General features: G+C 69.8%; 55 protein-coding genes (2 of these 55 running past the window's edge). 18 read left to right on the top strand and 37 right to left on the bottom strand.

The window, feature by feature from the left end; all coding sequences use genetic code 11:
- Positions 1–1,113, bottom strand: the 5' portion of a protein-coding gene (gene oleC / locus ARC20_RS03005) for an olefin beta-lactone synthetase (RefSeq protein WP_057644088.1). The gene continues 540 nt to the left of window position 1, outside the view; the window shows 1,113 of its 1,653 coding nt (coding positions 1–1,113); the start codon lies at positions 1,111–1,113; its stop codon lies off the left edge, out of view.
- Between the two features lie 131 nt (positions 1,114–1,244).
- Between oleC and ARC20_RS03000 the strand changes: the two genes are divergently transcribed.
- Positions 1,245–1,631, top strand: coding sequence for a YkgJ family cysteine cluster protein (locus ARC20_RS03000; protein WP_057644085.1), 387 nt, complete (start codon positions 1,245–1,247; stop codon positions 1,629–1,631).
- A 7-nt stretch (positions 1,632–1,638) separates the two neighbouring features.
- Here ARC20_RS03000 and ARC20_RS02995 read toward each other — a convergent pair whose 3' ends face one another.
- The 3 genes from ARC20_RS02995 to ARC20_RS02985 all read right to left on the bottom strand — a co-directional run bounded on the left by ARC20_RS02995 (position 1,639) and on the right by ARC20_RS02985 (position 4,080).
- Positions 1,639–2,538: an alpha/beta fold hydrolase gene (locus ARC20_RS02995; RefSeq protein ID WP_057644082.1), complete on the bottom strand. Its 900-nt coding sequence runs from the start codon at positions 2,536–2,538 to the stop codon at positions 1,639–1,641.
- 103 nt (positions 2,539–2,641) lie between these two features.
- Positions 2,642–3,658, bottom strand: a complete 1,017-nt coding sequence (locus tag ARC20_RS02990; RefSeq protein ID WP_057644079.1) for a 3-oxoacyl-ACP synthase III — start codon at positions 3,656–3,658, stop codon at positions 2,642–2,644.
- Positions 3,659–3,759: 101 nt separating this feature from the next.
- Positions 3,760–4,080 carry a DUF4156 domain-containing protein gene (locus tag ARC20_RS02985; protein WP_057644076.1) on the bottom strand — a complete coding sequence of 107 codons (321 nt, stop codon included), beginning with the start codon at positions 4,078–4,080 and terminating at the stop codon, positions 3,760–3,762.
- 400 nt (positions 4,081–4,480) lie between these two features.
- Between ARC20_RS02985 and ARC20_RS02980 the strand changes: the two genes are divergently transcribed.
- From ARC20_RS02980 to ARC20_RS02965, 4 genes are all read left to right on the top strand, one after another.
- On the top strand, positions 4,481–4,945 hold the full coding sequence (locus tag ARC20_RS02980; protein ID WP_057644073.1) for an XAC0231 family protein: 465 nt from the start codon (positions 4,481–4,483) through the stop codon (positions 4,943–4,945).
- 50 nt (positions 4,946–4,995) lie between these two features.
- The gene (locus ARC20_RS02975; RefSeq protein WP_057644070.1) at positions 4,996–5,475 is read left to right on the top strand and encodes a tRNA (cytidine(34)-2'-O)-methyltransferase; all 480 of its coding nucleotides are present in this window, start codon (positions 4,996–4,998) and stop codon (positions 5,473–5,475) included.
- A 55-nt stretch (positions 5,476–5,530) separates the two neighbouring features.
- The gene (locus tag ARC20_RS02970; protein ID WP_057644068.1) at positions 5,531–6,088 is read left to right on the top strand and encodes an NADPH-dependent FMN reductase; all 558 of its coding nucleotides are present in this window, start codon (positions 5,531–5,533) and stop codon (positions 6,086–6,088) included.
- A 273-nt stretch (positions 6,089–6,361) separates the two neighbouring features.
- The gene (locus ARC20_RS02965; RefSeq protein ID WP_057644065.1) at positions 6,362–6,943 is read left to right on the top strand and encodes an OmpO family porin; all 582 of its coding nucleotides are present in this window, start codon (positions 6,362–6,364) and stop codon (positions 6,941–6,943) included.
- 336 nt (positions 6,944–7,279) lie between these two features.
- Here the strand turns inward: ARC20_RS02965 and ARC20_RS02960 are convergent, their stop codons facing one another.
- From ARC20_RS02960 to ARC20_RS02940, 5 genes are all read right to left on the bottom strand, one after another.
- Positions 7,280–8,305, bottom strand: a complete 1,026-nt coding sequence (locus ARC20_RS02960; protein ID WP_057644063.1) for an NAD(P)H-dependent glycerol-3-phosphate dehydrogenase — start codon at positions 8,303–8,305, stop codon at positions 7,280–7,282.
- Positions 8,306–8,327: 22 nt separating this feature from the next.
- On the bottom strand, positions 8,328–8,843 hold the full coding sequence (gene secB / locus ARC20_RS02955; RefSeq protein WP_057644061.1) for a protein-export chaperone SecB: 516 nt from the start codon (positions 8,841–8,843) through the stop codon (positions 8,328–8,330).
- A 96-nt stretch (positions 8,844–8,939) separates the two neighbouring features.
- Positions 8,940–9,374, bottom strand: a complete 435-nt coding sequence (locus ARC20_RS02950; RefSeq protein WP_057644057.1) for a rhodanese-like domain-containing protein — start codon at positions 9,372–9,374, stop codon at positions 8,940–8,942.
- A gap of 78 nt (positions 9,375–9,452) precedes the next feature.
- On the bottom strand, positions 9,453–9,878 hold the full coding sequence (locus tag ARC20_RS02945; RefSeq protein ID WP_057644054.1) for a hypothetical protein: 426 nt from the start codon (positions 9,876–9,878) through the stop codon (positions 9,453–9,455).
- Between the two features lie 32 nt (positions 9,879–9,910).
- Entirely contained in the window at positions 9,911–10,381 is a 471-nt protein-coding gene (locus ARC20_RS02940; RefSeq protein WP_057644051.1) for a YiiD C-terminal domain-containing protein, read from the bottom strand.
- 42 nt (positions 10,382–10,423) lie between these two features.
- Between ARC20_RS02940 and ARC20_RS02935 the strand changes: the two genes are divergently transcribed.
- From ARC20_RS02935 to ARC20_RS02925, 3 genes are all read left to right on the top strand, one after another.
- Positions 10,424–11,167: a uroporphyrinogen-III synthase gene (locus tag ARC20_RS02935; RefSeq protein ID WP_057644049.1), complete on the top strand. Its 744-nt coding sequence runs from the start codon at positions 10,424–10,426 to the stop codon at positions 11,165–11,167.
- Positions 11,168–11,265: 98 nt separating this feature from the next.
- Positions 11,266–12,234: a uroporphyrinogen-III C-methyltransferase gene (locus ARC20_RS02930; protein ID WP_057644046.1), complete on the top strand. Its 969-nt coding sequence runs from the start codon at positions 11,266–11,268 to the stop codon at positions 12,232–12,234.
- Positions 12,231–13,493, top strand: a complete 1,263-nt coding sequence (locus ARC20_RS02925; protein WP_057644042.1) for a heme biosynthesis protein HemY — start codon at positions 12,231–12,233, stop codon at positions 13,491–13,493. Before ARC20_RS02930 ends, ARC20_RS02925 begins: the two co-directional genes overlap by 4 nt.
- Before the next feature lie 93 nt (positions 13,494–13,586).
- On the opposite strand, the gene ARC20_RS02920 is transcribed toward ARC20_RS02925, so the two are convergent.
- Positions 13,587–14,867, bottom strand: a complete 1,281-nt coding sequence (locus ARC20_RS02920) for an acetyl-CoA C-acetyltransferase (protein WP_057644040.1) — start codon at positions 14,865–14,867, stop codon at positions 13,587–13,589.
- Positions 14,868–14,972: 105 nt separating this feature from the next.
- On the opposite strand from ARC20_RS02920, the gene ARC20_RS02915 reads away from it, so the two are divergent.
- Complete coding sequence (locus tag ARC20_RS02915; RefSeq protein ID WP_057644037.1) at positions 14,973–15,857, top strand: hypothetical protein; 885 nt, start codon at positions 14,973–14,975, stop codon at positions 15,855–15,857.
- A 235-nt stretch (positions 15,858–16,092) separates the two neighbouring features.
- On the opposite strand, the gene ARC20_RS02910 is transcribed toward ARC20_RS02915, so the two are convergent.
- The 8 genes from ARC20_RS02910 to glnA all read right to left on the bottom strand — a co-directional run bounded on the left by ARC20_RS02910 (position 16,093) and on the right by glnA (position 24,490).
- Positions 16,093–16,725: a superoxide dismutase family protein gene (locus tag ARC20_RS02910; RefSeq protein ID WP_057644034.1), complete on the bottom strand. Its 633-nt coding sequence runs from the start codon at positions 16,723–16,725 to the stop codon at positions 16,093–16,095.
- Positions 16,726–16,781: 56 nt separating this feature from the next.
- Entirely contained in the window at positions 16,782–17,345 is a 564-nt protein-coding gene (locus ARC20_RS02905; RefSeq protein WP_057644031.1) for a superoxide dismutase family protein, read from the bottom strand.
- A 76-nt stretch (positions 17,346–17,421) separates the two neighbouring features.
- Entirely contained in the window at positions 17,422–18,843 is a 1,422-nt protein-coding gene (gene ntrC / locus ARC20_RS02900; protein WP_057644028.1) for a nitrogen regulation protein NR(I), read from the bottom strand.
- On the bottom strand, positions 18,836–19,891 hold the full coding sequence (locus ARC20_RS02895; protein WP_057644025.1) for a two-component system sensor histidine kinase NtrB: 1,056 nt from the start codon (positions 19,889–19,891) through the stop codon (positions 18,836–18,838). Before ARC20_RS02895 ends, ntrC begins: the two co-directional genes overlap by 8 nt.
- Positions 19,892–19,960: 69 nt before the next feature.
- Positions 19,961–20,707, bottom strand: coding sequence for an N-acetylmuramoyl-L-alanine amidase (locus ARC20_RS02890; protein ID WP_057644020.1), 747 nt, complete (start codon positions 20,705–20,707; stop codon positions 19,961–19,963).
- A gap of 209 nt (positions 20,708–20,916) precedes the next feature.
- On the bottom strand, positions 20,917–22,341 hold the full coding sequence (locus ARC20_RS02885) for an ammonium transporter (protein WP_425478452.1): 1,425 nt from the start codon (positions 22,339–22,341) through the stop codon (positions 20,917–20,919).
- A 68-nt stretch (positions 22,342–22,409) separates the two neighbouring features.
- A complete protein-coding gene (locus ARC20_RS02880) occupies positions 22,410–22,748 on the bottom strand; it encodes a P-II family nitrogen regulator (RefSeq protein WP_057644140.1) in 339 nt (112 codons plus the stop codon).
- A 332-nt stretch (positions 22,749–23,080) separates the two neighbouring features.
- Positions 23,081–24,490, bottom strand: coding sequence for a type I glutamate--ammonia ligase (glnA, locus tag ARC20_RS02875; protein ID WP_057644015.1), 1,410 nt, complete (start codon positions 24,488–24,490; stop codon positions 23,081–23,083).
- Between the two features lie 219 nt (positions 24,491–24,709).
- Here glnA and ARC20_RS02870 point away from each other — a divergent pair, with 219 nt between their 5' ends.
- Entirely contained in the window at positions 24,710–25,501 is a 792-nt protein-coding gene (locus ARC20_RS02870; RefSeq protein WP_057644012.1) for an undecaprenyl-diphosphate phosphatase, read from the top strand.
- 100 nt (positions 25,502–25,601) lie between these two features.
- Entirely contained in the window at positions 25,602–26,408 is an 807-nt protein-coding gene (locus tag ARC20_RS02865) for an META and DUF4377 domain-containing protein (protein ID WP_057644137.1), read from the top strand.
- A 42-nt stretch (positions 26,409–26,450) separates the two neighbouring features.
- On the opposite strand, the gene ARC20_RS02860 is transcribed toward ARC20_RS02865, so the two are convergent.
- The 9 genes from ARC20_RS02860 to ARC20_RS02820 form a co-directional block, all read right to left on the bottom strand.
- The gene (locus ARC20_RS02860; RefSeq protein ID WP_057644009.1) at positions 26,451–27,065 is read right to left on the bottom strand and encodes a YbhB/YbcL family Raf kinase inhibitor-like protein; all 615 of its coding nucleotides are present in this window, start codon (positions 27,063–27,065) and stop codon (positions 26,451–26,453) included.
- A gap of 29 nt (positions 27,066–27,094) precedes the next feature.
- Positions 27,095–29,173, bottom strand: a complete 2,079-nt coding sequence (locus ARC20_RS02855; protein ID WP_057644005.1) for a tetratricopeptide repeat protein — start codon at positions 29,171–29,173, stop codon at positions 27,095–27,097.
- Positions 29,174–29,232: 59 nt separating this feature from the next.
- Positions 29,233–30,219, bottom strand: coding sequence for a YheT family hydrolase (locus tag ARC20_RS02850; protein WP_425478450.1), 987 nt, complete (start codon positions 30,217–30,219; stop codon positions 29,233–29,235).
- Between the two features lie 71 nt (positions 30,220–30,290).
- Positions 30,291–31,094, bottom strand: a complete 804-nt coding sequence (locus ARC20_RS02845) for a lysophospholipid acyltransferase family protein (RefSeq protein WP_057644002.1) — start codon at positions 31,092–31,094, stop codon at positions 30,291–30,293.
- Between the two features lie 120 nt (positions 31,095–31,214).
- The gene (locus tag ARC20_RS02840; protein ID WP_057643999.1) at positions 31,215–31,646 is read right to left on the bottom strand and encodes a hotdog fold thioesterase; all 432 of its coding nucleotides are present in this window, start codon (positions 31,644–31,646) and stop codon (positions 31,215–31,217) included.
- Positions 31,647–31,664: 18 nt separating this feature from the next.
- Positions 31,665–33,647 carry a phospholipase D family protein gene (locus ARC20_RS02835; protein ID WP_057644130.1) on the bottom strand — a complete coding sequence of 661 codons (1,983 nt, stop codon included), beginning with the start codon at positions 33,645–33,647 and terminating at the stop codon, positions 31,665–31,667.
- Positions 33,648–33,664: 17 nt separating this feature from the next.
- A complete protein-coding gene (locus tag ARC20_RS02830) occupies positions 33,665–34,198 on the bottom strand; it encodes a YceI family protein (RefSeq protein ID WP_057644127.1) in 534 nt (177 codons plus the stop codon).
- Between the two features lie 80 nt (positions 34,199–34,278).
- Positions 34,279–34,755 carry a SixA phosphatase family protein gene (locus tag ARC20_RS02825; RefSeq protein ID WP_057643996.1) on the bottom strand — a complete coding sequence of 159 codons (477 nt, stop codon included), beginning with the start codon at positions 34,753–34,755 and terminating at the stop codon, positions 34,279–34,281.
- 21 nt (positions 34,756–34,776) lie between these two features.
- Positions 34,777–35,406 carry a ParA family protein gene (locus ARC20_RS02820; RefSeq protein ID WP_057643994.1) on the bottom strand — a complete coding sequence of 210 codons (630 nt, stop codon included), beginning with the start codon at positions 35,404–35,406 and terminating at the stop codon, positions 34,777–34,779.
- Positions 35,407–35,531: 125 nt separating this feature from the next.
- Here ARC20_RS02820 and ARC20_RS02815 point away from each other — a divergent pair, with 125 nt between their 5' ends.
- Positions 35,532–37,013: an AAA family ATPase gene (locus ARC20_RS02815; RefSeq protein ID WP_057643990.1), complete on the top strand. Its 1,482-nt coding sequence runs from the start codon at positions 35,532–35,534 to the stop codon at positions 37,011–37,013.
- 3 nt (positions 37,014–37,016) lie between these two features.
- On the opposite strand, the gene ARC20_RS02810 is transcribed toward ARC20_RS02815, so the two are convergent.
- From ARC20_RS02810 to ARC20_RS02800, 3 genes are all read right to left on the bottom strand, one after another.
- Positions 37,017–37,931 (bottom strand): AEC family transporter, encoded by a 915-nt coding sequence (locus ARC20_RS02810; protein ID WP_057643986.1) that lies wholly within the window; start codon positions 37,929–37,931, stop codon positions 37,017–37,019.
- Positions 37,932–37,947: 16 nt separating this feature from the next.
- Complete coding sequence (locus ARC20_RS02805) at positions 37,948–39,120, bottom strand: MFS transporter (RefSeq protein ID WP_057643983.1); 1,173 nt, start codon at positions 39,118–39,120, stop codon at positions 37,948–37,950.
- Positions 39,121–39,286: 166 nt separating this feature from the next.
- Entirely contained in the window at positions 39,287–39,928 is a 642-nt protein-coding gene (locus ARC20_RS02800; protein ID WP_057644123.1) for a tetratricopeptide repeat protein, read from the bottom strand.
- Positions 39,929–40,095: 167 nt separating this feature from the next.
- Here ARC20_RS02800 and ARC20_RS02795 point away from each other — a divergent pair, with 167 nt between their 5' ends.
- The gene (locus ARC20_RS02795; protein ID WP_057643980.1) at positions 40,096–43,800 is read left to right on the top strand and encodes an indolepyruvate ferredoxin oxidoreductase family protein; all 3,705 of its coding nucleotides are present in this window, start codon (positions 40,096–40,098) and stop codon (positions 43,798–43,800) included.
- Positions 43,801–43,840: 40 nt separating this feature from the next.
- On the opposite strand, the gene ARC20_RS02790 is transcribed toward ARC20_RS02795, so the two are convergent.
- Both ARC20_RS02790 and ARC20_RS02785 read right to left on the bottom strand, forming a co-directional pair.
- On the bottom strand, positions 43,841–44,221 hold the full coding sequence (locus ARC20_RS02790; RefSeq protein ID WP_057643978.1) for an EF-hand domain-containing protein: 381 nt from the start codon (positions 44,219–44,221) through the stop codon (positions 43,841–43,843).
- Positions 44,218–45,423: a DesA family fatty acid desaturase gene (locus tag ARC20_RS02785; RefSeq protein ID WP_057643975.1), complete on the bottom strand. Its 1,206-nt coding sequence runs from the start codon at positions 45,421–45,423 to the stop codon at positions 44,218–44,220. The genes ARC20_RS02790 and ARC20_RS02785 overlap by 4 nt, the downstream gene beginning before the upstream one ends.
- 132 nt (positions 45,424–45,555) lie before the next feature.
- On the opposite strand from ARC20_RS02785, the gene ARC20_RS02780 reads away from it, so the two are divergent.
- The 3 genes from ARC20_RS02780 to ARC20_RS02770 all read left to right on the top strand — a co-directional run bounded on the left by ARC20_RS02780 (position 45,556) and on the right by ARC20_RS02770 (position 48,409).
- Complete coding sequence (locus ARC20_RS02780; RefSeq protein ID WP_057643973.1) at positions 45,556–46,383, top strand: ABC transporter ATP-binding protein; 828 nt, start codon at positions 45,556–45,558, stop codon at positions 46,381–46,383.
- Between the two features lie 128 nt (positions 46,384–46,511).
- On the top strand, positions 46,512–47,294 hold the full coding sequence (locus ARC20_RS02775) for an acid phosphatase (RefSeq protein ID WP_057644121.1): 783 nt from the start codon (positions 46,512–46,514) through the stop codon (positions 47,292–47,294).
- A complete protein-coding gene (locus ARC20_RS02770; RefSeq protein ID WP_057643970.1) occupies positions 47,291–48,409 on the top strand; it encodes a glycoside hydrolase family 18 protein in 1,119 nt (372 codons plus the stop codon). The genes ARC20_RS02775 and ARC20_RS02770 overlap by 4 nt, the downstream gene beginning before the upstream one ends.
- A 49-nt stretch (positions 48,410–48,458) precedes the next feature.
- Here ARC20_RS02770 and ARC20_RS02765 read toward each other — a convergent pair whose 3' ends face one another.
- Positions 48,459–50,756 (bottom strand): TonB-dependent receptor, encoded by a 2,298-nt coding sequence (locus ARC20_RS02765; protein WP_081418002.1) that lies wholly within the window; start codon positions 50,754–50,756, stop codon positions 48,459–48,461.
- A 214-nt stretch (positions 50,757–50,970) separates the two neighbouring features.
- Here ARC20_RS02765 and ARC20_RS02760 point away from each other — a divergent pair, with 214 nt between their 5' ends.
- Positions 50,971–51,981 carry a TIGR00266 family protein gene (locus ARC20_RS02760; protein ID WP_057643969.1) on the top strand — a complete coding sequence of 337 codons (1,011 nt, stop codon included), beginning with the start codon at positions 50,971–50,973 and terminating at the stop codon, positions 51,979–51,981.
- Positions 51,982–52,017: 36 nt separating this feature from the next.
- Here ARC20_RS02760 and ARC20_RS02755 read toward each other — a convergent pair whose 3' ends face one another.
- From ARC20_RS02755 to bufA2, 4 genes are read right to left on the bottom strand one after another with little or no spacing between them, the layout of a single operon-like run.
- The gene (locus ARC20_RS02755; RefSeq protein WP_081418001.1) at positions 52,018–52,509 is read right to left on the bottom strand and encodes a DoxX family protein; all 492 of its coding nucleotides are present in this window, start codon (positions 52,507–52,509) and stop codon (positions 52,018–52,020) included.
- 8 nt (positions 52,510–52,517) lie between these two features.
- Positions 52,518–53,306 (bottom strand): HvfC/BufC family peptide modification chaperone, encoded by a 789-nt coding sequence (locus ARC20_RS02750; RefSeq protein ID WP_081418000.1) that lies wholly within the window; start codon positions 53,304–53,306, stop codon positions 52,518–52,520.
- Positions 53,303–54,148 carry an MNIO family bufferin maturase gene (gene bufB / locus ARC20_RS02745; RefSeq protein WP_057643959.1) on the bottom strand — a complete coding sequence of 282 codons (846 nt, stop codon included), beginning with the start codon at positions 54,146–54,148 and terminating at the stop codon, positions 53,303–53,305. Before bufB ends, ARC20_RS02750 begins: the two co-directional genes overlap by 4 nt.
- 45 nt (positions 54,149–54,193) lie before the next feature.
- The gene (gene bufA2 / locus ARC20_RS02740; RefSeq protein WP_057643956.1) at positions 54,194–54,493 is read right to left on the bottom strand and encodes a BufA2 family periplasmic bufferin-type metallophore; all 300 of its coding nucleotides are present in this window, start codon (positions 54,491–54,493) and stop codon (positions 54,194–54,196) included.
- 165 nt (positions 54,494–54,658) lie between these two features.
- Between bufA2 and ARC20_RS02735 the strand changes: the two genes are divergently transcribed.
- Positions 54,659–54,897, top strand: partial view of an AraC family transcriptional regulator gene (locus ARC20_RS02735; protein WP_057643952.1) — the 5' portion only. It continues 664 nt past the right edge of the window; only the first 239 of its 903 coding nucleotides appear in the window; the start codon lies at positions 54,659–54,661; the stop codon falls past the right edge of the window.

Here is a 54,897-nt window from a genome sequence, read left to right as displayed (position 1 = left end):
TTCCCACTGCGGGATCGGCGCATCGTCGATGGCGATGATGCGCACCTCGTTCGGCGGCACCACGCGGCCCACGCAGGTGCCCGCGCCGGCCTCGGTCGCCTCGCGGGTGCGCTCCAGTTCGCGGCCTTCGATCACCGCCACCGGCAGGCATTCGGTGGCGCCATAGGGCGTCCAGAACTGCGCGTCCTCCGGCAACAGCGCGCGCATCTTCGCCACTACTTCCGGCGGCACCGGCGCACCGGCGGAGGTCACGCGGGTGACGGTGGGCAGCGGCTGGCCATGATCGGCCAGCACGCGCATCAGCGCGGGCGAGCCGAACAGCTGGGTGATGCCGAAGCGTGCGATGGCGTCGTGCAGCCGGCGCGGGTCGGCCTGGGCCGGGCGCGTCGGGTCCATGTCCGGGATCACCGAGGTCAGGCCCAGCGCGGGGTCGAACAACGCGAAGGGCGGGAAGGTCGGCAGGTCCACGCCGCCGGGCAGCATGCCGAAGGCGTTGCGCAGCAGTTCGATCTGGCCGACGAAATGGCGGTGGCGATACACCACGCCCTTCGGCACGCCGGTGGAGCCACTGGTGAACAGGATGGCGGCGACGTCGTCCGGCGCGGTATCGGCCAGCTGGCTGCCCGCCGCGCTGCCCTCGCGCTCGATCTTCGCCAGCGTGGTGCCGCCCCACGCCCAGCGCCTGCCCACGGTGACGATGCGCGTGGCCGAGCGCGCCCAGCCCAGCAGGCGCCGCGCCAGCTGCGCCAGCGGGATGCCGATGAACGCCTCCGGCTCGGCCTCGTCCAGGCACTGCCGCAGCGCGCGACGGTCGATGCCCGGGTCCACCAGCACCGGCACCGCGCCGGCCTTGAACAGCGCGAACATCAGCAGGAAGAACTCGCGCGAAGGCCGCACCATCACCACCGTGCGCGTGCCGCGGCCGATGCCGTAGCGGGCCAGGCCGGCGGCGATGGCGTCGCTGCGCTGGTCCAGCTCGGCATAGGTCAAGGTAAGGTCGTAGCGCGCCATGCCGTCGGCACCGCGACGGCCGGGGCAACGGATGGCGATCTGCTGCGGCTGCGTACGCGCCAGTTCCGGCAGCGTCGCCGCAATGTTGCACGGTGGGATCATCGGGGGATTATCGCCGCGCGCCCGCGTTCGTGTCGTCTCCATCGCCCGGCGGCGGCCACTGAACGCCGCCGACTTGCGCCCGGCACGGGTTCCGGCAGAATGCCGCCGCCTCTTTCCTGTCCTCCACGCCCATGGCGCATCCCTGCCTCTCCTGCGGTGCCTGCTGCGCCCACTTCCGGGTCAGCCTCCACTGGAGCGAGGCCGAGCCCAGCCTGGGCGGACGGGTGCCGGTCGAACTGACCGATTCGCTGCGGGCGCACGAGCGCGTCATGCGCGGCACCTCGCAGGCCCAGCCGCGCTGCATCGCGCTGGACGCGGACATCGGGCGCCATAGCCGCTGCACCATCCACGACCGCCGGCCGGCGGTGTGCGCGCAGGTGCCGGCGTCGCTGGAGTTCGGCGACCAACGCAGCGAACAGTGCGACCGGTCGCGGGCGGCGTATGGCTTGCCGCCGCTGGGCGCGGCGGACTGGATCGGCGTGGACGACGCGCAGCGCAATCCCCTGCCCGAATACTGAGCCGCGCTTACAGCGGATGGCGGTCCAGGAACGCGCGGATCGCCGGCACCAGCACCTTCGCCTTGTCTTCCAGCACGTAGTGGCCGGCATCGTCGAAGGCCTGCACTTCGGCGTTCGGCAGCGCGGCGCGGAAGCCGTCGAGGAAGTGGCGGTCGAAGACGAAATCCTTCAGGCCCCAGCCGATGAACGCCGGGCGGTCGGCGAAGCCCGGCAGCGCCTTGCCGGCGGCTTCCAGCAGCGGCCACGCGCGGTCGGCCGGCGAGAGCGGGATGTCCTGCATGAAGCGGATGGTGGCGATGCGATGGGCCCAGGTGTCGTACGGGGCGACATACGCGCGCCGCACGTCGGCGGGCATGCGCTGCTCCACGCCGATCCACGAGGCGCCGGCGGAGAACGCGTTGAAGCCGCGGATGATCCATTCGCCGATCTTCCAGTCGCGGCCCAGCGCGATCTGCCACGGCATCCGCTTGGCGGCCGGCATCGGGAACGCGGCGGTGTTGGTGACGACCAGCCGCTTGACCTGCGCGGCGTGCGAGAGCGCCCAGCCGAAGCCGATCATGCCGCCCCAGTCGTGCACGGCCAGGGTGATCGGGCCGGTGATGCCGAGGTGGTCGAGCAGCGCGGTGACGTCGTCCACGCGCGATTGCAGGGTGTATTCGTAGCGGCTGTCGTCCGGCTTGTCGGACAGGCCCATGCCGATGTGGTCCGGCACGATGCAGCGGTAGCGGTCGCTCAGCCCGGCCACCAGGTTGCGCCACAGGTAGCTCCACGACGGATTGCCGTGCAGCATCACCACCACCTCGCCGTCGCGCGGGCCTTCGTCCAGGTAGGACATCGACAGGCCGGGGCGGACCTCGAAACGCTGCGGGTGCGCCGGATAGCCGGGCAGGGCGGGGGTGGCGGTCATCGGATTCCTCTTGCGGACAATGAAACGCCCGCGGCTTGCGGCGCGGGCGTTCGTCTTGCGGTGCAGCCCCGGGTTCGCGCGCCGGCCAGCGGCGCGCGGCGGGTTACCACACCACTTCGGCCATCGAGCAGTTCAGGCCCGAGCCGATGCCGAGCAGGGCGATGCGGTCGCCCTTCTTCAGGCGGCCCAGCTCCTTGAGCTTGCTCAGCACGATCGGCACCGAGGCAGGGCCGATGTTGCCGTGCTCGCCGAAGATCGTCATGACCTTGGCCGGGTCGATGCCGAAGGACTTCACGAACGCGGCGGTGTGCGGGCGGCTGACCTGGTGGATGACGAACTGGTCCAGTTCGTCCACCGCCCAGCCCAGCGCCTGCTTGGCGGCGATGAAGGTCTTCTGCGCCAGCTTGATGCCTTCGATCAGCAGCATGCGGGTGTCGGTGACCATGCGGTCCAGGTTGCCGCGGCACAGCTTGTTGAACTCGGTCGCCGAGCGGGTCACGCCGCCGCGGTACTGCGGGGCGTCGGGCACCAGCTCCTTGCGCGCCATCACCATCGCGGCCGCGCCGCAGCCCAGGGTCAGGGCGGCGAGTTCGTCGCGGAACTCCTGCTCGGTGACGTTCGGCGAGGTCATGCGCTCCAGGGTCTTTTCATAGACCAGGTTCGCGGTCTCGCCATCGACGACCAGCGCGTAGTCGATCTCGCCACGCTCAAGCATGCGCGCGGCGATGTCCATGCCATTGATGAAGGCCAGGCAGGCGTTGGCGACGTCGAAAGTCATGCAGTGGTCGCCGACGCCGAGGTTGCCGGAGACGATGCTGGCCGTCGAAGGCTCCAGGTAGTCGCGGCTGACCGAGGTGTTCACCAGCAGGCCGACCTGGTCGGCGGTGATGCCGGCATCGTCCATCGCCTTGCGCGCGGCGGCGGTGGCGGCGTCGGAGGCCTGCACGTCCGCGTCCCACAGGCGGCGGGCGTGGATGCCGGCGATGTCGCCGAGCACGTCGGTCTTGATGCCGAGCCGGTCGTAGGTCGGCTGCAGGCGCGCGTTGATTTCCTGGGACGTCAGCGTGTGCGGCGCATCGACATGCGCGAGTCCCGCAATGGAAACGTTCTTGAAGAGCATCGAAGTAGCGCCACGGCGTCAGGCGAGGGGGCGCCATTCTAGCCCCTGCCAGCCTTCACCGCATCTTTACAAGGCCCGGGAGCGCCCCCGGGCACAACGGTTCAGCGTCCGCTGCACAGATAAGCGTTGAAGCGCTGGCTGCCGTCGGCCGGCTGGCCCTCGGCCTGGACGGCGTTGGCGCCGGCGCTGGGGGCCTCGTTGCGGGCCAGGGTTTCCAGTTCTTCCTGCACGCGCAGGGGGTTGCGGTTGTAGAAGCCGACCTTGTTCTTCACCGACACCACGACCTCGCCCTTCTGCTGGCAGTTGGCCGGCACGGCGCCCGGCGGGATCACGCGGACCGCCTTGCCATCCGGTTCGATCGGCACCCAGGTGCAGGCGGCAGCGGCGAGGGAAATCAGGCTGGCGGCAATCAGGACGCGCATGCGGGCGGCAGTCGTAAGAAAGGAGAACAGGATTGTGCCGCAGCCAGTTGATTTGGCAAGGCAGGTCAGCTGGCGCATGGGGATCCGGCGCTTTGGAGTGGCCCACCGGGGGCCGGAATGTCAGGCCAGGTAGTACACCCCTCGGGAACGTCCGGACAGCGTTCGGCGGCCGCGGTGTCCGGACAGCGGACACTTTCCTCACGCTGAAAAGCCATTGGAATCAATCACCTGGAGTTGGCACGCGTCCTGCTCTGTACTTGGCGTGGCCGGGAAGAACCAAAACCAACCTGACCAAACGCTGAACAAAATCAAGAAATCTGAAATTCCGCTTGACCCGTCTGATCTGGTGTACTACCTTACTACCACACCACCGCTCACCCACACCACAACAGGTACCGTCATGAACACCAAGTCTCTGAGCGTCGCCCTCGCCCTCGCCGCCGGTTCGGTTTTCGGTTCGATGAGTGCCCAGGCCGCCACGATCAACACCCTGGACGCCGTGCAGGTCCGCCCGTCCGCCGAGCAGATCGCCCAGCGCGAACACGAACTCAACAGCGACATCCCGACGCTGGCTGCCGTGCAGGTTCGCCCGACCGTCGGCCAGATCCTGGAACTGCAGGCCGAGCAGGCTGCCGCCCAGCGCGTCGTGACCCTGGCCTCGGTCGAGGTGCGTCCTTCGGCCGAACAGCGCGCCGAGCTGGACAACGCCGCCACCCCGGTCGCCAGCGCCGACGCCACCAGCGCGTCGATCGCCGCCCTGCTGGGCCAGGTCATCGTCAACCTGCCGGTGCCGCACCTGCAGCCGTCGCCGAGCCAGCTGGAAGCCCTGCTGGGTGAGATGGTCCGCGTCCAGGCGCAGTTCTGAGCCCTGCCGGTCGGCCTGCCAGGCCGGCCGGTGGCGGCTAGAATTCGCCGATGAGCGAGCCGCCCTTCTTCGATGTACTGCTGTACCAGCCGGAAATTCCGCCCAACACGGGCAACGTGATCCGCCTTTGCGCCAACACCGGCGCGCGGCTGCACCTGATCGAACCGCTCGGTTTCGACCTGAGCGATCGCCAGCTCAAGCGCGCCGGCCTGGACTATCACGAATATGCCAGCCTGCAGGTCCACCCGGACCTTGCCACCGCCCTGGCCCAGATCGCCCCCAAGCGCCTCTTCGCGCTGAGTACCCGCGGCCAGGTGCGCTATGACACCTGCGCCTTCGCGCCCGGTGATGCCTTCCTGTTCGGCGCCGAAACCCGCGGCCTGCCCGCCGACGTGCTCGACGCGATTCCCGAGCCACAGCGCCTGCGCCTGCCGATGCGCCCGGACAACCGCAGCCTCAATCTGTCCAACAGTGTGGCCGTGGTCGTGTTCGAAGCCTGGCGACAGCTCGGGTTTGCCGGCGGGCAGTGAGCGCTGCGCGCGGGGCACTGCATAATCGCCGCACCCCTTCCGCAACGAACTTCCCATGGCCCGTCTCCTCGGCATTTCCGGCAGCCTGCGCGCTGGCTCGTTCAACACCGCCCTGCTGCGTGCCGCGGTAGATGTCGCCGGTGACGGCATCGAACTGGAAGGCGTGACCCTGCACGGCATTCCGCTGTACGACGGCGACGTCGAACAGCGCGAGGGCGTGCCCGAGGCGGTGGCCGTGTTGAAGGAAAAGATCGTCGCCGCCGACGGCGTGCTGCTGGTCACCCCGGAGTACAACAACGGCGTGCCTGGCGTGTTCAAGAACGCGATCGACTGGCTGTCGCGCCCGTCCAGCGACATCGCCCGCGTCTTCGGCGACCGTCCCTTCGCGGTGATCGGCGCCTCGCCGGGCGGCTTCGGCACGCAGCTCTCGCAGGCGGCATGGTTGCCGATCCTGCGCACGCTCGGCACGCGCCAGTGGGCCGGTGGCCGTTTGATGGTCTCGCATGCCGCACAGCTCATCGACGCACAGGGGCAACTTTCCGACCCGGTCACGCGCCAGCGCCTGGCCGATTTCCTGCAGGGCTTCGCGCGCTTTTCCACGCTCGGACGCTGATCCGCCGCGCGTCATCCGCGTTCGCGTGCGCGCCATGCGCACGCTTCTAAGAAATTTCGGATTGCTTCGCCATCGCGCGATCTGCAACGCGCCCGCGTGCGCTTTTGCCTCGAAATAAACAAGGATCGCGCGCTGAACAACGCACGCGGTTAACGCTGCACTCATGCAGAAATTCAGTGGCGATTGAGGCGAATAACAGAGAATTTACATGTCGGCAGCGAACGGCATCCGCCTCAGCGCCGACCACCAACAATAAAGAACAGGTAATACCCAATGAAGACTTCGTTGCTTGCCCTGGGCCTGCTGGCCGCCCTCCCGTTCGCCGCTTCCGCCGCCGACAACATCTCCTACAACTATGTGGAAGGCGACTACATCAAGACCAACGTCGACGGCCCGGACGCCGATGGCTGGGGCATCAAGGGTTCCTACGCGTTCCACCCGAACTTCCACGTCTTCGCCGGTTATGCCAAGCAGAAGTTCGATGGCGCGGGCGACCTGGACGTGAACCAGTGGAACGTGGGCCTGGGCTACAACTACGCGATCAGCAACAGCACCGACCTGCTGGCGCGCGTGTCCTACCAGAACTGGGATCCGGAACATTACGGGAAGGATTTCAACGGCTGGGCCACTGAAGTGGGCGTCAACAACTCCTTCGGCCCGCGTTTCTCGGCCTACCTGCTGGCCGGTTACGAAGACTACGCCAAGCGCGACAACATCAACCCGGAAGGCGAGTTCTACGGCCGCCTGGGTGGCCAGTTCAACTTCAACAAGAACTGGGCGCTGAGCGGCGACGTCAAGATGTACACCGACAACGGCGACGTCCAGTGGTCGGTCGGCCCGCGCCTGAGCTGGTAAGTACAACGCAAGGCGCGACACGCTCTCTCCCGTGTCGCAACCCGAAGCCCGGCCATGCCGGGCTTCTTTTTTTTGCCCACCCGAACCAGCAGACGCCGCGCTTTTGACTTCCGGTCAGCACACAGGAAGTTATCGGGCGTCCGGGGGCAGGGCCCTTTCGGGACCGTTGGCGACATGGATGTCGCCGACGAGCCCCCATGGATGGGTTCACGGCGTGTCCCGAAAGGGCCCTGCGTCCGGACGCCGCGCGATAGCCCCCGAGCGTGCAAAGCGCACAAAAAACGAAAAAGCCCGGCCGAAGCCAGGCTCATCCATTCCCCAATCGCAAGAACGCGCTTACTGGAACAACGTAGCCGGATACTCCGGCTTCTGCTCCCGCGCCAGCAACCCCCGCAACCCGGCTTCCGGCGTCAGCTCGCCATGCAATACCGCGCGCACCGCGTTGGAGATTGGCAGCTCGATGCCATGTGCCTCGGCCTGCCGCATCACCTCGTCGGCCGTCTGCACGGACTCGACCACCTGCCCGATCTCGCGCACCGCATCGCCCAGGCTCTGCCCACGGCCCAGCGCCAGGCCCAGCCGACGATTGCGCGACAGATCGCCCGTGCACGTCAGCACCAGGTCGCCCAACCCGGCCAGGCCCATCAGCGTCTCGGGGCGCGCCCCGATCACCGCCGCCAGCCGCAGCATCTCGTTGAGGCCGCGCGTGATCAGGCCAGCGCGCGCATTGAGCCCGAGCTGCATGCCATCGGCCACGCCGGTGGCCACGGCCAGCACGTTCTTCATCGCGCCGCCCAGCTCCGCACCGACCATGTCATCGCCGGTATAGGCGCGGAACGTCGGACCGTGCATCGCCTCGGCCACCTGCTGCGCGAACTCGGCGTCGTCGCCATGCACGGTGATCGCCGTCGGCAGGCCCAGGGTCACTTCCTTCGCGAAGGAAGGACCGGTCACCACCGCCAGCGGCACCGCATCGCCGAGGATTTCCCCGGCCACCTCGTGCAGGAAGCGGCCCGAGCCCGGCTCGAAGCCCTTCGTCGCCCACGCCACGCCCGCGCCTTGCGGACGCAGCGGCGCCAGCGTGCGCACCGTCTCGGTGAACGCATGCGAAGGCACCACCACCAGGATCCAGCCCGCGCCCTCCACCGCCGACGCCAGGTCGGTGGTGGCGCGCAGGCCGTCCGGCAGCGCGATGCCCGGCAGGTAGCGCGGGTTCTCGTGCTGGCGGTCGATCGCCTCGATCACCGCCGCGTCGCGGCCCCACAGCACGGTCGGATGACCATGCCGCGACACCAGCGCGGCGAGCGCGGTGCCCCAGGAGCCGGCGCCGAGGACGGCGATTTTCTGCTTTTGATCGCTCATCCGAGGATCAGCCAGTCAACGCTCAGGCGTTGCCGGCCGGCTCCGAATCAGCCAGCGAGGGCTCGCCGCCCTGCGCGCGCTGGCGCAGGCTCTCGGCGTACAGCGCCTCGAAGTTGATCGGCTGCAGGTAGAACGGCGGGAAGCCGCCGGCCTGGATCAGGTCGCTGACCAGACTGCGCACGTACGGGAACAGGATGTTCGGGCACTGGGTGCCGAGCAGCACGTCGATCGCCTGCGGCTCCAGGCCGACCAGGCCGAACACGCCGGCCTGCTGCACTTCGGCCACGTACGCGGTACGGCCGCCGGCGCTGCAGGTCAGGGTGATCGCCAGCACCACCTCGAACGCGTTCTCGTTCAGGCGCTGCACCTTCTGGTTGAGGTTGAGCTGCAGCTCCGGCTGCACGGCCTCGTTGAACACGGCAGGCGCGTTCGGGGACTCGAACGAAACGTCCTTGACGTAGATCTTTTCGATGGTGAACGCGGGGCCGGCAGCGGCGTCGGCCGGCGCCACGGCGCCGTTGTTGGTTTCGTCGGACATTTCTTACTCCAGTAGAGCTGATTTCGTTGATGAATCGGGATTATCACATGCCTGTCGCGGGGGGCGCCGGCACGCGGCGCTCAGGCAGCAATGGGGTCAGGCGCGGCCCTTCACCAGGGGCAATTCGGCCTGCTGCCATGCCGGGATACCACCCTCCAGCACGTAGACCTTCTCGAAGCCGGCCTTCTTGAGCTGCTTGGCCGCGGCGGTCGAGTTGCCGGTGCGGCACACCAGCACGACCGGCTTCTGCTTCGCCTCGGCGACCGACTTGTGTTCCGGGCCGAACTGGGCGACCTGCACGTTGCGGCTGCCGGCGATGTGGCCCTTCTCGAAGTCCGCGCCGGCCGACAGGTCCACCACCACCGCGTTGTCCGCGTTCATCAGGCGGGTCAGTTCGGCGGGCTTGATGCCGGCGAAACCGCGGAACAGGCGGGCGATCTCGGTATAGACGATGGCGATGGTCAGGCCAACGAAAACGATCGACAGGAACGGGTTGCGCCCGGCAAAGGCCAGCAGTTCTTCGAAATTCACGGCTTCAGGGGGTCTGGTGAGCGGGCGGCGATTGTCGCACAGCCCGAAGACGGGGACGGGACGGGGCGGCCGGGGGCCTTATTCGCCCCGCCACAGGTCCGGCAGGCCCGAGGCGAGCCACCACTGCTTGGCTTCCGGGTCCCAGCGCCAGGTCTCGCGGACGCGGACCGTGCGCTCGGCCTGGGTGTTGCGGTTGATCACCCGCAGTTCGACGTCACGGAAGACCTCGTTGTCGGTGGCGCCATTGCCGGCGCGCAGCTCGCGGTAGCCGGAGATCTGCACCTGTTCGTAGCGCGCGCGCTCCAGGTCCGACTGCGGGTGGTCCTTGCGGTACTCGGGGTCCAGCATTTCCTGGGCGGTGTCGAAATCGTTCCAGCGCACCGCGGCCGCATAGGCGGCCTGGACCTCGTCAAGGATGCGCCGCTGCGACCGGCTGGACGCCATCGACGACACCGCCAGCAGCATCAGCACGCTCGCCAGCGCGATCCGGATCCCCTTTCGCATCACACCTGTTCCCCTGGTCACGAGGCGCCATCCTACCCTTTGGCGATGGCCACGAACCGCCCGGCGAACGTCGCGGCGACCTCGCCGCCGGCCAGGCGCACCTGCGCGGCCATGCCGAGCCGGGCCTTGCCACGCTGGCGCAGGGTGGCGAGGAAGGTGTCGCGCTCGGCGGGGTCGGCCGGCGCGGCGTCGGCCCGCAGCGCCTCGTAGACCGGCTTGAGGTAGCGCAGCTGGCTGTCGGCCACGTAGACATCGGCCTGCAGGCCCGCCAGCTGCAGCTGCAGGCTCACCCATCCCCAGCCCGCCAGGGTCATCAGCGAGGCCAGGCTGCCGCCGAAGGCGTTGTCCTTGTCGTTGACGTTGGCCGCCAGCGGCGCTTCCAGGTAAAGCGAACCGGCCTCGTAGCGGGCGACCTGGATACCCATCGCCGCCACGGGCGGCATGGCGGACAGGTGCGCCTGCAGCTGGCGCAGGTCGTCGGGGGAGGGCGCTGGCAACGGCATCGGAACGGCACGCACGGGCGAAGGGCTCGCATAATGCCCGCAATGCCCGCTTCCGCACACGTGCCCACCACGCTGATTTCCCTGCGCCCCGCCGGCGAACACGGCGCGATGCGCCGCGCCGCCGCGCGCCACGGGCTGGCGATGCTGGCCGTCTCGCCGTGGCGGCTGCAGATGCGAGAGGACGCCATCACCCGCGCGGCGCTGGCCCAGGCGCTGGCCGCACCGGTGGTGGTGTTCACCAGCCCGGCGGCGGTGCGCGCGGCACAGGCGCCGGGCCCGCTGACGCCGACGCCCGGCGCTCACTGGCTGGCGGTCGGCGAAGGCAGCGCGCGCGCGCTGCGGCGCGCCGGCGTGGTGGATGTCGTGCAGCCCACGCGCATGGACAGCGAGGGCCTGCTGGCCCTGCCCGCACTGGCCGCCGCCGCGCGCGTGGGCCTGGTGACGGCCCCGGGGGGGCGCGGGGTGATCGCCGTGGAACTGGCGCGTCGGGGCAGCGAGGTCGTGCGCGCCGACGTCTACGAACGTGTGCCCCTGCGCCTGTCACCCGCCACGGTGCGCCGCCTTCGCGCCCTCGCCGGCCCCACCGTGCTGGCGATCAGCAGTGGCGAGGCGCTGGTGCGCGTGCTGGACCAGCTTCCCGCCGACCTGCTCGCCCGCTGGCAGGCGCAGCCGGTCGTCGCCGTCAGCGACCGGCTCGCCGCCCTGGCCGCCGAGCGTGGCTTTGGCCGGATCGTCCGGGCCGAAGGCCCGCGCCCGGCGCAGCTGCTGGCCGCCGCCTCGGCCTGAATCCGCATCGTCGCGCTCTTGCCCGGCGCGCGCGCGCCACGCCATGCTGTGCCGCGCCGCCCAACCCCCGCGCGGCCAGAGCTTTCGAGGAAGTGCCGATGAACGACCCCCTGCCCACGCGCCGCCGACCGCTGCTGTGGCTGTCCCTGCTCGTGCTGGTGGTGCTGGCGCTCGCGGCCGGCTTCGGGTGGCGCGAATGGCAGAGCCGCCTCGCCGCGCAGCAGCAGGACGAAGACGCGCGCGTGCAGCGCTGGACGGCGCTGGAGCAGAACATGGACGCGTTGCGCCGCGACCAGCGCGCGGCGAACCAGCGCCTGCAGGATGCCGCCGCCACCAACCGCATCCTGCGCGATGAAATGCTCGGCCTCAGCCAGCGCGGCGCGCTGCTGGAGGAAACCGTCGAACGCCTCGCCGACACCGAGCGCCATGGCGCGCAGGCGCTGCGCCTGGACGAGGTGGAACTGCTGCTCAACCAGGGCGAGCAACGCCTGGCGATCGCCGGCGACCTCGACGGCGCGCGCCGCGCCTATGCACTCGCGGCCGGCACGCTGCAAGGCATCGACGACCCGGCCTATCTCAACCTGCGCCAGGCGCTGGTGCAGGAACGCAATGCGCTCGATGCACTCGGCCCCGGCCCGCGGCAGCGGCTGGCGCGCGAACTGGACGTCTTCATCTCGCGCCTGCAAGCGTTGCCGCACCATGTGGACAACGAAGGCGATGCCGCATCGCCGTGGTGGCAACGCGCGTTGTCCCCGCTGGTGCGCATCCAGCCTTCGAACGGGACGCTGATCGCCGCGTCCGAACGTCGTTCGGCCGAGGACGCCCTGCAGATCGAGGTGAGCCTGGCGCGCGCGGCGCTGGAACGCGGCGACGCGCAGGGCTTCGCCCAGGCGCTGCGCCGGCTGGATACCTGGCTGGTGCGGCTGTGGCCGGATTCGCCGGCGCTGCGCGCGCAGCGTCGCGCGCTGGCCGACCTGGGCAAGGCGCCGCTGCGTCCGGACATGCCCGAACTGGGTTCCACCCTGCGTCAATTGCAGGCCATGCGTGAAGGGAGGCAAGCCCCATGAAGCCATTGAGAAGTCTGCTCATCCTGCTGGTGGCCGTCGTGCTGGGCGTGGTCGCCGCGCAATGGCTGTCGCAGCAGCAACGCTACGACCTCGGCGAAGTGGTGGTGCGCGCCGGCGGCAACGACTACATCGCGCCGATGCCGCAGGCGATCCTGGCGCTGGTCGTCCTGCTGCTCGCGCTGTGGGTGCTGTGGATCCTGCTGAGCCTGCCGTTCCGCGCGTGGGGCCGCTATCGAAGCAAGCGCGGCCGCGCGCGCCTGATCGAGGGCCTGCGGGCTTATGAACTCGGCCAGTGGAACAAGTCGGGCAAGGCCCTCGTGGCGGCCGCGGAGGACGAAGAAGTCGCGCCGGTGGCCCTGCCGCTGGCCATCCGCGTGGCCGATGCACGGGCCGACGCCAGTGGCGCGCAGGTGCTCGCGCAAGACCTGGCCACGCGCGATCCCATCGCCCATGCGCTGCTGCAGGCCGAACGCCTGCTCGCGCAGGCACGCCCGGTCGATGCCATCAACGCACTGGATATCCCGGCCGCGCAGCCGCTGCCGCCGCGCGGGCTGCTGCTGCGCACCGAGGCGCTGGCGCTGATCGGTCGTGCCGGCGAGGCCTACGGCCAGCTCGGCGCGTTGCGCCAGCAGCAGGTGTTGTCGCCCGATGCGCTTGGCGCGCTGGAACTGCGCCTGGCCGCGCTGTCGCTGGAGCAGGCCGGCGACGCCAACCTGCTCGCCGAACGCTGGGAAGCGCTGCCCAAGGCCTTGCGCGCCGAACCGCCGGTGGTGGGGGCCTACGCGCGACGCGCCGCGGCGCTGCACTGGGACGACGCCGCGCTGCGCAGCCTGGAGCAGGCGCTGGACACGCGCTGGGACGAAGAACTGGCGGTGCTCTACGGCGAACTGCCGCTGGAGAAGTACGACTCGCGCCGTGCCAGCGCGCAGCGCTGGCTGGCCACCCACACGGCCAGCCCGGGCCTGCTGCTGACCCTGGCACGGCTGGCCCGGCACCAGCAGCAATGGTCGCAGGCCGAGGAATTCCTGCATCGCGCGATCGCCCAGGGCGCCGGCGCGCCGGCGTGGGAAGAACTGGGCGAAGGTTTCGCCGCGGCGGGCGAGCCGGTATTGGCGGCGCAGTGTTATCGCAACGCGCTGCATGCGCCGCGCGGCGGGACCGTGGCCGAACTGGCGGGCCATCGCGACCTGCGTGCGCAGATCCACGACCAGGCGGTGGCCGAAGACCGCGACGAACACGGCGTGCCGCGCCTGCGCTGATCGCACGCGCGCTGGCAAGCCTCAACGCGAGCGCCCCCTTAGTCGAGGGGGCGCGCTGAAACCGCGAGGCCGAGCCTGCGCAGCAGGTTCGGACTAGCGCTCGATGATCGCCACCACGCCCATGCCGCCGGCGGTGCAGATCGACACCAGCGCACGGCCACCACCGCGTTCCTTCAGTTCCTTCGCCACCGTCGCCACGATGCGCGCACCGGTGGCCGCGAACGGATGGCCGGTGGCCAGCGACGAACCCAGCGGGTTGATCTTGGCCGGGTCGATGCGGCCCATCGGCGCATCCAGGCCCAGGCGGTTGCGGCAGTAGTCCTCGCTCTCCCAGGCGCGCAGCGTGCACAGCACCTGCGCCGCGAAGGCTTCGTGGATCTCGTAGATGTCGAAGTCCTGCAGCGTCAGGCCATGGCGCTTGAGCATCTCCGGCACGGCGATGGTCGGGGCCATCAGCAGGCCTTCGCCATGCACGAAGTCCACCGCGGCGACCTGCGCGTCGCGCAGGTAGGCCAGCGGTTCGTGGCCATGCGCGCGCGCCCATTCGTCGCTGGCCAGCAGCACGGCGGCGGCGCCGTCGGTGAGCGGCGTGGAGTTGGCGGCGGTCAGCGTGCCGCGGCCGGAAATCCGGTCGAACGCCGGCTTCAACGTGGCCAGCTTCTCCAGCGAGGTATCCGGGCGCAGGATGTTGTCGCGGCTCACGCCGCGGAACGGCGCGATCAGGTCGTCGAAGAAGCCGCGCTCATAGGCGGCGGCCAGCTTCTTGTGCGAGGACACCGCCCACTCGTCCTGCGAGTCGCGCGAGATGTTCCATTCCTTGGCCATGTCCTCGCAGTGGTCGCCCATGCTCTTGCCGGTGCGCGGCTCGGCCACGCCGGGGAACTCGGGCTTCAGTTCGCCCAGGCGGAAGCCGCTGACCATCGCCTTGATCTTGTCGCCGGTGGTCTTGGCACGGTTGGCGGCCAGCAGGCGCGCACGCAGCTTCTTGCCGTAGACGATCGGCACGTCGGAGGTGGTGTCCGAACCGCCGCCGATGCCCGAGTCGATCTGCCCCAGCGCGATCTTGTTGCCGATGTGCACGATGGTGTCGAGCGAGGTGCCGCAGGCGCGCTGCAGCGTGATGCCCGGCGTCAGCGGCGACAGGCCCGAAGACAGCGCCGCTTCGCGCGCGAGGTTCCAGTCGCTGGAGTGCTTGATCACCGCGCCCATCGCCACTTCGCCGAGCTGCTGCCCATGCAGGCCGAAGCGCTCGACCAGCGCGCCCAGCGTACGCACCGACATGCCCAGGTTGCCGACATCCGAATAGGCGGTGTTCTGGCGACAGAACGGAATGCGGACACCACCGAGAATGGCGACGGGACGGGCGACGGACATGGGTTGGCCTGGGCTTGAGGGGTTCGGGGACATGGCCTGCACAAGGCAGGCAGGCATAATGTGCGCAGTGTAGCTGCCGCCCCGTGACGGGCCAACCGCGATCCCATGAGCAATTCCGAACACGGCATGACGGCCATCGGCGTCCTGGCCCTCGAACTGGCGGGCGGCAGCGTGCCGGCCCGGCCGGCGTTGTCTTCCGAGCAGGCCGGTGCGCTGGCCGAGCGGATCGGCCGTGATCTGGCGCAGTGGGTGCCGCGGGTACGCGAGCTGGACCTGAGCCTGGGTGGCGCGCATTTCGATCCGGCCGAGGCGTTGCGCCCGGGCTGGCCGCTGCATCGCCGCCTGGACGAGTTGCGCGCACGCGCGCCGGGTCGCGACGAAGGCCCGCGCCTGCTCGCCTTCGGTACCGATGCACAGGGCGATGTGCCGCTGCCGTTCAAGGCCGATGCGAGCCTGGCGGGCGGCAGCCTGCGCGTGGTGCCGTTCCTGCTCTCCGGCGATCCGCAGGTGGTGGCCGAGGTGGCGGCGGCGCTGGAAGACGTGCTGCTGGCGCAGGGCATGGCGCAGGCCGATACGGCGCTGCTGGCACAGGAAGCCTTCGGCGCGCAGGTGGAACATGCGCGCTACCTCACCGTGCACGATCTGGCGGCGATGATGTCGATGCAGTACGACAACCAGGGGCTGGCCGTGCTGTGGCCACTGCTGGAAACCGCGCTGCTGGCGCCGCAGTCCAGCGAATGGCTGGCCGCTTCGCCCGAGCCGCTGCTGCGTTATGTCGATGGCGAGGCGCGCATGGCGCTGTTCGATCCGGCCGGCTGGTGCGCGTACTACAACCATGACCGCGCGGACTGCGAGAGCCTCAAGCTGGTGTACGAGCAGTACCTGGCACGCCAGCGGCAGATGGCCGCGGTCCTGGAGGCGCATGGGGTGCCGGTGCTCTATGTGCATATCGAGCCGGGACAGGATGCGCGGGCTGCTTTGCAGGCTTGAGGGCTAGAAGCGCGCGGCCGGAAGGTTTGCCGCGCCGCACCCGGTGGGCAAGCCCCATCGGGACACGCCGTGAATCCATCCATGGAGGCTCGTAGGCGACATCCATGTCGCCTACGGTCCCGATGGGGCTTGCCCACCGGGCGCCCGATACATTCCCGGCTGTCACGCCGGGAATTCCTGCAGGAGCGGCTGCAGCCGCGACGCGGCCTGCGCACCGCCCTGCTGGATTACGTGATCAGTTCGCTGGCGTGGTGGTGATCACGCCGCATGCGAGGCGACCACCCGCGTTGCCGGTCGGCTGCGTCTTGTAGTCGTCCGGGTCGGCATGGACGATCACCGCGTGGCCGCTGATGTCGAAGTCATCGCCCTTGCCGATGTTGACGTTGCTCGAGACCGGGCCGTCGATGGTGGCGTTGCCCTGCGCATCGGCGGTGATGTTCGGCATGTCGCCGCCATGGTGCGGGTCGGCGCTGACGTTGCCGTGCTGGCTCTGCGCCGGGTTGAAGTGGCCGCCCGCACTGCTGCCGTCCGGCGCGCTGCAGTCGCCCTTCTCGTGGATGTGGAAGCCGTGTTCGCTATTCGGCTTCAGGCCGCTCAGCTGGCCGCTGACGCGCAGCGCGCCGTCGACGACCTTGAACGTCACGCTGCCCTTCAAGTCGTTGCCCTGGGTCGGCTTGATCTCGGCGGTGGCGCTCGGCGCCGGGGCGCTGGGGGCTTCGGGCGCGGTCGGCGCCACGGGTGCGGCTGCGTCGTGGCCGGCGTGGTCGGCCGGTGCTTCGGTGGTGGCGGGGGCCGCCGGTTCCTCGCGCTTGCAGGCGCCCAGTGCCAACGTGGTGGCAATGAACAACGCGGTGGGGATCATGCGCATGGTGCTTCCTCCTCTCGCCCATCGGGCAATGTGGTGCCGGTCGTCGCCGGCTGGGGTCAACGGCTGGCGCGGATGACGCCGCACGCAAGGCGTGCGCCGGCATTGCCGCTTGGCTGGCTGCGGTAATCGTCGGGATCGGCATGGACGATGAGCGCCCTGCCGAGGATGTCATTGCCCGCGCCGGTACCCAGCGCGACGCCACCGAGCACGAAGTCCAGGTGGACGACGCCTTCGGCATCGGCGACGAGGTTGTCCATGTCGCCGAGATGATGCGGGCCACCGCCGTTGCGCCCATGCGCACTGGCGGTGGGATTGAAGTGCGCGCCGGCGCTGCTGGCGTCCACGGCGCTGCAGTCGCCGCGCTCGTGCACATGGAAGCCGAAGCTGCCGCCTGCGCGCAGGCCGCCGACCGTGCCGGTCAGCCGCACGCCCTGCGGCATCGGCAACAGCACGATGCGCCCGCTCACCAGGCTGCCCGAGGCCGAGGCCAGCGCCGCTCCGGCCTGCCGCACGCTGCTCACCGGTGCCGGCGGCAGCGTCGGCAGCGGCTTGGACGGCGGCGCGCTGCTGCAGGCGGTCAGTGCCAGCAGCGCGAGGACGGACAGGACACGGCAATTCACGGGCACGGGTTTCCTCCGGATATCGGCACGCTAGTGGGGCGGGCGTGCAGGGGCCATGATGGTCGCCCCGCGCAGGTCAGCGTCGCCGGCGTCCCGGCCCCAGTTTACGGGTCACGGTGTTGCGACCCACGCCCAGCCGCGCGGCGGCCTCGGCGCGACGGCCCTGGGTGAACTGCAGCGCGACTTCCAGCAGCGCGCGGTCGAAGCGTTCGCGCGCTTCGGCATGCAGGCCTTCGGCGCCCGCGCCCAGGCGCTGGCGTGCCCATTCGGACAGGTGCGCGTCCCAGTCGGCGCCATCGCCGACGCCCGTACCCGCGGCGCGGCGCGTTCCCCGCGAAAGCGCCGCTTCGACGTCGTCGGCCGAAATCACGTCCGTGACGGTCAGCGCGGCCAGGCGCCAGCACACGTTTTCCAGCTCGCGCACGTTGCCCGGCCAGTCGTGCGTGCGCAGCGCTTCGAGTGCCTTGGTCGACAGGCGCTTGGGCGGCGTGTCGAGCTTGGCGGCCGCCATGGCGAGGAAGTTGTCGGCCAGCTGGGCGAGATCCGCCCGGCGTTCGCGCAGCGGCGGCAGGTGCAGGCGCACGACGTCGAGGCGATGCAGCAGATCGGCGCGGAAGCGTCCCTGCGTGACCAGCGCTTCGAGGTCCTGGTGGGTCGCGGCGACCACGCGCACGTCCACGCGGATCAACTCGCGGCCGCCGACGCGGAAGAACTCGTTCTCCGCCAGCACGCGCAACAGGCGCGTCTGCAGCGGCAGCGGCATGTCGCCGATCTCGTCCAGGAACAGCGTGCCGCCGTTGGCCTGCTCGAAGCGGCCGATATGGCGCTTGGCCGCGCCGGTGAACGCGCCCGCCTCGTGGCCGAACAGCTCGCTCTCCAGCAGTTCGGCGGGAATGGCCGCGGTGTTCAGCGCGACGAACGGCGCGCGCGCACGCGGCGATTCCTGGTGCAGCGCGCGCGCGACCAGTTCCTTGCCGGTGCCGGTCTCGCCGTTGACCAGCACCGACAGCGGCGCCTGCGCCAGGCGGCCGATGGCGCGGAACAGCGCGCGCATCGCCGGGGTGTCGCCGATCAGCTGCGGCGTGCCCGGCACGCTCGCCGGCACGCTCGCGGCGGCGGTGTCGTCCGGCAGCGCGCGCGCGGCCAGCGCCACCGCATCGTCCAGGTCGAACGGCTTGGACAGGAATTCATGCGCGCCGCCGCGGAACGCGCCGGCGGTGCTGGCTACGTCCGTGTAGGCCGACATCACGATGACCGGCAGCTGCGGGTGCGCGGCCTTGAGTTTGTCCAGCAGCACCAGGCCATCCTCGCCGGGCATGCGCACGTCGGTGAACAGCAGGTCCGGGGCCGGGCGCTGGCGCAAGGCCGACAATGCCGCGGCGGCGCTGTCGAAGCCATCGACCTGGTAGCCGGCATCGCGCAGCGCGGTGGAGAGCACGAAACGCACCGAACGATCGTCGTCGACCACCCAGATGTGTTGCGAGGCGGGGTCAGACATGGCCAGGCTCCTTGCCGGTGTCCAATACCGGCTGCGGCAACAACAAGGTGAAAACGGTATGGCCCGGGCGCGAGCGATAGGTCAGCGAGCCGTGGTGTTCGCGCGCCACCTGCTGCGCCAGCGCCAGGCCCAGGCCACTGCCATCGGCGCGGCCGCTGACCAGCGGCAGGAACAGGTGTTCGGCCAGTTCATCCGGCACGCCGCTGCCGTCATCGACGATCTCCAGCCGCAGCGCCATCGCGTGCACGTGGTCGCGGATGCGCTGGCCGTGCTCCACGCGCGTGCGCAGGCTCACGGTGCTGGCGCCAGCCTGGATCGCATTGCGCACCAGGTTCCAGACCGCCTGCGTGAGGCGATCGGCGTCGCCGAGGATTTCCGGGATGCTCGGGTCGTAGTCGCGCTGCAGGCGCACCGACCAACCCGCCTCGTTCTCGGCCAGGCGCAGCACGCGCTCCAGCACGGCGTGGATGTTGAGGTGGTCGTGCGGCCCGGCCGGCGCGGGCGAAAGCAGGCGTTCGAGCAGCGTGTTGAGGCGTTCGATCTCCGCGCCGATCAGCTCGATCAGCTCGCGCTCGTCCTGGTCGCGGTTCACCGCGCGCCGCGCCAGCAGCTGCGCGGCGCCCTTCAGGCCAGCGAGCGGATTGCGCAGCTCGTGCGCCAGCCCCTTCAGCGCGGCACTGAGCGCGCTGGGCAGCGCGTGGGTGGGGTCGGGCGAGGGGAATTCGTCGACCGGATGCGCTTCCAGCAGCCAGCCGCCATCGTCCAGGCGCGACAGCCAGCCTTCGGCGAAATGCGGCGTCTCGCCCGGCAGGCCGATCGCCACGCGATGCAGGCGCAGCACGTCGCGTTCGTCGTTGTCGATGAAGCGCGCCAGGGCGTCACCCTCGATCTCCAGCGCGGCCAGCGGCTGGTCGAGGAAGCGGCGGGCGCTGATGCCCAGCCAGCGGGCAAAGGCGGCATTGACGCCGAGCACGCGGCCCTCGGCACCGGCCCAGGCGACCGGCGTGGCCAGGCTTTCCAGCAGGGGGGCGGAGGCGCTCATCAACATTGCACCAATGTAGTGCAAAGCCGGGCGCGGGCGGCTGAACCGCTTGTCGCACCCGCCGCCGGGCGGAACTCAGGGCTGGCGGCGCAGCCGCAGCAGGGAATACAGGATGCGGGCGTCTTCGGCGTCGAGCTGGTCGCCCAGGTCGTCGCGGCCACGGAAGTGGCGGTGGAAGGCGCGCGCGGCGTCGGCCGGGCTGTCCAGCGGATAGCCCACGGCCTGCAGGCCGAGCCAGGGATCGAAACCGGCGGGCGCGGCGGTGTCGGCCGGGTCGGGCCATTCGCCGTAGCCGGCCGCAGCCAGCTGCTGCCACGGGAACCAGCGGCTGGGATCGACCTTGCGCGACGGCGCCAAATCGGCGTGGCCGATGACCTGGCTGCGCGGGATGCGCAGGCGGGTGCAGAGGTCGTCGAGCAGGCGCAGCAGCGTGGCGACCTGGCCGGGCGGGAAAGGCGAGCGCCCGTCATTGTCCAGCTCGATGCCGATGGACGCCGAGTTGACGTCGGTGATCGTGCCCCAGCGCCCGGCGCCGGCATGCCAGGCGCGGTCCGCTTCGGAGACCAGCTGGTAGAGCGAACCGTCCTTGCCCACCAGGTAGTGCGCGCTGACCTGCCCGCCGCTGTTGCGCGTGCGCAGGGTGTCCAGGCTCTGTTGCACCGAGTCCTGTTCGGTGTGGTGGATCACGATGAGCACCGGCTGGCGGGCGTTGAAGTTCGACGAAGGCACCCAGTGCGCCATCGGGTTGCGCGGCGCATGGGCGCACGCCGCCAGCAGCAGGGCCAGGCACGGAAGCAACAGGATGCGGAGCGCGCGGGTCATGCCCCATTGCAGCGGCAGCGGCCCGGCAATGCAAGCCACGCGGCGCGCGGGAAGAAGACGGCTCGCAGGGGCGGTGGCGCATATCGACCTCGACATCATGCAGTGCGGGATGGCCCTGCCCCCGGGAGCGCATCCGTTCCGAACGCCGCCGGGCCAGCGGCCCGGCGGATATCCCGGCCCGCGCGCGTGGCGCGGGCCGGTATTTCCCATCAGGACTCGTAGGCGGACTCGCCGTGCGCGGTGATGTCCAGGCCTTCGCGCTCGGACTCTTCGCTCACGCGCAGGCCGAACACCATCTTGGCGATCAGGAACGAGACCACCGAGACCGCGCCGACCCAGCCCAGCGTGATCAGCACGCCTTCGGTCTGGATCCACACCTGGCCGAGCATGTCGTAGTCATCGCCCTTCTGGCCGCCCAGCGAGGCAGCACTGAACACGCCGGTGAGGATGGCGCCGATGATGCCGCCCAGGCCATGCACGCCGAACACGTCCAGGCTGTCGTCGGCCTTGAGCAGGCGCTTGAGGCCGGTGACGCCCCACACGCACAGCACGCCGGCGATGAAGCCGATGGCGATGGCACCGAACGGACCGACGGTGCCGCAGGCCGGGGTGATGCCGACCAGGCCGGCGACCATGCCCGACGCCACGCCCAGCGCGGAGGACTTGCCCTTGATGATCTTCTCGGTGAGCGACCAGCCCAGCACCGCGGCGGCGGTGGCCAGCAGCGTGTTGAGGAACGCCAGCGCCGCACCGGCGTTGGCTTCCAGGTTGGAGCCGGCGTTGAAGCCGAACCAGCCCACCCACAGCAGCGAGGCGCCGACGAAGGTCAGGGTGACGTTGTGCGGCTTGATCGCCTCGCGGCCGAAGCCGGTGCGCTTGCCGACGAAGTACGCGCCCACCAGGCCGGCGATACCGGCGTTGATGTGCACCACGGTGCCACCGGCGAAATCCAGCGCGCCCTTCTCGAACAGGAAGCCACCGGTCGCCCAGACCATGTGCGCCATCGGCAGGTAGGCGAAGGTGAACCACAGCACCGAGAACAGCAGCACCGCGGCGAAGCGCGCGCGTTCGGCGAACGCGCCGACGATCAGCGCGCCGGTGATGCCGGCGAAGGTGCACTGGAACGCCACGAACACGAATTCCGGCAGTGCCACGCCCTTGGTGAAGGTGGCGGCCAGCGTGGTGACATCCACGCCCTTGAGCAGTGCCTTGTCGAGGTTGCCGATCCACGGGCCTTCACCCGAGAACGCCAGGCTGTAGCCGTAGATGACCCACAGCACGCTGATCAGCGAGAACACCACCGCGACCTGGATCAGCACCGAGAGCACGTTCTTGGCGCGGACCATGCCGCCGTAGAACAGCGCCAGGCCGGGCACGACCATCAGCAGCACGAGCAGGGTGGAAGTCAGCATCCAGGCCACGTCGCCCTTGTCGACGGTCGGCTCCGGTTCGGCGGCGGCCGGGGCTTCGGCGGCCGGTGCGGCGGTCGCGGCGGCGGCGGCGTCGAGCGGTTCGCTCGTCACCTCCGGCGTCGGGGCCGGCGTGGTTTCGGTGGTGGGCGCCGGCGGCGCCGCGGTGTCCTGCGCATGCGCCGGGAACGCGGTAGCCGCGAAGGCACTGAGCAGCATCATCAGGGAAACAGCATAGAACCGGGTCTTCCACCCGGCTGCGAGCACGTTCTTCATGTGGGCCTCCGGAAGGGTTAGAGCGCGTCCGCGCCGATTTCGCCGGTGCGGATGCGCACCACCTGTTCGACCGGGGTGACGAAGATCTTGCCGTCGCCGATCTTGCCGGTGCCGGCGGCGGACTGGATCGCCTCGACCACGGCGTCCAGGCGTTCGTCGGTCACGACGGTCTCGATCTTGATCTTCGGCAGGAAGTCGACGACGTACTCGGCGCCGCGATACAGCTCGGTGTGGCCCTTCTGGCGACCGAAGCCTTTCACTTCGGTCACGGTGATGCCCGACACGCCTGCCTGCGAGAGTGCTTCGCGCACCTCGTCAAGCTTGAACGGCCGGATGATGGCGGTGATCAGTTTCATGCGCATACCCCGATGGTGGATGGAACCGGCCTGCGCGACGACGGCCGGCAACGACGTTCACCCGGATGCCTCGACGGCATCCCTTCAGCGCGGAGCGGCAGCGGGCCCCCGGCGAACACCATCCGCATGCGGACGACATCCACCATCGTGGGAGAGGGCGAAGGCCCGCGACCGGCATCCGGTCTCTCTTGCCCCTGGAAAAACGGATCTCTCCCGGTATTGCGTGATGCAGCGGTGGAACACCCTGCCACCACGGCTCCCCAGCCGTGGAAGAGGGCGGCGACGACGAAGGTGGGAGGGGGAGCCTTCGTCGTCGCCAGTTGCACGGTGGATCAGATCGCGTAGTACATCTGGTATTCGAGCGGGTGCGTGGCCGCGCGGAACTTGGTCACTTCCTGCATCTTCAGCGCGATGTAGCCGTCGATGAAGTCGTCGCTCATCACGCCGCCGGCCTTCAGGAACTCGCGGTCCTTGTCCAGCGCTTCCAGGGCCTGGTCCAGCGAGGAGCAGACCTGCGGGATCAGCTTCTCTTCTTCCGGCGGCAGGTCGTACAGGTCCTTGTCCGAGGGAGCACCGGGGTCGATCTGGTTCTTGATGCCGTCCAGGCCGGCCATCATCAGCGCGGTGAAGGTCAGGTAGCCCGACTGGATCGGGTCGGGGAAGCGCATTTCGATGCGGCGCGCCTTCGGGTTGGACACCCACGGGATGCGGCACGAAGCGGAACGGTTGCGCGCCGAGTAGGCCAGCATCACCGGCGCCTCGAAGCCCGGCACCAGGCGCTTGTAGCTGTTGGTGCCCGAGTTGGCGAACGCGTTGATCGCCTTGGCGTGCTTGAAGATGCCGCCGATGTACCACAGCGCCATCTGCGACAGGCCGCCGTAGCCGTCGCCGGTGAACAGGTTGGTGCCGCCCTTGGCCAGCGACTGGTGCACGTGCATGCCCGAGCCGTTGTCGCCGACGATCGGCTTCGGCATGAAGGTCGCGGTCTTCCCGTTGCGGAAGGCGACGTTCTTGATGATGTACTTCATGGTCAGCAGCTCGTCGGCCTTCTTGACCAGCGAGCTGAACTTGGTGCCGATCTCGCACTGGCCGGCGGTCGCCACTTCGTGGTGGTGCACTTCGGTCTCGATGCCGACCTGCTCCAGGGTCTTGACCATTTCCGCGCGCAGGTCGTGCAGGGTGTCGGTCGGCGGGACCGGGAAGTAACCGCCCTTCACCGCCGGACGGTAGCCGCTGTTGCCGCCTTCGATCTTGGCGCCGGTGTTCCAGGCCGCTTCTTCCGAATCGATCTTGAAGAAGGTGTTGCCCATTTCATTGGCGAAACGGACCGAGTCGAAGATGAAGAATTCCGGCTCCGGGCCGAAGAACGCCTGCTCGGCGATGCCGGAGGACTTCAGGTAGGCCTCGGCGCGCTTGGCGATGCCGCGCGGGTCGCGGGCGTAGCTCTGCATGGTGGCCGGGTCGAGGATGTCGCAGGTCAGCACGACGGTCGGGTCGGCGTAGAACGGATCCAGGTAGGCGGTGTCGGCGTCCGGCAGCAGGACCATGTCCGACTCGTTGATGCCCTTCCAGCCCGAGATCGAGCTGCCGTCGAACATCTTGCCTTCCTCGAACAGCGAGGCCTCCACGATGCTGGCGGGGAACGTGACATGCTGCTGCACGCCGCGCATGTCGACGAAACGCAGGTCGACGAACTCGACCTTGTTGTCCTTGATCAGCTTTTCAACGTTTTGCAGGGACATCGGATGAAACCTCGAGGGCTTGGTGACGGTGATGGCCAAGTGAAAAGCAATCGGCGTGCCAAGTTTTCGAAGTACGTAAGCGCTTGATTTGCATGACAGGCCGGTGACAGTGGGTGCAAGCGCCCGCACCCGATTGGTGCGTTACGACATCAATGCACCAAATTGGAACGCCCGCGGATGCTCTATGCTGGAGCGCCCCTTCCCCACCCCACTGAACCGATGTCCGACCTGCTTTCCGCCCTGCTGCTGGGCATCCTCGAAGGCCTCACCGAGTTCCTGCCGGTCTCCAGTACCGGCCACCTGCTGATCGCCGAGCACTGGCTCGGCCGCCGATCGGACTTCTTCAACATCGTCATCCAGGCCGGCGCGATCCTCGCCACCACCCTGGTCCTGCGCAAGCGCCTGTGGTTCATGGCCACGCACCTGCACGAGCGCGACAACCGCGACTACGTCGCCAAGCTGGCCGTGGCCTTCCTGGTCACCGCGCTGGTGGGCCTGCCGGTGCGCCTGGCCGGCTGGGAGCTGCCGGAAACCATCGTGCCGGTGGCCTGGGCGCTGGTGATCGGCGGCGTGTGGATGATCGTGGCCGAAAGCTGGGCCTCGCGCCTGCCGCCGCGCGACGAGGTGACCTGGAAGGTCGCCATCGCCGTGGGCCTGGCACAGGTGGTGGCCGGCGTGTTTCCCGGCACCTCGCGCTCGGCCTCGGCGATCTTCATCGCCATGCTGCTGGGCTTGAGCCGGCGCTCGGCGGCCGCCGAATTCGTGTTCCTGGTCGGCATTCCCACCATGTTCGCCGCCAGTGCCTACGCGTTCCTGGAACTGGTGCGCCACGGCGGCATCGGCAACGAGAACTGGCTGGACGTCGGCGTGGCGTTCGCCGCCGCGGTGGTCACCGGTTTCGCGGTGGTGAAGTGGCTGCTGGGCTACATCAAGACGCACCGCTTCACCGCCTTCGCGGTGTATCGCATCGTGCTGGGCGTGGCCCTGCTGCTGTGGCTGCCGGCCGCCTGAGGCGTCGTCATCGCCGCTGAACCTCCTGCCGGGTATTCCATCGCGAACCCCGGCAGGAGTCCGTTCCATGAAGACATACCCGTGGCTGCTGTGCGCCGTGATGCTGACCGCCTGCCAGAAGCAGGCCGAGCCGCCCGTCGAACCCGTCGCGCCGAACACGCCCGCGCCCACCGCACCGGTGGCGACAGCGCCCGCGGCGAGCGCCGCGCCCGCCCCCCAGGGTGATGCCGCCGCCTCGCTGGCCCGCTTCCACTGGCGACTGGCCGAAGCTGCCGACGGCCGCGGCCAGAAGTTGACGGCCCTGTTCGCCGGCGATCCGCCGATCCAGCTCGATTTCGCCGATGGCCGCGTCTCGGTGGACCACCTGTGCAACCGCATGTCCGGCGGCTACACGCTGGCCGGTGACAAGCTTTCCTTCGGCCGCATGGCCTCGACCATGATGGCCTGCACGGACGCGGCGAAGACCGCGCAGGAACGCGCGGCCAGCGAACTGCTGAGCGGCGAGTACGCGTTCGCGCTGGATGCCGCCGCGCCCGCGCTGGTGCTCACGCGTCGCGACGGCACGGTGTTGCGCTTCACCGGCGAGGAAACCGCGCAAAGCCGCTACGGCGAGGCCGAGACGGTGTTCCTGGAAGTGGCGCCGCAGACGAAGCCCTGCCCGCATCCGATGATCAAGGACAAGCAGTGCCTGCAGGTGCGCGAGGTGCGTTACGACGCGCAGGGCCTGCGCCAGGGCGCGCCCGGCGAATGGCAGAACTTCTACGACGACATCGAGGGCTATGCCCACCAGGACGGCGTGCGCAACGTGCTGCGGCTCAAGCGCTACACGCGGCCGAACCCGCCGGCCGATGCGTCCTCGAAAGTGTATGTGCTCGACCTGGTCGTGGAGACCGAGCAGGTCAAGTGACACGGTGCGCGTCGCGGCCAGGCCGCGACGCGCAGGCCGGGGTCAACCGGCCAGCTTCGCGTTGAGCGTGTAGGTGCCCCACACGGTCGCTTCGCCCAGCACGTGCCCGTGCACCGCACGCAGCACATCGCGGGCGGTGAAACGCGGCGGCACGTCGAGCGTGGCCACGTCCAGCGCGAACAGGCGGAAGAAGTAGCGGTGCAGGCGCTGGTCGTTGAACGGCGGGTACGGGCCGTCGTAGCCCAGGTAATCGCCGCCCATCTGCGCATCGCCGGCAAACCACTGCGTGTAGCTGTTCAAGCCCTGGCGCGCGCCGGCGGGGCCGCTCGGCGCGGTCTTGCCCTTGGCGGTGATGCCCTCGCTCGCGCTGCCCGCGGCGATCTCGCGTACGTCCGCGCCGATATCCACCATCGCCCAGTGCACGAACTCGGTGCGCGGCTGGTCCAGCGGAATCTCCACGTCATCGCGGCCGACGAGCTCGGGCACGGTCGGCACGTCCGGGTCGATGCACAGCAGCGCGAACGAACGCGTGCCGGCGGGCACGTCGTCCCAGGCCAGCTGCGGGTTGCGGTTGCCGCCGAAGCCGGTCGGCACGCCCATGGCGAACTCGCCGGGGATCGGCTGCCCGTTCTGGAAGCTGGTGGTGGTCAGGCGCATGCGGGAATCTCCTTCGGGGGGGAAAGGCGTCACTCGGCGGCGTAGCCGAGGCGCACGGCCACCGGCGTGAGCAGCGCGAGTTCGTTGGCGAGCAGGTCGCGGTAGGCGCGCCAGTGGCCGGCGGCCATGCGCGACGCGCCCAGCGACGGCAGCACCGGGAACGGCACGCCGAACGCCTGCTGCAGCAGCTCGGCGATGGCCTGCGGGTTGTCCTCGATGCCATCCAGGCGCAGCAGCCGGTGCGGATACAGGTCCTGCTCGTGCAGCGTGGCCACCTGCGAGAGGCTCTCCACCAGCCAGCGCGCGGCCTCCTCGGCCGAACGCACGGCCAGCGGCATCGGCGCGCCGAAGGCGATCCAGTCCATCAGCATGTCGCGCGGGTCACGCAGCACGATGGCCAGGCGGCCTTCGGGCAGGTACGGGCGCAGGGCGAGCAGCAGGCTGTTGTCCCACCACAGCAGCCAGTCGATGACGTTGCCGTCCTGGATGCCGCGCGCGGGCAGCGTGCTCTTGAAGCTGCCCACGACCTGCGCCGCGCTGACCTTGCCCTTGGGCTTGGACAGCTCGGTGACGGTGCGGTAGCTCTGCAGCGCGTCGTTGGGCGCCGGCTGGCCGAAACGGTCGCGGCGCATGACCGGGCTGGCCGCGGCCATCACCTGCGCCACGCGCTCGACGTGCGAGCCCGGCGCGCCCCACAGGAACAACGGGCGCGCGGACACTTCCGCCGGCACCTCGGCCAGCGCCGGCCACTGCGCCGGCGGGTTGCCCGAATGCGGCGGCAGCGGCAGGCGGTGCTGGGCCTGCTCGCCATGGAATTCCATCCAGGTGGCCAGCGCGGCGGCGTGTTCGCCGGCGCGGTCCTGCACCTGCGCCAGCCACGGGCGCAGCACGGTGCGGTCGCGCTCGGCCAGGCCCTCGATCAGCGACTGCACGCAGGCGATCGCCGCCGGCGGATCACGCTGCAGCAGCGCTTCCACGATGCGCTGCTCGCCGCTGATGCGGCCCGGCTCGATGGCCACGATCTGCCGCGCGACCATCTCGGCTTCGTCCGGATGGCCCCGCAGGTCGTGCACGCGCATCAGCGTTTCCAGCGCCGGCACGAACTCCGGCATCGCCTCGACCCAGCGCTCGGCCACTTCCAGCGATTCCTCGCCGCCCACCGGCGCCAGCGCCAGGCGCGCGACCCACGCGTCGTTGGCGCGCGGCTGCCGCGACAGCGTGGCATCGAGCACGTCGCGCGCTTCGTCATCGGCACCGAGCTGCTGCCACGCCACCAGCAGCGGCTGCAGCACCGCGCGGTCGGCCGTGCCGGTTTCCAGCGCGCGACGCAGGTGCACCACCGCCTCGGCCGGCTGGCCGGCGCGCAGCCGGTATTCGCCGGCGAGGCGGCGCATGACCGGCGTGTCGCCGTCCGGCAGCGCCATCACGCCATCCAGCACTTCGATGGCATCGCCGACGCGGCCCTGGCGGAAAGCCAGCTGCGCCATGAAGGCGCGCAGCTGCGTGCCCGGCGGCTGCATGTCGATGACGCGCGCGAAGGCGCGCTCGGCGAAGGCGTAGTGCTCCTTGCCGAGGTAGGCGAAGCCCAGCGCGAACAGCACCTGCGGGTTGTCGGGCATGTGCTCGGCGGCGCGGCTCAGCAGCGCCAGCGCGCGATCGGCATCACCGCGGCGCAGCGCCACGATGCCGTCGATCGTGAGCACCTGCGGGTGATCGGGCTTCACGCGCGCGGCCAGGCGGCTGATGCGGTCGGCCTCGTCCATGTCGGCGCGGGCGATGGCCAAGTGCGCCTGCATCACGTAGGCCTCGAACTGGTTCGGATCCAGCGCGGTGGTGCGGCTCAGCGCCGCGCCGGCGGCGCCGGTCTCGCGCAGCGCCAGCAGCAGGCCGGCCTGCATCAGGTGCAGGTCGGCATCGTCCGGCGCCAGCGCGATGGCCTGGCGCAGCGTGGACAGCGCCTCATCGGCGTGGCCCTGCTGCTGCAGCGACAACGCCAGCCAGCGCAGCGTGCGCGCGTTCTCGCCTTCGGCGGCCACCCAGTCGCGGGCCAGGGCCACGGCGTCGTCTGCCGCGTTGCGGCGCAGGGCTTGGATGATCTGGTCTTGCATGGGGCGTCCGGCTCGAAGGGCAAACCCCTATTGTAGCGGCCGCCGCCGGCGTGCCCGGCTCAGGGCGCCGGGCCCAGCCGTTCGGCCACCCAGCGCTCGGCGAAACCGTCGCCGCGCGCGTTCTCCAGGAAGCCGCAATGGCCGCCCCAATGGGCGATCTCCAGGTGCGCGTGGGCCGGCAGGTGCCAGTGCTGGAAATCGTCGAACGGGATCACCGGGTCGTCCTCGGCCATCAGGATGTCCGAGGGCAGCTGCAGCGGCGCCAGGCGGTCGCCGGCGATGGAGTAGCTGTCGAAATACGCCTGCAGCGAGCCATGCCGGGTGTGGCGTTCGGCCAGCCAGGCCATCAGGCCACGCATGTCCAGGGCCAGGGTGGCATCGTCGTAGTGGTGCTGTTCGGGAAACAGCGCGCGCTTGCGCAGCAGCGATTCGCGCCACTTGCGGCGGAAATACCAGTCGTAGATCTGCGGGCCGGCGGCGATGCTCTCCATCGTCCGGCCCGGGTCCAGCAGCGGGCACACGGCGGCCACGCGTTCCAGCGGCAGGCCGGCGGCCGGGGCACGCAGGGCCAGGCGCAGGACGTGGTTGCCGCCCAGCGAGTAGCCGGCGGCGAGCAGGCGCGGCGACGGGAAGCGCTGCCACAGGTCGCAGGCGGCGTTGACCACTTCGTCGATGCGGTCGGAATGGAACAGGTCGACGTTGAGGTGGTGGGTGCCGCCGTGGTCGCGGAAGTTCAGCCGGAACACCTGGTAGCCCATGCCCAGCAGGCGCGCGGAGGTCATGCGCATGTAGCTGGAATCGGCGCTGCCTTCCCAGCCGTGCAGCAGCAGCACGGTGGCGCGCGGGGCGAGGTCGCGGGGCACGTCGAGCCAGCCCTGCAGGCGCACGCCGTCGCCGCCGTCGAGGATGTGGGACGTGCTGACCGCGCCGCTGGCGCTCAGCAGCTGCTGGCCGCGTCGTCGCCGCAGCACGCTGGAACCCAGGACGGACTGCACGTGCGGGTTACGCAACCAGCGTGGGGGCTGGTACTGGTCGGCGCTCAACATGGACGGATCCCTTCGGCGTGGGGGTGCCGGAAAGAACGGTTGCGCGGGCGGGGCCGCAGCGCCACGGCGTCTCAGGACTCCATGGCGGCGACGATGCGCGCGCGGGATGTTTCGGCAATGCGCCGGCGGCCTTCCACGTCATGGGCGGCGATCGGCTGCAGGAAATGGACCTCGGCCACCCGCGAAGGTTCGCCGAGCAGGCGCAGGAAATTGGCGAAGAAGCTTTCGCGCGCCCCGAAGGCGACGATGGTCTGCGCGTTGCCGTGCTCGCCATAGCGCAGCGCCACCGGCTGCACCGGCACCTGTGCCTCGACCGCGGCCTGGAAGATGCGTGCATGGAACGGGCCGACCTCATGCCCGCCGCGCGTGCGCCCTTCCGGGAACACGCCCACCGACTTGCCCTCGCGCAGGCGCACCAGCATTTCCTGCAGCACGCCGCCCAGCGACTCGGTGCTGCCGCGCTGGTGGAAGATGGTCTGGCCGCGCGCGGCCAGCCAGCCGACCAGCGGCCAGCCGGCGATCTCGCGCTTGGCCACGAAGCCCATCACCCGCTGGCTGTGCAGGATGGAGATGTCGATCCAGCAGACGTGGTTGGCCACGAACAGGGTCGGGCCGGGCAGCGGCGTGCCGAAGCGGCGCAGGCGGAAACCGAAGATGCGCATCAGGTTGCCCTGCCACCAGCGGATCATCACCTGTTCCAGGGTGTCGTCGGCGCCGAAGCGGATGCGCGCCAGCGGCGGCACCACGATGCAGGCCATGGTGACCGGCAGCCCGAGGACCACGTGCAGGAGCAGCAGCGGCACCCGATACAGGTACCGGAACCAACGCAGCGTGCCGCCGGCGTCGCGCGTAGCGGACAGGGATGACTCGCTCATTTCAGGGACGTTACCGGAAACGCATGGGGAAGGAACGGGGCTATTGTGGCAGCACTGGCCGCCGTGCGCAGTCACATGGCCGGTCAGGCGTGTTCCAGCGGCGGCACGGCCCGCCCGGGCTCAGGCCGCGCCGGGGCGCGGCACCACGGCCAGGGTCAGGCGCGAGGCGCAGACCCGCCGCCCCTGTTCGTCGACGATGCCGATCTCCCACACGTGCAGGCTGCGGCCCACGTGCAGGGCGCGGGCGGTGCCGGTGACCCGGCCGTCGGTGACCGCGCGGATGTGGTTGGCGTTGATCTCCACGCCCACGCACATCTGCCGGGCCGTATCCACGCACAGGTTGCCGGCGCTGCTGCCCAGGGTCTCGGCCAGCACCACCGAGGCGCCGCCGTGCAGCAGGCCATAGGGCTGGCGGGTGCGCGCGTCGACCGGCATGGTGGCGCTGATCCAGTCCTCGCCGGCCGCGGTGAACACGATGTCCAGGTGTTCGAGCATGTTGCCCCGGCTCAGGGCATTGAGGGCGTCGATGGACACCGGTTCGCGGAACACCATGGTCAGTCTCCTGGACGGCTAGAGGATGGGCACCAGCCCGGCGCCGAAGGCGGTCAGCATGCGCACCAGCAGCCACTTCGGCCCGACGTTGACCTCCGGGAAGTCGCCGACCGGCTGGTAGCACTGCAGGAACTTCGGGTCCTGCCGGCGCAGCGGCCAGGGGCACTCCGGCCCGGGCTTGAATTCGTAGTTGGTGGCGTAGCGCCACGGCCAGATATCGAGGATGGGCAGGGCTTCGGACACCTTGCCGACGCTGTAGTTCAGCCCCGACAGCACCGGCGGCTTGCCGCGCGGGGCCACCACCCACGAATTCTCCGGCTCCATGTCGCGCTCGATGCTGGCGGCCAGCGCCTGGGCGAAGGCCGGGTCGTCGATCACCACCGCGCCTTCGGTGTTGTAGTTCTCGCTGCGCGGGTCGAAGTTGTGGGTGCCGATCACCCCGACCCGGCGGTCGACCACCAGCGACTTGGCATGCAGGCCCATGCGCGCGCCCTCGCGGGTCACCGGCAGCGGCCGGCTCGAGGGGCGGGTGCTGAGGAAGGAAGGCCGGGTCTCGGCGCGCTGCACGCGGCGATCGACCTCGCTGCCGCCCGCCTTGCGGTCGCGGTCGCGGTCGCGCTCCCGATCGCGGTCACCGCCGCCCGGCGCGCCGCTGCTGCCGCGCACCGCATTGCCCACCGCGCTGCCGCCGACCACCCGGTTCTCGCGGTTGCCGGCGCCCATGCCGCCCAGCGGCAGGCGCACCAGGTTCTCGTAGTCGACCGGCGCATCCAGCGGGAACGGCTTGTATTCGTAGATGTTGAAGCCCAGCTCGCGCAGGTTGCGGCGCTTGTACTTGTAGGAGAGCGCGTAGACGACCGGATTGTCGGTGGCGGCCAGGCTGTTGGTGGAGACCACGATGCGCGGCGCGTCCTGGCGCGCGCGCAGGTCGCGGAAGATCTCCTGCGCCGGGTCGGACAGCACCAGGTACGGCGTCTGCAGGATCACTTCCTTCTGCGCGCCGGCGATCAGCCCGTCCAGCTCCGGCGCGGTGGATACCGCCTGTTTCGCATGCTCCTTGCGGTGCTTCTGCGGCAGGTCGGCCACGTAGAGCACGTTGCGCACCGGCAGCGCGGTGTCGACGAAGCGCTCGGCGATGAAGCCGTTGTCGGCGGCCTCCTCCTGTACCCGCTCGATCCGGTCCGGGTGCAGCAACAGCGCCGGCGGCATCGCCGGCACGCCTTCGCGCAGCAGCGTTCGCCCGACGTCGTTGAGCCGCTCGGCCGGCACGCTGCGCTGGGCGCGCCAGAACGCCTCGAAGTTGTCGGCCATGCGACGCGCCTCCGGGCCGGCGACGATCACGTCGCGGTCGCGGAAGTTGTACTCGGCGTCCCAGTCGTAATAGTCGTCCTGGTAGTTGCGCCCGCCCACCACGCCGATGACGCTGTCGATCACCAGCAGCTTGTTGTGCATGCGCTGGTTGAAGCGGCGGAAGCAGCACAGCACGCTGCCGGCATAGTCGAAGTAGTTGAGCTTGGCCTTGCCGAAGGTCGGGTTGTAGATGCGCAGCTCGAAGTTCTCGTGCGCCCCGGACAGCGCGCCGAGGATCTCCAGGTCGGAGATCGCCGAGAGCTGGTCGATCAGCACGCGCACCTTCACCCCGCGCCGCGCCGCGTCCAGCAGCGCGTCCATCACCAGGCGGGCGCTGTCGTCCTTGTCGAAGATGTAGGTCTGCAGGTCGATGCTGCGGGTGGCGCTGTGGATCAGGTTCAGCCGCGCGACCAGGGCTTCCTCGCCATGGTCCAGGATGGTGGCGTAGTGGCGCGGCTGCGCCTCGGTGGACTCGGCCATGGCCCGGCCGCCCAGCGCGCGCAGCGGCGAGGGCTCGGCGCAGCGGTCGTCGCGCGTGCAGGTCACGGTGGTATCGCGCGCCGCGGCCGCGATCGCCGCCGCGCGGTCGCGCTGGCTGTGCGACAGGCCGGCGCAACCGCTCACCGTCAGCACCAGGGCCAGCGGCAGCAGGCACCTCCAGAAGCGGTTCACGGCCCGGGCGCCTCCTGCAGACGCGCACGCAGGATGAAGGTCACCCTGTCGCCCAGGGCTACCTGCCAGCTATCCATTCCGTAACGTCCCCGCAGGACGGTGCCGCGACTGATCACATCGCAATCATAACCGGCGCGGGGGCACTCGGCCGGCATGACGGTCAGCGTTTCGGTGTGGCTGATGCCGCGGATGCTGAGCCGGCCGACGATGTCGCCGCCGCGCACGGTCATGCCGGGGTCGTACGGTTCAGAGTCGAACTCGACCAGCGGGAAGCGCTCCACGTCGAAGAATTCCTCGCCGCGCATCCACGCCGTGTAGCGCGGCTTGCCGGGAATCTCGACCTGCCGGGCATCCATGCGCAGGCGCACCTGGTGGCGGCCGTCGGCGAGCTTGAGCACCTCGCCGTCGAAGCGCGGGAAGAAGCCTTCGATCTTCTGGCCGAAGCGGGTGCGGATTTCGAAACCGCAACGCGAGCGCGCCACGTCCAGCGCCAGGCGCTGGGCGCCGGCGGGCGTGGCGGCGGGGGCCACCGACGCGGGAACCGCCGGCTGCGCCGCCGCCGGCCGCGCCCACAGCAGCGCCAGCCCCAGGCAGGCCGCGCGTGCGGGCGTCAGGGCCACCAGAAGGCGGTCAGCCGGGCGATACCCGGCTCGATGGCCGCCTCCAGCGGCAGTGCCAGCAGGGCCACCGAGGCGGTGGGCATGCCGCGGTAGTCGCCGGACTGGCCGCTGTGCATCAGCGCCACCAGCCGTTCCAGGCCCGGGTTGTGGCCCACCAGCAGCAGGCGCTCGCACTCGCGGTGTTCGTCGACCAGGGCCGCCAGCGTGCCCGGGGTCGCTTCATAGATGCGGTCCTCCAGGCGCTGCTCGATGTAGCCGGTCAGGCCGAGCACCGCCTCCAGGGTCTCGCGGGCACGCCGCGCCGGCGAGCACAGCACGCGGTCGGGGACCAGGCGCTGTTCGCGCAGCCAGGCCCCGGCCGCTTCGGCCTCGGCCAGGCCATGGGGCGAAAGGGGACGGTCGAAATCGGCCTGGCCCGTGTCGGCCGGTTCAGCGTGGGCGTGACGCAGCAGGATCAGTTCGCGCATGGGATATCCGTCAGGGGTGGATCAGGCCTTGAGCCATTTCAGCAGCGGTTCCCAGTCCTGCTGGTGCTCGCGCACCTGGGCCGAGCGGTAGTCGAACAGGCTGCGACCGAGGCCGGCCAGCACCACGTAGGCCTGGGTGTCGCGCAGCTGGGCGACCAGCGGGTACGGCCAGCCGCCGATCATCTCCACGGCCTGCTGGGTCGTCTGCGTCCAGGGCTTGCTGCGGTTGAGCACCAGGCCCACCGGCAGCTTGCGCTGGTGGATGCGCGGCACCTTGGCCAGGGTGTTGAGGAACCCGACCACCGCTTCGATGTCCAGCGCCGAGGCCATCACCGGCACCACCACCGCGTCGGCCCGCTCCAGGAAAGGGGTGAGGTCGTCGGCCATCGCGCCGGCGGGGGCGTCGATGATGAGCTGGTCGGCGTCGTCGGGCAGCTGGGCGTCCCATTGCCGCCGGCGGGTGGCGTCGATCGGCAGGACCGCGCTCTCCAGCCCGGCGCGGCGTTCGGCCCAGCGCATCGAGGATTGCTGTGGATCGGCGTCGGCCAGCACCGTGCGCCGGCCTTGGAGGGCGGCGTGGGCCGCCAGGTTGGTGGCGATCGTGGTCTTGCCAACCCCGCCCTTGGAGCCGGCTACCAGGAACGTCTTCATGCACGCCTCGCTTTGCCTGAACCTGCGCCGAGCGTACACCGGCACTCGGTGAGGAGATAGTCGAGGCGTGCTCGTTCCTTCCCGCTGCCCGCCCCTGCTATGTTGGCGCCCGCAAAGGAGCGCCCATGAGTGAGCTGCAGGACCTGACCGCGCTGATCCGCGCGAGCACGCCGTTGATCGTCATCGAGACCCAGGAGGAGCAGCGGATCGTCGAGCTGTTCCGGCAGAGCCTGATGCAGGTCTGGCGCGCCCTGTACCGCTGGACGATCACCGAGGGCCTGCGCCGGATCGACCTGGACCGCGAGGACCCCGCGCAGGGCCCGCCGGACGCCAGCGCGATGCTGCAGATGATTCGCCAGGCCGACCAGCGCGGCGTCTACCTGCTCCTCGACGTCCACCCCTACCTGGGCTACGCCTCGCACCAGCGGCTGCTGCGCGACATCCTCGAGCGCCGCCACTGCGAGCCGCACGTGTTGGTGATGATCGGGGCCAAGGTCGAGCTGCCGCCGGAGCTGGAGCCGCTGGCGACCCGCTTCAGCCCGCACCTGCCCGACGCCCACGCGCTGCTCAAGATGCTCCGCGAGGAAGCGGCCGACTACGCCCGCGAACACGGCGGCCGCCGCGTGGAGGTGGACAGCGAGGTCGCCCAGCAGATCCTGCGCAACCTCAAGGGGCTGGGCCTGCGCGACGCGCGGCGCATCGCCCGCCAGCTGATCTTCAACGACGGCGTGCTCGGCCAGGACGACCTGCCGCAGCTGGCCAAGCTGAAGTTCGAGCTGCTCAACCGCAGCGGCCACCTGCATTACGAATACGACAACGCGCGCTTCGCCGACGTGGCCGGCGCCAACCGGCTCAAGCGCTGGATCAACCAGCGCCGCGCCGCGTTCGTCTCCGGCAACGGGCCGGCCGGGCTGGACCCGCCCAAGGGCGTGCTGCTGCTCGGCGTGCAGGGCTGCGGCAAGTCGATGCTGGCCAAGGCCACCGCCGCCGGTTTCGGCGTGCCGCTGCTGCGGCTGGATTTCGGCAGCCTCTACAACAAGTACCACGGCGAAACCGAGAAGAACCTGCGCGACGCGCTGGCCTCGGCCGAACAGCTGGCCCCGTGCGTGCTGTGGATCGACGAGATCGAGAAGGGCCTGGCCAGCGGCGGCGAGGACGGCGGGGTATCGCGGCGCGTGCTGGGCTACCTGCTGACCTGGATGGCCGAGCGCGAGAGCCAGGTGTTCATCGTGGCCACCGCCAACCAGGTCCAGGAGCTGCCGGCCGAACTGCTGCGCAAGGGCCGTTTCGACGAGATCTTCTTCGTCGACCTGCCGACCCCCGACACCCGCGTGGAGCTGTTGCGCCTGCACCTGGGACGGCGCGGGCTGGACGCGGACGGCTTCGCGCTGCCGGCGCTGGCCGCCGCCAGCCAGGGCTTTTCCGGCGCGGAGATCGAACAGGCCATCGTCTCGGGCCTGTATGCCGCGCACGCCGAGCAGCGCCCGCTGGACGACACGCTGCTGATGCAGGAAATCCGCGCGACCCGCCCGCTGTCGGTGTTGATGGCCGAACAGGTGCAGGCGCTGCGCGAGTGGGCCGCCGAGCGCACGGTGCCGGCGGACTGAGCCTCAGCCCCAGCGCGCGAGCACCCAGGCCCAGGCCGGCAGGGTCAGCAGAGAGAGCAGGATGCTGTAGCCGACCATCGCCGCGGCCAGCCGCGGCGCCAGCCGGTGGGAGATCGCCAGCGCGGCGGCGGTGATCATCGTCGGCATCGCGGTTTCCAGCACGTTCGCCTGCAGCCGTTCGCCCTGCAGGCCGAACGCCAGCGACAACGGCCACGCCAGCAGCGGCAGCACCAGCAGCTTGAGCAGCAGGCCGGCGCCGAGCGGGCGCAGTTCGGAAGGCGGCAGCCGCAGTTGCAGCGAGAAGCCCACGGCCAGCATCACCAGCGGCAGCATCGCGTCGGAGAGGCTCTTGAGCGCCGCGCCGATCCACGCCGGCGGCTGTTCGGGCATCACCGTCAGCGCCAGCAACAGCGCCCACAGCGGCGGGAAGCGCACGATGCGCAGCAGGATCTGCTTCGTCGTCGGCGGAGTGTCGCCGCTGTAGCGGGCCAGCACGTACAGGCCGAAGGTCGACAGCAGCACGAAGGTGCCGAACTGGTCGTAGACCACCGCGTAGGGCAGCGCATGGTCGCCAAGCAACGCGCGGATCATCGGGTAGCCGATGAAGCTGGAATTGCTCAGCCCCACGCACATCAGCAGCACGGCGTGCTCGTCGCGACGCAGCTTCAGCGCGCGCGTGCACAGCGTCACCAGCGCCACGGTGGCCGCCGCCAGTATCCACGGCGTGGCGATGAGCCCCAGCAGCGAGCGGTCCAGGTGCAGGCGCGGCACGTAGGTGAGCACCGCGGCCGGCAGGCACAGATACAGCACGACGCGGTTGAGCACGTCGGCACTGTTCTCCGGCAATACGCGCAGGCGGGCGAACAGCAGGCCCAGGCCGAGGGTCAGCAGGATGAGCGCGAAAGCATCCAGGGCCATGGGCGGGTCGCCGGCCTCAGCAGGCCGCGGCTTCGCGCAGCCCGCGGCGTTCCATCCAGGCGCTGAGCAGCGTCAGGCCGATGCCGCCAGCGGTGACCGCCGCCGCCGCGTAACTCAGCTGCGGGTAGATGGCCCCGTGCGACAGCATCGCCGCGCCCAGCCAGGCGCCCCCCGCGTTGCCGAGGTTGAACGCGCTCTGGTTGAGGGTGGAGGCCAGCAGCGGCGCATCGTGCGCCTGCTGCATCGAACGCGTCTGCAGGCCCGGGTTGGCGGCAAAGCCCAGCACGCCGATCAGGAACACGCCCACCACCGCGCCCGCCGGCGAATCCATCAGCGTGGCAAAGCACAGGAAGAACACGCACAGCGCGCCGAGCAGCAGGGTGATGCTGCGCATCAGCCGGTGGTCGGCCAGCTTGCCGCCCACCAGCGTGCCGATCGTGGCGCCCACGCCGAACAGCACCAGCACGCGGCTGATGGCGTGCTCGTCCAGGCCGGCGCGGTGGGTGAGGATCGGGTCGATATAGGTGAACACCGCGAACACGCCGCCGAAGCCAAACACCGTCATGCCCAGCGCCACCCACACCTGCGGCTTGAGCACCCGGCGCAGTTCCTCGCCCAGGCGCGGCGGCGGCATGGCTTCCAGGCGCGGCACGTAGCGCGCCATCACCAGCAGCGCGACGATGCCCAGCACCGTGACCGCCCAGAACGTGGAGCGCCAGCCCAGCGCCTGGCCCAGCACGGTACCGGCGGGCACGCCGAAGATGTTGGCGATGGTGAGGCCGGCGAACATCAGCGCGATGGCCTGGGTGCGCCGGCCGGGCGCGGCGATATGGCCGGCGACCACGGCGCCGGCGCCGAAGAAGGAGCCATGCGCCAGCGAAGCGATGACCCGTGCCGCCATCAGCGTTTCGTAGTTCGGGGCCAGCGCGCACAGCAGGTTGCCGACGATGAACACCCCCATCAGCACCAGCAGCACCGTCTTGCGCGGCAGGCGGGCGGTAGCCATGGCCAGCAGCGGCCCGCCGATCACCACGCCCATGGCATAGCCGGAGACCAGCAGGCCGGCGGCGGGAATGGAGACGTCCAAATCGGCGGCCATCTGCTGCAGCAGGCCCATCACCACGAATTCGGTGGTGCCGATGGCAAAGGCGCTCACGGCGAGCGCGATCAGGGGAAGACGCGAGGACATGGCGGATTCGCCCCTGAAACGGGGCCGATGGGCAGGAAGCGGCGCATGATTGTGCGCCGCAGCAAACCCGCTCACAAGGCGAGGGATGGAAAACTGCAGGCCACCGCGGTGGCCTTCCTTCCACGCGGGGCGGGGCGACCGCATCGCAGCCGCCCTCCCGTTGCCCTTACGGCCAGGCCGGCGGGTTGGCCTGGTAGGCGGCCAGCACGGCGGCCAGCGCGGCGCGCTCGTCGTCGCTCCAGTCCGGCAGCAGGGTGGCGAAGTTGCCCGGGTCACCCCATTGGTCCGGCCAGGTGCGCGCGGCGGCGCCGAACCAGCTGATGGCCTCTTCCTTGCGATCGAGCTTCCACAGCGTCAACGCCAGCGTCGGCGGCAGCCAGTTGGGCGTGGCCGGGCGGCCACCGCTCAAGGCGATCCACTGGTGCAGCGCCTGCTCCGGGTCACCGGCACGCAGCAACGCCCAGCCATAGTTCCAGGCCGCCTGGCGATACTGCTGGCTGCTGGTCGACAGCGATTCCAGCGCCGCCTTGTAGAGCTGGTCGCCCAACTCACGACGTCCACCGGAGATGGCCAGCGTGCCGAGCTGCACGCGCGCTTCCACCGCGCGCGGATCGCGCTGCACGAGCGTTGCGAGCTTGTCCACGACTGCATCGCCCTGCCCGGACACCACCACGACGGGACGCGTGGTGCTGCGATCCTCGTCGAAATAGAACTCCTTGGGCTTGGGCACTGCCTGGGCCCACGCACTCGCGCAGAACGCCCACGCAGCCAACGCCATGGCAACGCGCCATGTTTGAGTCTTCTTCACGTCCAAATTCCCCCTGAAGCCGGATACACCCCTTCCTCCCACCTTGCATCCTAACCGCACGAGCGCACAAGACACGAGTGCGCGGGGTCACAGAAGACGCACTGTTACAATCGCCGACCGCGCGGCCTCCCTCGCGGAGCCGACCTGCCAACCCCGCCGGGCCAGCCATGACCAGCACCGCCGAACTTACCTCGCCGTCTTCCGCCAACACGCCGGCGATCGGCTCCCTGGACCGCGATTACACGCTCGAGCACAAATACACGCGCACCGACGGGCGGATCTACCTGTCCGGCGTGCAGGCCCTGGTGCGCCTGCCGTTGATGCAGCGCCTGCGCGACGAAGCCGCCGGGCTGGCCACGGCCGGCTTCATCAGCGGCTATCGCGGCAGCCCGCTCGGCGGCTTCGACCTGGAGCTGTGGCGCGCGCGCAAGCACCTGGAAGCGGCGAAGGTGAAATTCACCCCGGGCCTCAACGAGGACCTGGCCGCCACCATGGTGTGGGGCACGCAGCAGACCCACCTGTTCCCCGGCGCCACCGTCGATGGCGTGTTCGGCATGTGGTACGGCAAGGGCCCGGGCGTGGACCGCACGGGCGATGTGTTCAAGCACGGCAATGCCGCCGGCACCTGGCGCCACGGCGGCGTGCTGGCGCTGGCCGCCGACGACCACGCCTGCCGCAGCTCCACGCTGCCGCACGGCAGCGAGGACGAATTCGTCAGCGCGATGATGCCGATCCTCAACCCGGCCGGCGTGCAGGACATCCTCGACCTGGGCCTCGTCGGCTGGGCGATGAGCCGCTACACCGGGCGCTGGATCGGCTTCAAGACCATTGCCGAAACGGTGGAGTCCTCCGCGTCGGTGCAGGTGGATCCGTTCGCGCGCCGAATCGTGCTGCCGGAAGATTTCGAAGTGCCCGCCGGCGGGCTGGGCATCCGCTGGCCGGACCCGCCGCTGGACCAGGAGATGCGCCTGCACCGCTATGCGGTGAAGGCGGCGCAGGCCTTCGCGCGCGCCAACGGCATCGACCGCACCGTGCTCGATTCGCCGAACGCGCGCCTGGGCATCGTCACCACCGGCAAGAGCTACCTGGACGTGCTGCAGGCGCTGGAATACCTGGGCCTGGACGAAGCCGCGTGCGCGGCGATCGGCATCCGCGTCTACAAGGTCGGCATGACCTGGCCGCTGGAGCCGGTCGGCATCACCCGCTTCGCGCAGGGGCTGGAAGACATCGTGGTGGTGGAGGAGAAGCGCGCCTTCATCGAGCGGCAGATGAAGGAGTTGTTCTACAACTGGCCGGCCCACCAGGGCGCGCGCCCGAGCATCGTCGGCAAGTACGACGAGGCCGGCGAGTGGATCCTGCCTTCCACGGGCGAACTGACCCCGGCGACCATCGCCGCGGTGATCGGCAAGCGCATCCAGCGCTTCTTCAACACCGAGTCCATCGAACAGCGCCTGCGCTGGATGGACGCCAAGGAAGCGGAGATGGCGCTGCCGCGCGCGCAGTTCCCGCGCGTGCCGCATTACTGCTCCGGCTGCCCGCACAACACCTCCACCGCGGTGCCGGACGGCTCGCGCGCCATGGGCGGCATCGGCTGCCATTACATGGTGACGTGGATGGATCGATCCACCGACACCTTCACCCACATGGGCGGCGAAGGCGTGACGTGGTCCGGGCAGGCGCCGTTCACCGAAACGCCGCACGTGTTCCAGAACCTCGGCGACGGCACCTACTTCCATAGCGGCACGCTGGCGATCCGGCAGTCGGTCGCCACCGGCGTCAACATCACCTACAAGATCCTCTACAACGACGCCGTCGCCATGACCGGCGGCCAACCGGTCGACGGCACGCTCACCGTGCCGGACATCGCGCGGCAGATGCATGCCGAGGGCATCCACACCATCGTGGTGCTCAGCGACGACATCACCAAGTGGTCGCGCCGGCGCGACCTGTTCCCGCACGACACCGAGTTCTACGACCGCGGCGAACTGGACGAGGTGCAAAAGCGCCTGCGCACGGTGAAGGGCGTGAGCATCCTCATCTACGACCAGACCTGCGCGACCGAGAAGCGCCGCCGCCGCAAGCGCGGCAAGCTGGTCGACCCGCCGAAGCGGGTGATGGTCAACTCGCTGGTCTGCGAAGGCTGCGGCGATTGCGGCGAGAAGAGCTTCTGCGTGTCCGTGCTGCCGAAGGAAACCGAGTTCGGGCGCAAGCGCGAGATCGACCAGTCCAACTGCAACAAGGATTACTCCTGCGTCTCGGGCTTCTGCCCGAGCTTCGTGACCGTGCATGGCGGGGCGCCACGCAAGGGCCGCCGCAGCGATGCCACCCACCTGCTCGAGCACCTGCCCGCGCCGGTGCAGCGCACCGACCTGGCCGAGCCCTGGAACATCCTCATCACCGGCGTCGGCGGCACCGGCGTGGTGACCATCGGCGCGCTGCTGGGCATGGCCGGCCACCTGGAGGGCCGCGGCGCCACGGTGCTCGACCAGACCGGCCTGGCGCAGAAGGGCGGCGCGGTGACCACGCACGTGCGCATCGCGCGCACGCCCGAAGACATCCACGCCGTGCGCATCGCCGCCGGCGAGGCCGACCTGGTGCTGGGCTGCGACATGGTCGTGGTGAACGACTACTGGGCGCTGTCCAAGGTGCGCCCGGAGCGTTCGGAAGTCGTGCTCAACACCTACGAGGCGATGCCGGGCAGCTTCACGATGCGCCCGGACCTGCAGTTCCCCGCGGCGGAAATCATCGCCGGCGTGCGCGTGGCGCTCGGCGGCCGCGAGCCGCAGCTGCTCGACGCCACCCAGCTGGCCACCGCGCTGCTGGGCGATGCCATCGCCGCCAACCTCTTCATGCTCGGCCATGCCTGGCAGCAGGGGCTGGTGCCGGTGTCGTTCGACGCGCTGATGCGGGCCATCGAACTCAACGGCGCCGCGGTGCAGATGAACCAGCAGGCGTTCGCCTGGGGCCGCCTGGCGGCCATCGACCCGGAAGCGGTGCAGCAGGCCGCCGGCCTGGTGCGCAACCGCGAGACCGCGCAGGAGCGCAAGCCGCATCAGCTGCAGTCGCTGCCGCCGCTGGACTGGGAAGGCAACGAGGGCGGTGCCACGGCCGCGCCGCGCGATACCGGCGACGGCCCGGCCGTGCGCGGGCTGCCGTCCGGCGATGGCGACGCGCTGGCATTCCTGCCGATGGATGATGCGCGCCTGTCGCGTTCGCTGGACGAGCTGGTCGCGCGTCGCGTGGCCTTCCTCACCGATTACCAGGATGCGGCCTACGCGAACCGCTACCGCACGCTGGTAGACCGCGTGCGCGCCGCCGAGCAGGCGCGCGCGCCGGGTTCGACTGCGCTCTCCGAGGCGGTATCGCGCTATTACTTCAAGCTGATGGCGTACAAGGACGAGTACGAGGTCGCGCGCCTGTATACCAGCGGCGAGTTCCAGCAGCGGCTGGCGCAGCAGTTCGAAGGCGACTTCCAGGTGCGTTTCCACCTCGCCCCGCCCTTGCTGGCGAAGAAGGATGCCGAAGGCCGGCTGGTCAAGCGCGAGTACGGGCCGTGGATGTTCAAGGCGTTCGGCCTGCTGGCCAAGCTGCGCTTCCTGCGCGGCGGCACGTTCGACGTGTTCGGCTACACCGCCGAGCGGCGCGGCGAGCGGCAGCTGATCGCCGACTATGCGCAGACCGTGGATTCGCTGCTGGAGAAGCTGGACGCCGATAACGTCGGCCTGGCCGCGCAGATCGCCGCGATCCCGGAGCACATCCGCGGCTACGGGCACGTCAAGGAAGCGCACCTGCACGAGGCCAAGGCGCGCGAAGCGGCGCTGCTGGCGCAGTGGCGCAATCCCAAGGCACTGCATATCGTGCAGGCGGCCTGAAACGGGGGCGGCCGGGCCTTCTCCGCCCGGCCGCCTGCGATTACCGCGGCGGCGCCAGCAATTCCTTCGCGCTCAGCCAGCCATCGCCATTCGCATCCTGCTTCTTGAAGCGCGCAGTCAACGTGGCGATGTGCTCTTCCCGCGTCACCGGCTTGCCGCGCCCACCTGGCAACTCGTCGGCGCTCAGCACGCCATCGCCGTTGCGGTCGCGCTGGTCGAACGCATAGCTCATCCACGCCAGGTACTCGGCCAGGCTGACGCGGCCGTCGCCGTCGGTATCCATGCGCTTGAGGTACTCGCCGCTGTCGGTCACCTGCGCGTGCGCGCTGCCTGCCAGCAGGGCCAAACCCAACACCCAGCACGACGAACGCCGCACGAGGCGGCGTTCGGGAAACAGCTTCGACAAGACGCGGTCGATCATGCGCCGCTCAACGCATAACCCTTCAGGCGCGCCGCATAGGCCTGCAGCGCGGCGATGCCGCTGGATTCGGCGTCATGGCACCAGGCCTGCAGCTGGCGCAGGCGTTCGGCGGCGTCGTGGCTGCGCGCTTCCAGCAGCGCGGACAGCCGCGCGCGGTGTTCGACCAGCGTGCTGATGCGCGGGCGCTGCGCCACCCAATCGTGCAGCTGCTGGCGCGCGTCGGGCTTGAGCCAGCGGCCGTCGTCCACCAGCCCGCGGCGCAGGCGCTTGGGCAGCAGTTCGCGCATGCGCGCGCCAGCGGCGGCCGCTTCCTCGCGCAGCGCCGGCTTGAACACGTTGCGCTGGTAATCGGTCATGGCCTGGAAACGGTGCGAAAGCAGCGCGCGCAGCGTGTCGGCGTCGGGCACGCTGATGTTCGGGCGGATGTCCAGCTTCGGCGCCACGCGCAGCACCTTGGCCAGGCGCAACGTCTCCAGCAGGCGGATCACCTGCCAGCCAATGTCGAACTCCCAGCGGCGCATGGAAAAGCGCGCCGAGCTCGGGAACGCATGGTGGTTGTTGTGCAGCTCTTCGCCGCCGATCCAGAACGCCCACGGGGTGAGGTTGGTGGAGGTGTCGGCCGACTCGAAGTTGCGATAACCCCACCAGTGGCCCAGGCCGTTGACCACGCCGGCAGCCCAGAACGGGATCCACGCCATCTGGATCGCCCACAGCGCCACGCCCGGCAGGCCGAACAGCACGGCGTTGACGAAGAACAGCACCACGGGGCCCAGGTTGGCGTGCGGCGTGTAGAGATGGCGCTCCACCCAGTCGTCCGGGGCGCCCTTGCCGTACTGCTCCATGTCCGCACGCTGCGCGCGCGCTTCGCGATACAGCTCAACGCCACGCCAGAACACCTTGCCGATGCCCTTCACCTGCGGGCTGTGCGGGTCTTCCTCGGTCTCGACCTTGGCGTGGTGCTTGCGATGGATCGCCACCCACTCGCGGGTGATCATCGAGGTGGTCAGCCAGGTCCAGAAGCGGAAGAAGTGCGCCAGCGCCGGGTGGAAATCCACGCCGCGATGCGCCTGGCTGCGGTGCAGGTACAGCGTCACCGAGAAGATCGTCAGCTGGGTGAAGACCAGCAGCACCGCCAGCATCTCCCACCAGCCCAGGCCGGTCAGGCCCCCGGTCAGGACGTCCACGAGCGATTGGGCAAACATGGGGAAACTCCGGCCGAAAGGTCGGCGATGCGCAGTGTGTGGAAGACATCATGGGGCCGATGGCGGCAAACTGCACCCGTCGCAAGCGTATGTTGTTCAGTCGCTCACTCTTTCACTTTCGATTGCCCATTCATGTCCGCCGTGCCGCAAGCCCTCCCCTCCGACGCCCCCCTGATCGAACTGGACCGCGCCAGCGTCACCCGCGGCCAGGTCCGTGTCCTCCACGAGTTGAGCCTGTCCATCGCGATGGGCCAGCACACCGCGATCCTCGGCCCGAACGGCTGCGGCAAGTCGTCCTTCATCAAGCTCATCACCCGCGAGCTCTATCCGCTGGCCCGCGCCGGCGGCGATGCGCCGGTGAAGGTGCTGGGGCAGACGCGCTGGCAGGTGGACCGCCTGCGTTCCCAGCTGGGCATCGTCACCGGCGACCTCAGCGGCAACCTGGCCGACATGCCGGGCCTGAGCGTGGAGAGCGCGGTGATCTCCGGCTTCTTCGCCAGCTACGTCGTCCCGCCGCACCGCGAAGTCACCGATGCCATGCGTGAGCGTGCGCGCGAGGCGCTGACCCTCGCCCGCGCGTTGCCGCTGCTCGAACGCCCGTATGCCGAGCTGTCCGCTGGCGAGACGCGCCGGGTGCTGATCGCCCGCGCATTGGTCAACCGGCCGCAGGCGCTGCTGCTGGACGAGCCCTCCACGGGCCTGGACCTCATCGCCCGCCAGCATCTGGTGGACACCATGCGCGACCTCGCCCGCCAGGGCATCACGCTCGTGCTGGTGACCCACCACATCGAGGAGATCGTGCCGGAGATCGAGCGCGTGGTGCTGCTGCGCGGCGGCCGCATCTTCGCCGATGGCCACCGCGAGGCGCTGCTGCGCGACGAGCCGCTGTCGGCGGTGTTCGACGGGCCGGTGCGCGTGGACCACGACGGCGAGCGCTATTCGGCGCGCGTCGGCGGCTGAGGTCGGCACGCGCCCCGGCAGGCGCCAGCGATTAGACTCTGGCGCCCGATGTATCGATGGAAGAGGTAGGCATGTCTTTCGGCAACACCGCGTCGCGCCGCGCCAGCGTCGCTGTCCTTCTCGCGCTGATGCTGGGCGCTTGCAGCGTCCCCGGCACGCCACGCGACGACGCGCCGTCCAGGCCGGCCAAGGCCGTCGGCTACCTCGACAAGGCCGACGCGCCGGACAGCCTGCGGCTGGTGCCGCCGCCGCCGGCGGCCGGGTCGCCGGGGATGGCGCTGGACGAAGCGGTGTCCAGGCAGGCCCTGGCCTTGCGCGACACGCCGCGCTTCACGCAGGCCACCGAGGACGCCGACCTGTCGTTCCCGTCCGGTGCCCGCCAGTTCGCCTGCGCACTCGGCGTGCCGGTCGACGCGCAGCGCACCCCGCACCTGTACGCCCTGCTCGAACGCAGCCGCATCGATGCCAGCGCCGCGACCAAGGCCGCCAAGAACCACTACCAGCGCGCGCGGCCTTTCATGGTCAACGGCGAACCGACCTGCACGCCCGAAGACGAAGACGGGCTGCGTGACAACGGCTCCTATCCTTCCGGCCACAGCGCCATCGGCTGGGCGTGGGCGCTGATCCTCACCGAAGTAGCCCCGGACCGCGCCGACGACCTGCTCGATCGCGGCCGCAACTACGCCGAGAGCCGGTTGGTGTGCAACGTGCATTGGCAGAGCGACATCCTCGAAGGCCGCCACATGGGCGCCGCCGCCGTGGCGCGGCTGCACGACAACGCGGCGTTCCGTGCCGACCTCGACGCCGCGCGCGGCGAAGTCGCGGCGGCACGCGCGGCCGGCCTGAAGCCGGCCGAGGACTGCGCTGCACAGGCGCAGCGCCTGCAGGTCCGCCCGGAGAGCGCGCTGTGAGCTGGGGCGCGGTGGGCCGATGGTTGCTTCCCGCCCTGCTGCTCGCGGGCATGCCCGCCGCCCAGGCCGCGCCGTATCGCATCGTCGGCTACGTGGTGGATGCACCGCAGGCGCCGGCGATCTCGCCGGGCAAGCTCGACGTGGTGAATTTCGCCTTCGCGCAGGTGGACGAGGCGCACCACGTCTTCCTGCCGGGCACGACCGCGCCGGCCAACCTGCGCGCCCTGGTCGCGCTGCGTGCGCGCCAGCCTTCGCTGCGGATCGTGCTGTCCATCGGCGGCTGGGGCGCGGGCCACTTCTCCGAGGCGGTCGCCGACGAGGCCGCCCGCAAGGTATTCGCCGATAGCGCGATGGCCCTGCTGCGGCAGTACGACCTCGATGGCCTGGACATCGACTGGGAGTATCCGACCCTGCCCGGCCCGGGCATCAGCCACGATCCAGCGGACCGGCGCAATTTCACGCTGATGCTGGAATCGCTGCGCCAGCGTCTGGATGCCGAGGGCAAGCAGCGGAACGGCCGCCATTACCTGTTGACCATCGCCGCGGCCGAAGGCGAGTTCGCGCAGGGCCTGGAACTGGCGCGCATCGCGCGGTCGCTGGACTGGATCAACCTGATGACCTACGACTTCCATGGCAGCCTGACGCCCACCACCGGCCACCACGCCGGGCTGGCGCCCACGCCCGGCGCCCCCGCCGGTGCGCGCAACGCGCAGGCCGCGGTGGACGAATACCTCGCCGCCGGCGTGCCGGCCGACAAGATCCACCTGGGCGTGGCGTTCTATGGCCGTCGCTTCGGCGACGTGGACGCCACCGATGACGGGCTGCTGCAGAAATTCCACAGCGACGGCGGCTTCATCTCCTGGCGCGAGATCGCCGAAGGCCCGCTGAAGCAGAAGGCGTGGACGCGGCACTGGGATGCGAAGGCCCAGGCCCCGTGGCTGTGGAATGCCACCACCCACCAGTTCATCAGCTACGACGACCCGCAATCGCTGCGCGCGAAGATCGATTACGTGAAGCGCAAGGGGTTGGGGGGCGTGATGTATTGGGAATACCGCCAGGACCGCGACGAGCAGCTGCTCGACGTGCTCTCGCAGGGCCGCGCGCCGCAGCCGTGAGCCGCGCTGCGCCGCGGCGCCATCGAAGGCGCCGCGGGCAGGTACTGCCTTAGAACTTCGCCGTGAACTCCACGCCGAAGGTACGCGGCTCGTTGAGGAAGCCGGTGAGGTTGTTGAAGTCGATCGCACCGACGACGCGGGTCTGGTCGGTCAGGTTGCGGCCGAACACCGCGACGTCGTACAGGCCGTAGCCCCAGTTGTAGCCCACGCGCAGGCCACCCTCCAGCGAGCTGCGGCTGCGGAACTCCGGCGACTCGTACAGGAAGAAGTTCACCGCGCTGCGATACGCCCAGTCGGTGTAGACGTAGAGCTCGTCGCCATTGGCCATCGGGAAGCCCACGCGCGCGGTGACGTTGTGGATCCACTTCGGCGCCTGCGGCAGCGGGTTGCCGTTGACCAGCGCGTAGGTGCCGCCATTGATCACCGTGGTCGGGTCGGTGATCGTGCAGCCGCCGCCGCACACCGCCACCGCCAGGTTCGGGTCCTTGATCTCGGTGTCGTTGTAGCTGCTGCCCAGCGTCACCAGCAGGTTGTCGGTGAGGTAGGCCTCGAAGTCCAGCTCGGCGCCCTGGCCGATGGTCTTGTCGGCATTGAGCAGCGTGGCCGTGTTGGAGGCGCCGCCCACGGCGATCAGCTGCTGGCCATCGACGTCGTAACGGAAGATGTCGAAGCCCAGGCGCGCGCGCTTCTCGAACAGGTCGGCCTTGAGGCCGATTTCGTAGGAGATGACCTTTTCCGAATCGGCGGTGGACACGCCGCCATTCGGCGCGGTGGCCGCGGCGAACAGCAGGCGGCCCTGGATCGAGGGCGCACGGAAACCCTTGGCGACGCGCCCGTAAACGTTCACGTCCGGGGTGAGCGTGTAGGTGCCGCTGAGGTCCCAGCTGACGTCGTCGACGTCGGTATGCACCACGTACGGGCCGCCGACCGGCGCGCCGAACGGGGCCGCTTCCAGCACGCTGGCGCTAAAGTCCTTCTTGTCCTGCGTATAGCGCAGGCCGCCGCGCAGCTTGAAGCGGTCGGTGACGTCGAAATCGCCGGAGACGAACGCCGCCCATGCCTTGTTGCGCTGCTGCTGCACGGCGTGGCCGGCCTGCGGGTTGCCCGGCGTCAGCGAGTCATAGTTGAAGCTGTCGATGGTGACGTCTTCATCGAAGTAGAACAGGCCGGCCTGCCAGTCGAAGCGGCCCCACTCGTTGGATTCGACGCGGAATTCCTGCGTCCACTGGCGGTGGTCCGGCAGGCCGTCGGCCGACTCGGACGCGAAGGGAATCTCGCCGGGGCCGTAGTTGCCCGGGCCGAGGAAGCTGGCGCCGTAGCCGCCGTCGATGTCGCCGCGGTTGAGCGACTCGGCGGTCTCGTAGCCGGTGATCGAGTACGCCGTGACCTGGCCAAGGTTCCACTTCAGGCGGGCGCTGCCGCCCCAGGTTTCCAGGTCGGAGAAGTTGACGCCGTCGTTGGCCACTTCATCGCGGTCGAAATCGGTGACCAGCGCGTTGCTGCCCTTCTGGATGATGTTGGCGCGGAACAGGCGCGCGGTGCCGTTGAGCTTGCGCTTGTGCAGGTTGAACAGCGCCTCGAAGTCATCGCCTTCATACAGGAACTGCACGCGGCCGGCGGCTTCGTCGTAGCCTTCGAAGCCGTCGTTGGGGCCATCGTGGGTGTTGGTCACCCAGTCGTCGCGACGCTGGTACAGCGCCGAGACGCGGGCCGACCAGCGGCTGGTCAGCGGGCCGCCGTACGCGCCCTGGAAATTCCAGGTGTCATAGGTGCCGTAGGAGAGCTTCACGTAGCCGTCGGCGTCCTGCGAGGGGCGCGCGGAATCGAACTTGACCACGCCGGCCGGGGTGTTGCGGCCGAACAGCGTGCCCTGCGGGCCGCGCAGCAACTCGATGCCGGCCAGGTCGAACACCGGGAAGCCCTTCAGCAGCGGGCTTTCCTGCACGACGTCGTCGTATACGAGCGATACCGGCTGGGAGGCATTGAGGTCGAAATCGGTATTGCCCAGGCCGCGGATGTAGAAGCGCGGGAACGCGCGGCCGTAGGACGATTCGATGTTCAGGCTGGGCAGGCGCGAGGAGAGGAAGCGGATGTCGTCGCCGGCCGAGCCGAGGACATCGAGCTTCTCGCCGCTGACCGTGGTGATCGAGACCGGCACGTCCTTCGCGTTTTCGACGCGGCGCTGCGCGGTGACCTGCAACGTATCCAGCACGGCCGGCGCCTTGGCGCCTTCGGAGGGGGCTGCCGGTTCCTGGGCGAAGGCCTGGGCGGCGGGCAGCAGGGTGGCAAGGGCGATGACAAGCGGATGCACGGCCGGCAATCGGCCGCGGACACGGGTCAGGGACATGGCGAAGGCTCTCTCGGGTGGTGGACTAGCGGCGACAGGCCGCCTAGCACGGAAATGTTGCAATACAGCACACGACATCGCAAAGGGTGACACTGCCCGTCGCGACCGGCAAATCTGAACGAGGTCCCGCGCGCTCGCCGCCGCATGACCTGCGGCAGGTGACCGCCGCCATGGCGGGCAACATAGACTCGCCCATCCATCAGGAGGATTTCCCATGGCGCAGTGGTATTTCCATATTCCCGGCCGTTCGGACCGGGTCGGCCCGATGGACGACACCGCCGCCCGGCAGTTCGTCCGCAGCACGCCGAACGCGATGGCATGGCGAGAAGGCCTGGAAGGCTGGAAACCGGCCGCCAGCCTGGCCGAGCTGTCCAGCGGCGGCCCCGGCGTCGCACCGCCACCGCCGCTGCCCGGGGGTGGGCGTGCCGATGACATCGACTTCCACATCATCGGCAACGACATGCAGTTCGTCGAAGTGGAACTGGACCCGGGCGAAAGCGCCGTGGCCGAGGCCGGTGCGCTGATGTACAAGGACGCCGCCGTGCAGATGGATACGGTGTTCGGCGACGGCTCGCACAGCGGCCAGGGCGGCGGCTTGATGGACAAGCTGTTCGCGGCCGGCCGGCGCGTGGTCACCGGCGAAAGCCTGTTCACCACGGTCTATACGCATTCGGGCACCGGCAAGGCCAAGGTCGCTTTCGCCGCGCCGTATCCCGGCACGGTACTGGCGATGAAACTCTCCGACCACGGCGGCCGGCTGATCTGCCAGAAGGACAGCTTCCTGGCCGGTGCGCGCGGTGTCTCGCTGGGCATCGCGTTCCAGCGCAAGATCCTCACCGGCCTGTTCGGCGGCGAGGGCTTCATCATGCAGAAGCTGGAAGGCGACGGCTGGGTGTTCGTGCATGCCGGCGGCACGGTGGTGGAGCGCGAACTGGCCGCCGGCGAGCGCCTCGATGTGGATACCGGTTGCGTGGTGGCCTACCACGGCAGCATCGACATGGACGTGCGCCGCGTGGCCGGCCTGAAGAGCATGTTCTTCGGCGGCGAAGGCGTGTTCCTCGCCACGCTGACCGGCCCGGGCAAGGTGTGGCTGCAATCGCTGCCGTTCTCGCGCCTGGCCGGGCGCATGCTGCAGGCCGCACCGCAGGCCGGTGGCCAGGCGCGCGGCGAAGGCTCCGTGCTCGGCGGGCTGGGCCGCATCCTCGACGGCGACAACACCTTCTGAGCTTGCGCGGGAGGCTGGCCATGCCGGCCTCCCGTCCTACGCCTTCTCCAGCCGGCAGGCGACTTCGCGATCCACCGCGCGTGCCAGCCGGCGCCGCGCGATCCACGCATCGAGGCTGGCCGCGCCGGGGCCGGCCAGCAGCAACCACGCGAACACCGCGACGTAGAGCACTTCGTCGAGTTCGACGAACTCGTCCAGCGTGCCGACCTGCGGCAGCACGACCACGGCCAGCGCGACCAGCATGTTGAAGATCATCGGCACCATCACCAGCCGGGTGCCGAGCCCCAGGATCATCAGCAAGCCCCCGACGAATTCCGTGCCGGCGCTGAGCGCCGCATTGAACGTCGGCCACGGGATGCCCCACTCGACGAAGCGGCTGCTGAAGAACGCCAGGTTGTGCAGCTTGGCCCAGCCCGTCTCCAGCCAGAAGTAGCCGAAGACGCAGCGCACCAGCAGCGGGCCGAACCAGGACAGCGCATCCAGGCGTGCCACCACGCGTTCGGGAAGCGGAAGGGGAGTGGATCGCATGGGAAGCCTCAAGGGGAATCGGAAAGGGAGGGGTCTTGTGCCGGCACGCCGGCGTGGATGCCGGCGATGAGGCCGTCGGCCAGCCAGCGCTTCAGCAGGCCGGCCGCGCGCCAGGCAGGCTGCGGGCCGGCCAGTTCGCCGCACCACTCGGCGAACGGGGCACCTTCGGCAACGCTGGCCAGCGCGCGTGCTTCATCGGCGGGCAATGCGCGCCAGTGCACGTCGAAGTGCTGTCGCCACAGGAGCCAGGTCGCGCGGCGGCGGCGCCATCGTGCCGGCGGATGGCCCTCGGCCACGGCGGCGGCGCGATCCGGCGCGTTGCCCACGTCGTCCAGCAACCGCAGCGCGGGGGTGAGCGTCATTCGCAGCGAAGGCCATGCGTCGGCGGGAAGTTGCTGCAACGCGGATTCGTCGCAGGGCGAAACGTCAGGGGCGTCGAACAGTTCGCCCTGCGCCCATTCGAAGCGTGCCAACGCCACGCGCGCGTCCGGCTGGCCGGCGTCGCGCAGCCAGTCGGCCAGTCCGGCGCCGAACCAGCGCACCGACGGATGGCGCGAAGGATGCGCGTGCAGATAGCGCAAGCACAGGCGTTCGAACACTGCCGCGCCGAGTGATGCATGCAGCGCCGGATAGTCCTCGGCCAACACCTGCAGCAGGCGCATGCGATACGCATCGGCATAGATGCGCAGGCGATGCGCGCGATCGGCCGCATCCTGGCCGGCGATGCGCGGCTGCATGCCCGGTGTCGCGTGCAGCAGCCAGGCCTGCAATGTCGCCTGGTGAAGGGCGGCGTTCATGCCGCCCTCGCCGGCTGCAGCGCATCCGCCGCCACGCGCCGCGCGACATCCAGTTCCGCCACGAGGATCTCCAGCGGCGGGATGTCGTCGTCGCGTTCGATCATCGACGGCACTTCGCCGAAAAGCTGCAGCGCATCGGCATAGAGGGACCACACGCCCTCGCAGACCGGTGCGTCGTGCGTGTCCACCAGCAGGCCGCTCCCCAGCGCGTCCTGGGCGTGGCCGGCCAGGTGGATCTGCAAGACCGCCTGCGCCGGAAGCCGGCGAAGGAAGGCGTGTGCGTCGAAGCCATGGTTGTGCGCGTTGACGTAGACATTGTTCACGTCGAGCAGCAGGCCACACCCGGTTTCGGCCACGATCGCCGCCAGGAACGTCGCTTCGTCCAGCGTGTCGTCCGCGTGGCGGAAGTAGCTGGACACGTTCTCCAGCAGGAACTGGCCGCCGAGCACGTCCTGCACCTGCCGCACGCGCGTGGCGACGTGGCGCACCGTGTCCTCGTTCTGCGGCAGCGGCAGCAGGTCGTGCATCTGCACGCCTTCATGGCGCGTCCAGCACAGGTGGTCGGAAATGCGATGCGGGCGCACGCGCCGCGCCAGCGCGGACAGCGCGCGCAGGTAGTCGCGATCCAGCGGATCGCGGCCGCCGATATCGAGCGACACGCCATGCATCACCACGGGATAGCGCTCGGCGATGCGATCGAGCATGTACAGCGGCCGCCCGCCGCGCACCATGTAGTTCTCGCTGATGATCTCCAGCCAGTCCACGTCGGCGTGGCCGGCCAGCAATGCTTCGTAGTGCTGGGCGCGCAGGCCCAGCCCGAAGCCTTTCAATGGGGTCGTCATGGCGTACTCCCCCGGCCCGCAGGCGCGGGCCGGGTCGTCGGTGGATCAGCTGCCCTGCTTCGCTGCGGTCTTGGCGTCGGCCTTGGGCATCTCGAACTTGCCGCCATCGGCCTGGCACTTCTGCGCGCTCGCCTCGGTAAAGCCCTGGCCCTTGCAGGCGTTCTGCCCCTTGCAGGCGTTGGCCGCGCTCTTGCACGCGCCCTGGCCCTTGCAGGCATTCACGCCGACGCAGTGGCCGATCTTGGCGGTGCCGGCCGGCGCGGCCTGGGCCATCGGGGCGGCGGCGAACAAGGCGGCGGCCGCCACGGCGACGGACAGGCCGGAGAAAGTCTTTTGCGCGTTCATCTGGAACCTCGGTATCGATAAGGGGGCGCACCTCGTGGCGAGGCGCGACGCCATTGCACCGCAGCTGGCGCCGGGCATCTGTGGCCGTGCGTCCGGGTGATATGACCGATCGTCCGGGGTGGTCCCGTCATCCGCGGTTGCGGCTTTTGACCTACCATCGGCCGCATGGAGTCGCCCTTGCCCGCTGCCGCGTTGTCGTCCGATGCCGTACTGGAAACGGTGCTGGGCGCTTACCGCATGCGCGTGGAAATCATGGCCGACGTGCACTACTGCGGCACGTGGATCGACGAGGAACCCTCCACGCGCTTCGGCCAGTTCCACCTCGTCACCGAAGGACGCTGCTGGGTGGACGGCGATGCGATGGAAGCCCCCGTCGCGCTGGACGCGGGCGACCTGATCGTGTT

Source organism: Stenotrophomonas panacihumi (assembly GCF_001431645.1).
Classification (GTDB): domain Bacteria; phylum Pseudomonadota; class Gammaproteobacteria; order Xanthomonadales; family Xanthomonadaceae; genus Stenotrophomonas_A; species Stenotrophomonas_A panacihumi.
This window is presented reverse-complemented; position numbering and strand designations above follow the sequence as displayed.

Excerpts from the sequence above, each read along its gene's own strand:
- bufA2 (WP_057643956.1), bottom strand. The coding sequence starts at position 54,493 with ATGAACGCGCAAAAGACTTTCTCCGGCCTGTCCGTCGCCGTGGCGGCC.
- ARC20_RS02925 (WP_057644042.1), top strand. The coding sequence starts at position 12,231 with ATGAAGCCATTGAGAAGTCTGCTCATCCTGCTGGTGGCCGTCGTGCTG.
- ARC20_RS02930 (WP_057644046.1), top strand. The coding sequence starts at position 11,266 with ATGAACGACCCCCTGCCCACGCGCCGCCGACCGCTGCTGTGGCTGTCC.
- ARC20_RS02890 (WP_057644020.1), bottom strand. The coding sequence starts at position 20,707 with ATGACCCGCGCGCTCCGCATCCTGTTGCTTCCGTGCCTGGCCCTGCTG.
- ARC20_RS03000 (WP_057644085.1), top strand. The coding sequence starts at position 1,245 with ATGGCGCATCCCTGCCTCTCCTGCGGTGCCTGCTGCGCCCACTTCCGG.
- ARC20_RS02850 (WP_425478450.1), bottom strand. The coding sequence starts at position 30,219 with ATGTTGAGCGCCGACCAGTACCAGCCCCCACGCTGGTTGCGTAACCCG.
- ARC20_RS02865 (WP_057644137.1), top strand. The coding sequence starts at position 25,602 with ATGCTGACCGCCTGCCAGAAGCAGGCCGAGCCGCCCGTCGAACCCGTC.
- ARC20_RS02760 (WP_057643969.1), top strand. The coding sequence starts at position 50,971 with ATGGCGCAGTGGTATTTCCATATTCCCGGCCGTTCGGACCGGGTCGGC.
- ARC20_RS02935 (WP_057644049.1), top strand. The coding sequence starts at position 10,424 with ATGCCCGCTTCCGCACACGTGCCCACCACGCTGATTTCCCTGCGCCCC.
- ARC20_RS02840 (WP_057643999.1), bottom strand. The coding sequence starts at position 31,646 with ATGGTGTTCCGCGAACCGGTGTCCATCGACGCCCTCAATGCCCTGAGC.
- ARC20_RS02765 (WP_081418002.1), bottom strand. The coding sequence starts at position 50,756 with ATGTCCCTGACCCGTGTCCGCGGCCGATTGCCGGCCGTGCATCCGCTT.
- ARC20_RS02945 (WP_057644054.1), bottom strand. The coding sequence starts at position 9,878 with ATGCGAAAGGGGATCCGGATCGCGCTGGCGAGCGTGCTGATGCTGCTG.
- glnA (WP_057644015.1), bottom strand. The coding sequence starts at position 24,490 with ATGTCCCTGCAAAACGTTGAAAAGCTGATCAAGGACAACAAGGTCGAG.
- ARC20_RS02805 (WP_057643983.1), bottom strand. The coding sequence starts at position 39,120 with ATGTCCTCGCGTCTTCCCCTGATCGCGCTCGCCGTGAGCGCCTTTGCC.
- ARC20_RS02995 (WP_057644082.1), bottom strand. The coding sequence starts at position 2,538 with ATGACCGCCACCCCCGCCCTGCCCGGCTATCCGGCGCACCCGCAGCGT.
- ARC20_RS02810 (WP_057643986.1), bottom strand. The coding sequence starts at position 37,931 with ATGGCCCTGGATGCTTTCGCGCTCATCCTGCTGACCCTCGGCCTGGGC.
- ARC20_RS02975 (WP_057644070.1), top strand. The coding sequence starts at position 4,996 with ATGAGCGAGCCGCCCTTCTTCGATGTACTGCTGTACCAGCCGGAAATT.
- ARC20_RS02815 (WP_057643990.1), top strand. The coding sequence starts at position 35,532 with ATGAGTGAGCTGCAGGACCTGACCGCGCTGATCCGCGCGAGCACGCCG.
- ARC20_RS02970 (WP_057644068.1), top strand. The coding sequence starts at position 5,531 with ATGGCCCGTCTCCTCGGCATTTCCGGCAGCCTGCGCGCTGGCTCGTTC.
- ARC20_RS02960 (WP_057644063.1), bottom strand. The coding sequence starts at position 8,305 with ATGAGCGATCAAAAGCAGAAAATCGCCGTCCTCGGCGCCGGCTCCTGG.
- ARC20_RS02870 (WP_057644012.1), top strand. The coding sequence starts at position 24,710 with ATGTCCGACCTGCTTTCCGCCCTGCTGCTGGGCATCCTCGAAGGCCTC.
- ARC20_RS02820 (WP_057643994.1), bottom strand. The coding sequence starts at position 35,406 with ATGAAGACGTTCCTGGTAGCCGGCTCCAAGGGCGGGGTTGGCAAGACC.
- bufB (WP_057643959.1), bottom strand. The coding sequence starts at position 54,148 with ATGACGACCCCATTGAAAGGCTTCGGGCTGGGCCTGCGCGCCCAGCAC.
- ARC20_RS02825 (WP_057643996.1), bottom strand. The coding sequence starts at position 34,755 with ATGCGCGAACTGATCCTGCTGCGTCACGCCCACGCTGAACCGGCCGAC.
- ARC20_RS02880 (WP_057644140.1), bottom strand. The coding sequence starts at position 22,748 with ATGAAACTGATCACCGCCATCATCCGGCCGTTCAAGCTTGACGAGGTG.
- ARC20_RS02990 (WP_057644079.1), bottom strand. The coding sequence starts at position 3,658 with ATGCTCTTCAAGAACGTTTCCATTGCGGGACTCGCGCATGTCGATGCG.
- ARC20_RS02895 (WP_057644025.1), bottom strand. The coding sequence starts at position 19,891 with ATGTTGATGAGCGCCTCCGCCCCCCTGCTGGAAAGCCTGGCCACGCCG.
- ARC20_RS02775 (WP_057644121.1), top strand. The coding sequence starts at position 46,512 with ATGCTGGGCGCTTGCAGCGTCCCCGGCACGCCACGCGACGACGCGCCG.
- ARC20_RS02915 (WP_057644037.1), top strand. The coding sequence starts at position 14,973 with ATGAGCAATTCCGAACACGGCATGACGGCCATCGGCGTCCTGGCCCTC.
- ARC20_RS02750 (WP_081418000.1), bottom strand. The coding sequence starts at position 53,306 with ATGAACGCCGCCCTTCACCAGGCGACATTGCAGGCCTGGCTGCTGCAC.
- ARC20_RS02860 (WP_057644009.1), bottom strand. The coding sequence starts at position 27,065 with ATGCGCCTGACCACCACCAGCTTCCAGAACGGGCAGCCGATCCCCGGC.
- ARC20_RS02980 (WP_057644073.1), top strand. The coding sequence starts at position 4,481 with ATGAACACCAAGTCTCTGAGCGTCGCCCTCGCCCTCGCCGCCGGTTCG.
- ARC20_RS02785 (WP_057643975.1), bottom strand. The coding sequence starts at position 45,423 with ATGTTTGCCCAATCGCTCGTGGACGTCCTGACCGGGGGCCTGACCGGC.
- ARC20_RS02940 (WP_057644051.1), bottom strand. The coding sequence starts at position 10,381 with ATGCCGTTGCCAGCGCCCTCCCCCGACGACCTGCGCCAGCTGCAGGCG.
- ARC20_RS02985 (WP_057644076.1), bottom strand. The coding sequence starts at position 4,080 with ATGCGCGTCCTGATTGCCGCCAGCCTGATTTCCCTCGCCGCTGCCGCC.
- ARC20_RS02855 (WP_057644005.1), bottom strand. The coding sequence starts at position 29,173 with ATGCAAGACCAGATCATCCAAGCCCTGCGCCGCAACGCGGCAGACGAC.
- ARC20_RS02910 (WP_057644034.1), bottom strand. The coding sequence starts at position 16,725 with ATGCGCATGATCCCCACCGCGTTGTTCATTGCCACCACGTTGGCACTG.
- ARC20_RS02795 (WP_057643980.1), top strand. The coding sequence starts at position 40,096 with ATGACCAGCACCGCCGAACTTACCTCGCCGTCTTCCGCCAACACGCCG.
- secB (WP_057644061.1), bottom strand. The coding sequence starts at position 8,843 with ATGTCCGACGAAACCAACAACGGCGCCGTGGCGCCGGCCGACGCCGCT.
- ntrC (WP_057644028.1), bottom strand. The coding sequence starts at position 18,843 with ATGTCTGACCCCGCCTCGCAACACATCTGGGTGGTCGACGACGATCGT.
- ARC20_RS02845 (WP_057644002.1), bottom strand. The coding sequence starts at position 31,094 with ATGAGCGAGTCATCCCTGTCCGCTACGCGCGACGCCGGCGGCACGCTG.
- ARC20_RS02780 (WP_057643973.1), top strand. The coding sequence starts at position 45,556 with ATGTCCGCCGTGCCGCAAGCCCTCCCCTCCGACGCCCCCCTGATCGAA.
- ARC20_RS02790 (WP_057643978.1), bottom strand. The coding sequence starts at position 44,221 with ATGATCGACCGCGTCTTGTCGAAGCTGTTTCCCGAACGCCGCCTCGTG.
- ARC20_RS02965 (WP_057644065.1), top strand. The coding sequence starts at position 6,362 with ATGAAGACTTCGTTGCTTGCCCTGGGCCTGCTGGCCGCCCTCCCGTTC.
- ARC20_RS02920 (WP_057644040.1), bottom strand. The coding sequence starts at position 14,867 with ATGTCCGTCGCCCGTCCCGTCGCCATTCTCGGTGGTGTCCGCATTCCG.
- ARC20_RS02755 (WP_081418001.1), bottom strand. The coding sequence starts at position 52,509 with ATGCGATCCACTCCCCTTCCGCTTCCCGAACGCGTGGTGGCACGCCTG.